We start from the raw sequence: 42,254 nt of genomic DNA on the forward strand, positions 1-42,254 counted from the left end.
CGCCTGGTAGATGGCTTCGTGGCTGATGCGCATGGACTCATCATCGGGGAAGTCGACATGGAGCCGGTCGGCGCACCGCGCTGGCCGTCGGGGGAGCCCTGGTCGCCTCGGCGGCGGTGGTGACCGCAGGGCTGGCCACGAGCGGCTCCGGCGGCGGCCGGCATCAGCCGCGTACGGCCGACGGTCTGCCGCTCACCACCGTCGAGGTCACCACCGCCGGCTGCGGCGGCGGCTGGACGGATCCACGGCCCGGCCGCCAGGTCTTCGACCTGCGCAACACCTCCGGCACCTCGGCCGAGGTGTATCTGACCGACCCGGAGACGGGCGCGGTCTACGGCGAGGTCGAAGGGCTCGCCCCGGGCACCGACCGCGCCCTGCGGGTGACCCTGGGCAACGGCTCGTACGCCTTCACATGCCTGCCCGACGATGCCGACGCCGTCACCGGCCCGACCGTGCGGATCGCCGGAGCCGGAACGGTGAAGAGCGGTCCTGCCGCGGTGCCGGTCACGCAGCAGGACCTGATCCCGCCGACCCTCGCGTACCAGAGGTGGATCCAGGCCCGCACGGTCCAGCTGGCGCAGAAGACCGACGCGCTGCGCGACACGATCGACCGCGGCGACCTCGCGGCCGCCCGCACGGACTGGCTCACCGCACATCTGGTGTACGAGCGGATGGGCGCCGCGTACGGCACCTTCGGCGACGCCGACGGGGAGATCAACGGGACCACGGCCGGGCTGTCCGGCGGGGTGCGCGACCCAGGCTTCGGCGGTTTCCACCGGCTCGAGTACGGCCTGTGGCACGGCGAGTCGGCGAGCAGCCTGCGCGGCCCGGCCGACCGGCTGGCCAAGGCCGTGCACGCACTGCGCGACAACTGGCCCGACCAGCGGATGGACCCGGCGGACATCGGGCTGCGGACGCACGAGATCCTGGAGAACACCGTGCAGTTCGAGTTGACCGGCCGTACCGACTACGGCAGCGGCACCAACCTGGCCACCGCCCGCGCCAACCTCGACGGCACCCGGGAACTGCTGGGCGATCTGCGCCCGCTGCTCAAGAGCCGCGACTCCGGACTGACCGGCCTCGACGCCTGGATGGACCGCACCCAGCACACGCTCGACGCCTTCGACCACGACGGCCGCTGGACACCCCTGACCCGACTCACCCGCGCACAGCGAGAAAAGGTCGACGCGGACACGGGAGAACTGGCCGAGCGGCTCGCCGACGTGGCCGCCCTCACGGACGTACGGAGGACCGCGTGAAGCGCGAGAAGCGCGTGGACGAGGTAGGGCGCCGGGGTGCGCGACTTCGCCGACCGGCGACTGGTCCGCCTCGCCCGGGGCCGCATCACCGTCCTCGGCCCGCAGCGCCCGACGGGTCACGCGGGCTGACGTCACCGAACCGTAAGCCACCTGGCCCGCACCCCACTCGTCCGCGCGGCCTAGAGTTCAGCCGACCCCGAACTCCAGGAGCGACCCGACCCATGCGTGCCCGCCTCATCCTCCCCGGCCTCTTGGCCGCCACCGCACTCACCCTGGCCGGCTGCGGCAGCGACGACGGCGCGTCCTCCCAGGGCACGGCGGATACGGCCGGTCCGGCGGCCTCCGGCTCCTCCGCGCCGGCGGGTGCGCCGTCCGGGGCTTCAGCCGTACCGGAGGCGCTGCGCTTCACCGGCACGACCGTGGACGGCCGGCCCTTCGACGCGGCGACGCTGGCGGGCAAGCCGACCGTGCTGTGGTTCTGGGCACCGTGGTGCCCCACGTGTAAGGCACAGGGGCCCGAAACCGCCAGGGTCGCCGCCCGGTTCAAGGGCAAGGCGAACGTGATCGGGGTGGCCGGGCTCGACACACCGCAGGCCATGAAGGACTTCGTCACCGACACCGAGGTCGGCGCCTTCCCGAACCTGTCCGACGAGTCCGGGAAGATCTGGAAGAAGTTCGAGATCACCCAGCAGAGCGTCTACGTGGTCCTCGACAAGGACGGCAAGACCGTCTTCACCGGAAGCCTGCCGGCCGGCAAGGGGCTCGCCGGCAAGCTCGGCCCGCTCGTGGGCTGAGCGCCATGTCGGACCTGCCTCTCGCCCTGGCCCTGACCGCGGGCATGCTCGCCGCCGTCAACCCCTGCGGCTTCGCCCTCCTGCCCGCCTACCTCTCCCTGCTCGTCCTCGGCGACGACCCGCCCGCCCGCCCCCACTCTCGGCTTCGCTCGAGCGGGGGGACCCCCATCGGCGGGGGGACCCCCGTCGCCGCCGTCACCCGCGCGCTGACCGCGACCGCCGCCATGACCGCCGGATTCGCCGCCGTGTTCGCCCTGTTCGGCCTCGTGATCGCTCCGGTGGCAGGCCAGGTCCAGCAGCACCTGCCCTGGTTCACCATCGCCTTCGGCCTCCTCCTGGCCCTGGCAGGCGGCTGGCTGCTGACCGGCCGGGACCTGCCCGCCCTGCTCCCGAAACTCCGGCGCGCCCCCACGGTGACCCGCTCCGTGCCGTCGATGGCCCTGTTCGGCGCCGCCTACGCCCTCGCGTCCCTCGGCTGCACCATCGCCCCCTTCCTCGCCATCGTCGTCTCCGCCTTCCGCAGCGGCTCCGCTGTCGGCGGCATCACCCTGTTCACGGCGTACGCGGCCGGCATGGGGCTGGTCGTCGGGGCCGCCGCCCTGTCCGTCGCCCTCACCCGAAGCGCCCGCGTCGGAGGCCTGCGCCGCCTCGGCTCCGTCGCCTCGCGCCTGGGCGGCGCCCTGCTCCTCCTGGTCGGCGCGTATGTCGCGTACTACGGCTGGTACGAGATCCGCGTCCTGCGCGACCCCGGGACCAGCGACCCCGTCATCGAAGCCGCAGGCACCGTGCAGCAGTTCGTCGCCGGCCTGCTGGACGACGTCGGCGTTCCCGTGATCGCCGCGGCCTTCGTCACGCTGCTGCTCATCGCCGTCGCGCTGCGCCGCCGTCGGCACCGCCACGACCGTCCGCGAGTGTCGGACGGGCAGCGCCGCCCCGCCTGACGACGGCAGCCTCCCCACCGGCTCCGCCCTGCGACTTCGGGGTAACCACTAACATCCGACAATGCGCACATCCCCCTCGCTCCTGCGAGCTTTTCGCCCCCAGGTCCAAGAGCGTCTCTACGACTTCTACGAAGAGCTGCGGAGTGCCGACGACCTCTTCTGGGACCGCCACCTGGACGCGTGGGTGGCGACCGGGCACGCAGTGGTCAGCAGCGCCGCAGGTGACCCGAGGCTGTCATCAGTGCGCTACCCCGACATCGCGGCCGTCTCCGAGGAACTGCGGCCGCTGGCCCGGGTCCTGAGCCGGCAGATGCTCTACAACGACGCCCCCGACCACGCCCGGCTGCGAGCCTTGATCAGCAGGGCCTTCACTCCCCGGGCGGTAGCGGCACTCCGCGCCCGGATCGTCGAAGCGGTCGACCGGATCATCACCCGCGCCGCGCCGACCGGTCGGATGGACATCGTCGCGGACCTCGCCCGCCCCCTGCCTCTCACTGTCATCTGCGACCTCCTCGACGTACCGCAGCAGGACCGTCCCGCCGTCGCCGCCTGGTCCGAGCCGATCGCCGAAGCCATCGGCAACTCCCGGCTCGACGCCGACGGCAACCGCGCGGCCTCACAGAGCATGGCGGAGATGCTCGCCCACCTCCGCGAACTCCTCACCCGCCGGGACACGCCGCCGAACCCCCACACCCTGCGCGCGCTGGTGACCGCGCAGGCACAGGACACCGGCCAGGACCTCGACGAGCTCCTCGCCAACTGCGCGCTGCTCCTGATCGCCGGCCACGAGACGACCACCCACTTCATCGGCAACGCCACACTCGCCCTGCTCCGCCACCCGCACGCGGCCGACCAGTTGCGCCGCCGCCCCGATCTGATGCCCGCCGCAGTCGAGGAACTCCTGCGCTACGACGCCCCGGTACAGCTCATGCTGCGCCGGGCGCGGCAGGACCTGGACCTGGCGGGCCGCACCATCGTGGAGGGGCAGACGGTGCTCCTCGTGTGCGGTGCGGCCAACCGGGATCCGGCCGTGTTTCCCGATCCCCATGTGCTGGACTTCGAGCGGCCGGGCGGACGGCACATGTCGTTCGGGCACGGACCGCACTTCTGCCTCGGGGCGGCGCTGGCCCGGCTGGAAGGCGCCACCGCCCTGGAAGCACTCCTCACCCGGCTCCCCGGCCTGCGCCTCGACGGCACCGCGCCACAGTGGCAGCGCAGCCTCAACTTCCGCGGCCTCACCCGTCTGGACGTCGCCTTCACTCCCCTGTCGAACGAACACGACACAGGCCCGCGGACGCGGGGAGGATCGGCCGCGTGAGACGGCCCGCCCGTGAAGGACGCTGAACGACTCAGGACGTAGGTCCGGAGGCGGTCTCGGCGACGGCCTCGCGGCGGAGGGCCGGAACCCGACAGCGAACCGACAGCTCGGCTTTACCCATGTCCTTCGGCGAACGGGTCAGGATTCGACAAGGTCTGAACAGCCGGTCCCCAGGGGCCGTACCTCTCGGCAGATCACGAACTTCCCCGGAAGGAACGTCAGCATGACCAGCGAATCAGTTCAGCCGATGTCGGGCCCGAGCCGCCGCACCGTCGTGGCGGCGGTCGGCGCGGCGGGACTCACCGTGGCGCTGACGGCGTGCGGGTCGGACGACAAAGCGGCCGACCCGTCCACCGAACAGGGCGCCGCGAGCGGCGGTGCGACGAACGAAGGGGGTGGCGGCTCGTCCGACGGAGCGGGGGCCGGTGGCGCGGCGCTCGCGAAGACCGCCGACATCCCGGAGGGCAGCGGCAAGATCTTCAAGGACGAGAAGGTGGTGGTCTCGCAGCCGGCCGCGGGCGACTACAAGGCCTTCTCGACGATCTGCACCCACCAGAAGTGTCCGATGGTCGACCTCAAGGACGATGTCATCTCCTGCGCCTGCCACGGCAGTCAGTTCTCCGTCCTGGACGGTAGCGTGAAGAAGGGGCCGGCGGTCCAGCCGCTGGAGGCCAAGCAGATCAGCGTGAACGGTGACTCCATCACGCTCGCCTGACCCCGCCCGCACGCTTCAGGCACGCCAGCACCTCGTCCGTGGTCGCGACCGTGGCGACCAGGGCGAGGGTGTGACGGATCATCGCGGGGGTGTAGTCGGCGGGCACTCCCGCGATGGCGTCCGCCGGGACGACGACGGTGTAGCCGCGGTTCACGGCGTCGAACACGGCGTTGGGTACGGCCACGTTGGCCGAGACGCCGGTGACGATCAGGGCGCGGCAGCCGAGGTTGCGCAGCAGCGGATCGACGTCGGTGCCGTGCAGGGGCGACAGCCCGTGCAGACGCCGTACGACGAAGTCCTCCTCGGCGACCTCGATCGGGGCGGCCACCCGCACCGCCGCAGTGCCGGTCAGCTGCTGGACGGGCAGGCGTGCCGCGGCGCGGAAGATGCGGGCGTTGCTGTTCGCGCCACGGCCGTCGGGGCGGCGCTCGGCGAGGGCGTGGACGACCTGGACACCGCCGTCGTGGGCGGCCGCCACCAGGCGTGCGACGTTGACGAGGGCGCCACCTGCGCGCGCCTGCGCGGCGAGTTCGGGCAGCGCGCTGTCCGCCCCGACGACGCCCTCCTGGCACTCGACGGTGAGCAGCACGGTGGTGCGCGGTTCGAGGAGTTCGCTGAGCGCTTCGTACGAGGGCACGTCTCCCCCTGTCGCCGGCGGCCGGGCGGGCGAGCGTAGCCACCGTTGCGTGCGAACGGAAGAGCACCCATCCTTTTCTGACGTGATGTCAGAGGACTTCCTCTGACACGACGTGGGAGAAAGAGGGGGCGCATGACCGTCACTCAGCAGCAGCGCAGGGGCCGGAAGATCATGATGACGCCGGGCGAGCTGGACGATTTCCTGACCACGCAGCGCACCTGCCGGGTGGCCACGGTGTCGGCGGACGGCGCGCCGCACGTCAGCACGCTGTGGTTCGCCTGGGACGGCGCCTCGATGTGGCTCTACTCGGTCGTCCGCAGCAAGCGGTGGACCGACCTGCGGCGCGATCCCCGCGTGGCGATCGTGGTCGACACCGGCGAGGAGTACGACGAGCTGCGCGGCGCCGAGCTGTCCGGCAGCGTCGAGTTCGTGGGCGAGATACCCCGCACGGGCGAGCTGCGCGCCGAACTCGACGCGCCGGAGACGCTGTTCGCACGGAAGAACTTCGGCCTGGACGAGATGCCGCACGACGGCCGGCATGCCTGGATGCGCCTGACGCCGCAGAAGATCGTCTCCTGGGACTTCCGCAAGCTGGCCGGGCAGTAGCCCTCCCGGGAGTGTTCAGCCGACGCTCTCCCCCGCCGCCCGCAGGGCCTGCACCGCCGCCCGGATCGAGGGGCGGCGGTCCGCGTCCGCGCGCCAGACGACGTACACGTGCCGCCGGACCCGCTGGGTGACCGGGACGGTCACCACCCCGTCGGGCACCGGGTGGCGGCCCAGCAGCGGGGCGATGCACACCCCGAGGCCCGCGGCGACCAGCCCGAGTTGCGTGTGCGTCTCCGCCGCGCGGTGGCCGACGATCGGCTCGATGCCCTTCGAGCGGAGCGTGAACATCAGCCACTCGTGGCAGAACTCACCGTCGCCCCAGGTGATCCACTCGTCGTCGGCGAACTCGCCGAGGTCCACCTCTTCGCGCCCTGCGAGCCGGTGGTTCGCCGGCAGGGCGACCTCGGCCGGGTCGTCCAGGATCGACGCCTTGACCAGGCCCTCGGGCAGCGCCATGGGCTTGTTGTACCAGTCGAGCACCACGGCGAGGTCGAGGTCGCCGCGCACGACTCCGGCGATGCCCTGCTCCGGTTCGAGCTCGCAGGAACGCAGCCGGAGGGTGGGATGCCGCTCGCGCAGTGCGGCCAGCGCGTGCGGGAACAGGCCACGTGCGGCCGTCGGGAATGCCGAGAGCCTGAGCTCGCCGACGACCTGCCCGCGCTGCGCCTCCAGGTCCGACTGGGCGAGTTCGACCTGGGACAGGATGCGCGCGGCGTGCTCGGCGAGCAGCCGGCCCGCGTCGGTGAGCCGCACGCCCCGGCCGTTCTTGGCAAGGAGCCGCTGACCGACCTCGCGCTCCAGCTTGGCCAGCTGCTGCGAGACGGCGGAGGTCGTGATGTGCAGCCCCTCGGCCGCTCCGCTCACCGAGCCGTGCCGGGCGAGGGCGTCGAGGGTGCGCAGGCGCTCCAGGTTCAACATGTAAGCAATGCTACGCAGTACCGGGTGCGAAATCTCGATTGTGCTACGAGGTTGCGGTGCCGCATCGTGGCCGGCATGAGCACCGTCACCACCCCGTCCGGGCGGGTAGCCACCGCCCCGCCCGCACCTGCCCGCCGCCGTCTCGACTGGCGTCTGCGGTTCGCCGCCCTGTCCCTGATCTGGGGCTTCAGCTTCCTCCTCATCAAGGTGGGCACCGAGGGCTACGCGCCGTTCCAGGTGACGCTCGGCCGGTTGGTGTTCGGCACGGTGGTGCTGGCCGCCGCGATGGCCGTGCGGCGTGAGGGACTGCCGCGCGGCGCACGCGTCTGGGCGCATCTGACGGTCGCCGCGTTCCTGCTGAACGCCCTGCCGTTCTCCCTGTTCGCCTACGCCGAACTGACCATCCCGTCCACGCTGGCGGGCATCTGCAACGCGACCTCACCGCTGTGGGGCATGGCGCTGTCGCTGGTCGCCCTCTCGGAGGACCGCCCGACCCGGGTGCGGGTCGCGGGGCTCGGCCTGGGCTTCCTCGGGGTGCTCACGGTGCTGGGCGCCTGGCAGGGCTTCCACGGTCTGGACGCCACCGGAACGGCACTGGCCCTGCTGGGCTCCCTCAGCTACCCCATCGGCTGGATCTACGTCCGCCGCACCCTGGCCGGCACCGGCCATTCGCACCTGTCGATGACCGGCGCCCAGTTGCTGCTCGCGACGGTCCAGCTGACCGTCGTCACCCCGCTGTTCACGACCCTGCCCACCCGCGTGTCCGTCGTGCCGTTGCTGGCGATCGCCGCCCTGGGCACTCTGGGCACGGGCCTGGCCGTGCTCCTCCAGTACGGCCTGGTCGCCGAGGTCGGGCCTACGACCGGCCAGATGGTCACCTACTTCATCCCGGTCATCGCCACGGCCGCCGGTGTCGCCCTTCTCGGCGAGACGCTCACCTGGTCGACCCCGGTCGGAGCGCTGATCGTCCTGACGGGCGCGGCACTCACACAGGTGCGACCGAAGCCCCGGCAGTCGTCACGCCCGTAACGGCACGGGCCCGGAGCGCCGGGCTGGCCGTTCCGCGGACACAGCCCGGCACGCATGGCGAGCCGGGCCACCCGGCCCGTGACTCCATGACCGAAGGCCGATGCGCCGGGCCGGGGCTCAGTCGTAGCTGCGCGCGGGGGCGGGGCCGACGGCCGAGGCGATCGCGTCGGCCAGGGCCTCGATCTCGGGCCCGGCCAGCGTCGAGACCGTCACCCGGATGCCGGGCGGTGCGCTCAGCCGGAAGCGGGCTCCGGGGGCCACCGCCCAGCCGGCGTGCAGCAGCCGGGCGACCGCGCCGGTCTCGTCCGGCACGGGCACCCACACGTTCATGCCGCTGCGCCCGTACGACGCGACACCGCGCCGGTCGAGCGCGCCGATCAGCGCGTCCCTCCGCCGTCCGTAGGACGCCGCCACCCGGGCCGTGTCCACCGCGCCGTCGGCCCACAACCGGACCAGGGCCCGCTGCATCAGCCGGCTCACCCAGCCCGGGCCGAGCCGGTGCCGTCCGCGGACCCGGTCGACGGTGACGGCGTCCCCGGTGAGCACGGCGAGCCGCAGATCGGGGCCGTAGGCCTTGGCGGCCGAGCGCACGAACGCCCAGTGCCGGGTGGTGCCGGCCAGGGGGTGCAGGGGCACGTCGACGATGCCGTGACCGTGGTCGTCCTCGATCAGCAGGACCTCCGGGTGCTCGCGGAGCACGGCACGCAGGGCACGCGCGCGTGGAGCGCTCACCGCGGCGCCGGTCGGGTTCTGCGCCCGGTCCGTGACGATCAGGGCCCGGGCCCCGGCCTCCAGCGCCCGGCGCACGTCCTGTGCGCGCGGTCCCTCGTCGTCGACGCCGACGGGGACGGTCCGCAGCCCGAGCGCGGGCACGAGATCGAGGGTGCGGCCCCAGCCGGGATCCTCGACGGCGACGGTGTCACCGGGCTTGAGGTGAGCCGCCAGCACCCGTTCGACGCCGTCGAGGGCCCCTGAGACCACGGCGAGCGGCCCGTCCGGCACTCCGTCGGCGTCGAGTCCGGCCCGGGCGATCCGGGCCAGCTCCGGTTCCACGGCCAGGTCCCCGTAGAGCACGGGCGCCCGGTCGCCCTCGGCGGCCGCCGCCGCGAACGCGCCCGCGAGCGGTGGCAGCAGCGCCGGGTCCGGATTGCCCTGCGCGACGTCCCGCACGCCCTCGGGAACCTCCACCCTGATGTGGTCCCGCCCGGTCGTCGCCGGTGCGGGCCGCACCCGGCTGCCGCGCCGGCCCGCGGTCTCGATGACCCCGCGCTCGCGCAGAGTCCGGTACGCGGCCGCGACCGTGTTGGGGTTCACCCCCAGCTGCTCCGCCAACTCCCTCATGGGAGGCAGCGATTGACCGGGCCGCAGCTCACCGGCCCCCACCGCGCGCTCGATGCTCGCGGAAATGTCCGCTGCGCGACGCCCACTGATCCGATACTCTCCTAGCACAAAGTCAATTATGCACTAGTGCAATGGAGAGCGCCATGCAGGGGACCGCGCAGACGCCGTCGCATCCCGAGACCGGCTACACCCCGACCGACCGCACCGTCCCGACCCGCTCCCCGGACCGGGCCTCGTACGACAGGGAACTGGTGCACGCGATACTCGACGAGGCCTACGTCTGTCATCTCGGTTTCGTCCGCGACGGCGCGCCGGTGGTCCTGCCCACGCTGTACGCCCGGGTCGGCGAGCGCCTGTACGTGCACGGCTCGACGGGCTCGCGTCCGCTGCGGGCGGCCGGACAGGCCGACCCGGGCCTCGCGGTGTGCCTGACGGTCACGCACGTCGACGGACTGGTCCTGGCCCGCTCGGCCTTCCACCACTCGATCAACTACCGCTCCGTGGTGGTGCACGGTATCGCCCACGATGTGACGGACCCAGAGGAGAAGCGGCGGGCCCTGGACGCGCTGGTCGACCACGTCGTGCCCGGCCGCTCCGCCGACTCGCGGCCCGCCAACAAGAAGGAGCTGGCCGCCACCGCCGTGATCCGCCTGGATCTGGACGAGGTCTCCGCGAAGCTGCGCACCGGCGGCGTGAACGACGAACCGGAGGACCTCGCCCTCCCCCACTGGGCCGGTGTCGTCCCGGTGCGGCGCACCTACGGCACACCGGTTCCCGACCCGGGCCTGGCCCAAGGCACCGAACTGCCCGGCTACCTCGAGGCCCTGTGATGCTGATCCACCCCTGGGACGCGCCCCGCGACGACGCCGAAGGGCAACGGTGGCTGACCGACCACGACTTCGGCCAGCTCGCCGTCAACGGCTTGCCGGGCGAGCCGCCCCACGTCCAGCCCCTGCACTTCGCCTACGACCCCGAGCGCAACGTCGTCCTCACCCACCTCGCCCGCCCGAATCCGCTCTGGCCCGCGCTGGAGGCCGACCCGGAGGTGGTGCTGAGCGTGGTCGACGACTACGTGTACGTGCCCGGCCCCTGGCAGGCCGCCCCGGACGTCCCGCCCGAGCACGGCACCCCGACGAGCTTCTACGCGGCCTTCCAGCTCCGCTGCCGCGCCCATGTCGTGGACGACCCGGCGGAGAAGGCCGCGCTCCTCAACCGCCAGGTCGACCACTTCCAGCCACGGGGCGGTTCCGCGCGGGCCGCGGTGGGTGAGGCCCCCTACGGCAGGATGCTCGCCGGGATCCGCGGCCTGCGCCTCGAGGTGAGGGACGTGCGGGCGAAGTTCAAGTACGCCGGCCACAGGACGGACGAGGTCCGGGACCGGATCGCCGCGGGCCTCGCGGCCCGCGGTGGGCCCGGCGACGCGAAGGCCCGCGACCACCTCCTGCGCGGACAGCGGGCGTAGGCCGCGAGGCCCGCCCTACACGGCCATCACCGGCTCCTCTCCCTTACGCGCGCCCCGCGCCTCACCGATCGCGAGGCCCGCCACGGAGCCGAGCATCAGCAGGGTCCCGGCCAGCGTCGCCGCCGTGAGGTGCTCGCCGAGCAGGACGACGGCGAGCACCGCCGCACTCACCGGTTCGAGCAGCATGATCACCGAGACGGTGGCGGACCGTACGACGGCCGCGCCCGCGAAGTAGAGGCCGTAGGCGAGTGCCGTGGGGACGGCGGCGACGTAGAGCAGCAGGAGCAGGAGCCGGCCGGGTTCCTCGGTGTGCGGCAGCAGTCCCTCCGTCAGGGCGAGGGGCAGCAGGCACAGGCTCGTGACGGCGAAGGCCCCGGTGGTCGTCCCGGAGACGTCGGCCTCGCCGGCGCGGCCCCACCGGCGGATGAGCAGCGTCATCACGCTGTACCCGGCCGCGGACAGCAGCGCGAGCAGCACACCCACCGGTCGTACGGTCGCGTCTCCGCCGCCGAGGACGAGAACCGCGAGCCCGGCGAGGGCGCCGCCGACGGCGAGGGTGCCGCCCCGGCCCAGGCGCTCGGCCAGGGTCAGCCGGGCCCCGAGCGCGATGAGGACGGGGCCCGCACCCAGGGTGACGACGGTGGCCACGGCCAGGCCGGTGGCGGAGACGGCCGCGAAGTACGCGGTCTGGAAGACGGCGAGCCCGAGCCCCATGATCCCGGACCGCAGCGCCCGGCGGCCGAGCGGCTCCCGCACGGGCGTCGCGGCGCGCGGCCGCAGCGGGCGGACGGCGAGCAGCAGGAGGAGACCGGCGGCGCAGCGCCAGAACGAGAGGGCGACGGGCCCCATGTCACTGGTCCGGTAGACCAGGGAGGCGGCCGCGCCCGCGGTGCCCCAGGCGGCACCGGCGACGATCAGATAGAGAAGGCCTCGCCCGATGGGCAGGCCGGATGCGGTGTTCGACATGTGTTCTCTCCGCAGACGCGCACGCGCGCCACCCGCGTCGGGTGGCGGCCGGATGCGCGGAAGTTCGGGAAGGGCCCCGGATCGGTCGGGATCAGCGGGGTCCGCGGACTTCGTCTACGGGCAGCACCGTTCGGCCCGGCGGCTCATCGCCGGGCACGGTTTCCGGAGGGCCCGCCTCAGGCGGCCGGAGGCGGAAGAACGAGTGCGTTCGAAGGCATGATCGACACCTTAGGCGCTGGTCCCGCGCCCGGACAATTGCCTTTTCGGGCCGCCGCTCGCCACCGGCTGACCGGACCCCTTGGCGGGTGTCGAGGACTGCGCGATGAACGCGCCCACCAGCACGATCACCCCACCGGCGATCTGCGGCGCCGAGAGGTGCTCGCCGAGCAGGACCCAGGCCAGGACGGTGGCGATGACCGCCTCGAGGCAGGCCACGACTCCCGCGACCTGCGGGGAGAGCCGGCGCACGGAGAGCACACCGGTGATGTAGGCGACGACCGTGGCGACGAGGACGATCCACGCCAGCAGGACGAGGGCGGCGACGGGCCTGCCGTCCATGCTCGCGGTGCCCCGGAGCACCGACCAGTCCATGGTCCAGGGCCGTGCGACCACGGTCAGCACGGCCGCGCCGACGAGCAGCCCGTGGGCGATGACGCCGAGCGGGTCGGGTGCCTCGTCCCCGGCGTCGCTGCCCTGGTCGGACAGCACGAAGTAGCCGACCTGGCAGCAGGCCGCGCCGAGCGCGAGCAGCAGTCCGAGGACGTCGAAGCCGAGACCGGACCAGACCTCGACGACACAGGCGAGTCCGCCGACCGCGAGGACGACACCGACGGCCGCGGCACGCGTCACGGGCCGCTTCTGCACGAACCGCACCCAGCCCAGCACGAGCGCGGGTGCCAGGTACTCGATGAGCAGCGCGACCCCGACGGGGATCCGGGAGAGCGCGGCGAAGTAGCAGGCCTGGACACCGGCGACGGCGAGCAGGCCGAACCCGGCGAGCAGCCCGGGGCGCCTGCGCAGCAGCGCCCGGTGCCGCACGGCGAGCGGCAGCATGACCAGGGCCGCCCCGGCCACGCGCAGCCACACCACGTGCAGCGGGTCCAGGCCCGCCTCGATCAGCGGCTTGGCCGCGACACCGGATCCGCCGAAGGCGACCGCGGACAGGAGCGCGAGGCCGAGCCCCACACCCCTGCCGCGCCCGCTCGCGCTGCTGTCAGAGGTACGCACCGGCACATGATGGCAGGCCGTGACAGGAGCGTCATCCCCTATGGCACCTGTCTCACAGCCTGGACGGGACGAACGGTCCGAGGTCACGCGGTTCAGTGCGTGGCTTCGCCGCACTCCTCGGTGACGCCGGGCCGGCCGTCGAGCCGGGCATGCACCTCGCGCGGGTCGATGCCGGCCCGTTCGAGCACTTCTACGGCGCGCGCCTGCGGGTCGACGACGATCGCCGCGAGCAGGTCGATGCCACGGGCCGGCCCGCCGCGCTCGGCCCCGCGTACGCAGGCGTACTCCATGGACGCGGCGGCGAGCGGAGAGAAGCCCGCCGTTCCGGTCATCAGGGGGACGGCGCCGGAGTCCTCCACACCGCTCTGCCAGCGCAGGCCGTAGCCGATGCTGCGCTGGACGAGATAACCGAGCAGCCGCGCGATCTGCGGTCCCTCACCGATGACGGCACGCGCGTCGGGGTCGGACTCCAGCAGCGAGTGGAGCAGATGGGCGGTGTCGATCTGCCGGTCCCCGTCCCGGACCGCCCGGCGCCGGGCACCGCCGACCACCGACGCCAGCTCGTCACTGAGCCTGGCATCGTTGTCCATGCGCTGAATGCCGTGCTCATGGGCCGACTGCCGGGGGTTACGGGGTTGCACATCCTCTACCCCATCAGTCCCGCGGGCCCGGGTCATCCCCGGAGGGAAGCATCTTCGCGTCCCACGGAAAGTGGACGCCGGTGGCCGGAATCTCCTCCTTGCGGAGGAGATCAGGCGGATCCGGGGAAAGGCACCGAACCGCCTGACGGTTCGTCAGTATTGAACATCGCGGCCGCCGCGGCTACGTTCCGCGACACCCGGCCCGATACGAAGAGGTGGTCGCATGGCCGAAGTCAGCGCGCAGGCACGCATCGGGGCGTCGGCCGAGAAGGTGTGGGCGAGACTCACGGACTGGTCCGCGTACGGCGAGTGGAACGCGACCCACACGAGTTTCCCGGCGGGCGGCCCGGAGCCTCTCGCCGTGGGCGCGACGTTCCTGGAGAACATGCGGATGATGAACTTCCCGGCCGAGGTGGCCTGGACCGTCGAGGAGCTGGAACCGGCCCGCGTGCTCGCCCTCCGCGGCAAAGGCCCGATGGCGGTGACGGTCGCGACGCGTTACACCCTCGCGCCGGACGGCGGCGCCACGACGGTCCGGATCGACGGTGAGTTCACGGGCGCGACGGTGTCCCTGATGGCGGGCAAGCTCAAGGACTCGGCCACGGCAGCCCTGCACGAGTCGCTGCGCAGACTGGACGGTCTGGTGGCCTGACACCCCCCGGCACGCCGACACGCCCCCGGAGGGATCCGGGGGCGCTTCGTGTCCCGCGTCCTTCAGTCCTCGTCGGCGAGGATGAGGTACATCTTCTTGCGGGCCTCGTTGATGACGCCGACCGCCTTCTCGCGCTGCTCCTTGCTGCCGGTCTTCCAGACCTGGCCGAAGGCCTCCATCAGACCGAAGCCGGCCTGGCGGATCTCACCGAGGGCCTCCCAGTCGACTCCGCGGGATGCCTCTTCCCAGGGGGCCTCGGGCCCCTCCCCGGCTGCCTCGCGGCCCGCCTCGGTGAGCGAGAACAGCTTCTTGCCGCCCTCGGAGGCGCTGACGATCAGCCCTTCGTCCTCCAGCAGCTGGAGGGTGGGGTACACCGAGCCGGGGCTGGGCTTCCACGCCCCGCCGCTGCGCTCGGCGATCTCCTGGATCATCTCGTAGCCGTGCATCGGCCGGTCCTTCAGCAGGGCCAGGATCGAGGCGCGTACGTCACCGCGCCGCGCCCTTCCCCTCGGGCCCCCGCGCCCTCGTCCGCCCCAGGGGCCCGGCCCACCGGGTCCGCCCCAGCCGGGGCCGCCCGGGCCGCCGGGCCCGAACGGGCCGAAGGCCGCCCGCAGCCCTTCGAAGCCGCCCCGGCCGTGGTGCGGGCCACCGTGTCCATGTCCACGCTCGAATCCGTGGGTACGCATCGCAACCACTCTCCATTCCATCGTTGATCTGTCGCGATGCTTCAACGATATATCGGTAATGCGCGTCGTGCAAGGACCTGCTCGCGGCACCCGGCCGGCGGAACCGGGCCGCCACTCCCGAATTGGCCTTGGTCTGCGGCCTCGGCACAGCCCTAACGTCGGGGCCATGCGGATCCGAATCGTCGACGCCTTCACCGATCGCCCCTTCGCCGGCAACCCGGCCGGGGTCCTGCTCCTGACCGACGCGGACGCCTTCCCGGACGACACATGGCTGCAGAACGTCGCCCTGGAGGTCAACCACGCCGAGACCGCCTTCGCCCACCCGCTGCTCGAGGGCGCCGGGGCCGACTGGGCGCTGCGCTGGTTCACGCCGGCCACCGAGGTCGCGATGTGCGGCCACGCGACCCTCGCCACCGCCCACGTCCTGCACACGACCGGCGCCCACGAGGGCCCGGTCCGGTTCGCCACGCGCAGCGGCGTCCTGGTCGCCACCCCCACCGCGGACGGCTCTGTCACCATGGACTTCCCGACAGCCCCGCTCACCCGCCTCGACCCGCCCCACGGCCTCGCCGAGGCGCTCGGAGCCGAGCCGCTCACCGTCCTCGACACCGGCCCGAACGTCGGCGACCTGCTCGTGGAGATCGCCGACGAGAAGACGGTGCACGCCCTCCGCCCCGATCTGAAGGCCCTCGCCGCCCACTCCGAGCGCGGCGTCATCGCCACCGCCCGGGCCGAGGACCCCGCCCGGGGCTACGACTTCGTCTCGCGCTGCTTCTTCCCGAACGCCGGGATCGACGAGGACCCGGTGACCGGCAGCGCCCACACCGCACTCGCCCCGTTCTGGTCCGAGCGCCTGGGCCGTCCGGGGCTCACCGGACTCCAGGCCTCACCCCGCTCCGGCCGCGTCCGCACGGAACTGCGGGGCGAGCGCACCCTGCTGACGGGCAGGGCGGTCACCGTCATCGAGGGCGACCTGATGGCCTGAGACGAGAAAGGGGGCATACGACACCGTCGTACACCCCCTTCCGCGCCGCTTCAGGCCGTCGGCAGCCAGCCCACCTTGCCCGCCAGCAGCGCGTACCCGACGAACGCCCCGATGTCGAGCAGCGAGTGGGCCACCACGAGCGGGCCGACGCGCCCCCAGCGGCGGTAGAGGTGGACGAAGACGACACCCATGACCATGTTGCCGATGAAGCCGCCGATGCCCTGGTAGAGGTGGTACGAGCCGCGCAGCACGGCGCTGCCGGCCAGCGCCGCCGTCGGAGTCCAGCCCAGCTGGCCCATGCGGCGCAGCAGATAGCCGACGACGATCACTTCCTCCAGCACGGCGTTCTGGATCGCCGAAAGGATCAGCACCGGGTACTTCCACCACACCTCGGGCAGCGCCTCGGGCACCACGGTGAGGTTGAAGCCGAGACCGCGGGCCGCGAGATAGAAGGCGATGCCGGTGCTGCCGATGACGGCCGCGATCGCCGCCCCGCGGCCGAGGTCGGGCCAGGGCCGGGTGCGGTCGAAGCCGATGGTGCGCAGGCTCGCGCCCTCACGCAGCAGGAAGTGCGCGACGAGTGCGACGGGCACGAGGGCCGTGGTGATGCCGAAGAGCTGCCAGGCGAGGTCGAGCCAGGGCCGGCCGGGCGCGGCCGAGGCGTTCAGCGTGGCCGCCTGGTCCTTGAGCCCGCCCGGTTTGGTGACCGACCCGACGAAGCTGATCAGCGCGGACACTCCGCTCGCGCCCAGCGAGAGCGCGAGGACGAGCAGTGTCTCGTGGCGGAGCATTCGCCGTGAGAGCCCCTGCTGCGGATCGGGATCGCCCACCGGGCTCGTCTCCGCCTGCACACCCGCCTCCACTTCACCGACCTGTCGGATCAGTATGGCGGCAACGGAATGTCACCCCGGCAGCGGTGTCATCCCAGCGACACCGGCTCCCGCAGCCCCACCGGCCAGCTGTGCACCGGCTCTCCCTTGTGCATCAGCTCGCGGTAGCGCCGGGTCGCGGCGGCCAGGGCGTCCTCCCGGGAGAGGCCGGCGTCCAGTGCCTTGTGGAAGGTGGCGGCCTGCCAGCTCGCCCCGTTCACCCGGCGGCGGCACCGTTCCTCGATCACGCCCAGGTACAGATCGCGGTCGGCCGGCTCGACACCCCAGGCGTCCAGCCCCGCCTCGGCGAGCGGCAGCAGCTCGTCCCGGACCAGGCTCACGGCGTCGACCTCGGCGGTGCCGCCGTACCGGCCGCGCCGGGGCCAGGTGAAGCGGGCGTCGATGCCGTCCTTGCACGCGGCGTCGAAGTTGGCGGCGGCCGCCTCGAAGGGCAGCCGGGACCACACCGGCCGGGACTCCTCCGCGAGCGCCCGCACGACACCGTAGAAGAAGGCCGCGTTGGCGATGACGTCGACGACGGTGGGACCGGCCGGCAGGACGCGGTTCTCCACGCGCAGGTGCGGGACGCCGTCGGCGATGCCGTAGACCGGGCGGTTCCAGCGGTAGATCGTGCCGTTGTGCAGGACGAGTTCGGCGAGCGAGGGTGTGCCGCCCCGGTCGAGGACCTTCAGCGGGTCCTCGTCGTCGCAGATCGGCAGCAGGGCCGGGTAGTAGCGCAGGTTCTCCTCGAAGAGGTCGTACGCCGACGTGACCCAGCGCTCCCCGAACCAGGTGCGCGGCCGGACTCCCTGGGCCTGGAGCTCGGGCGGGCGGGTGTCGGTGGACTGCTGGAACAGCGGGGGCCGCGACTCGCGCCACAGCTCGCGGCCGAAGAGGAAGGGCGAGTTGGCGCCGACGGCGATCTGCGCGGCGGCGACCGCCTGGGCCGCGTTCCACACGTCGGCGAAGCGGGCCGGGGTGACCTGGAGGTGCAGCTGCACGGAGGTGCAGGCGGCCTCGGGCGCGATGGACTTCGAGGTGCAGCTCAGGTGCTCCACCCCGTCGATGTCGAGGGTGAACTCCTCGCCGCGGGCGGCCACGATCTGATCGTTGAGGAGGGTGTAGCGGTCGACGTCGGAGAGGTTCGACGACACCAGGTCGTCACGGTCGAGAGTCGGCAGAATACCGATCATCACAATACCGGCGTCGACCTCGCCCGCTTTTCGGTCGGCATATGCCAGCGACGTACGGAGTTCCTCCGCGAGCCGGTCGAATACCCGGCCCCCCAGACGGTGTGGGGGGATGTTCACTTCCAGGTTGAACATGGCGAGTTCTGTTTGGAAATCACGACTCGCGATGCGTTCGAGGACTTGCCCGTTCAACATTTTCGGCATGCCGTCGGCGCCTGCGAGATTCAATTCGATCTCCAGCCCCATCAGGTTCTGGGGGCGATCGAACCGCTTCTCCGCCAGGAGTCGCTCCAAGCCCGTCAGACACTGACGCAGCTTGTCGCGGTAGCGCTGGCGATCGGACAGGTCGAACCGGCCTGCCACGACCTTCTCCCCCATCGAAGCGTCCCTTCTCGGTGATGCGGGCCGGGATCCGGCTGCCCGGGTCCCGGTCAGGTGGAGGATGCCCAGCGAAAGCGATCGATAACGTCCCACGCGGGTCCGCCGGCCGCTACGCTGGCCATGTGTGACCAGTGGCACATTCACTCGGCATGACGCACCGGACGGGTTTCGGGTCCCGAGAACTCGTGAAAAACGCCGACAAGAATACGCCGACCGGCTCGCGGACATTCACCGAGGTCATCGCCGTACACCCCCGCTCGGAATCGGGATGATTCTCGCGTATCGCCGACCGAATGTACCCTTGTTCTACTCACCGGAAACGGCTAGACGAAACACAGTCTGAACCCGTGTCGTATAAACTCCGCGACAAGGCAGAAGGTTGGCGCCCACGGTCGACGGGTCCTGCCGCCGAGGCGACGCGGATCCCACCCCCCTCCTCCCGTTCACGACCCGGCCCCTGCCCTTCTGACCCTCGTGAGCTGACAGCGCCGTCCGCCCCCGCCCTCGCGCCACCGTGCCTTTGAATGAGAGGCGACCCACCATGCCGCTGCATGTCCCTCCGGCTCCCGCGCCCGCACTCCGTTCCGTCCTGACTGCACTCTCCTCTCCCACCGCGGTCCGCGAGGCGCGAACTCCCTCGATGCTCGGCACGCGGGGACCCGCCACACCCGAGCTCCCGCTGCCCGTGCACGTCCTCGACCACGTCACGGCCGAGGGCGTCTCGGCGACCCGACTGGCCGGGTGGCGCTTCCTGATCCGCTGCGGCGACCACGCCGTGGCCGCGGCGGAGACCATGCTGACTGCCGACGGCTGGGCCTTCTCGCACTTCTTCGAGGGTCCGTACATCACCTCCACCGAGCGCGCCCTGAGGCAGGCGGAGACGATGCCGCAGCCGTACCAGCCCCGGCTGCTGTCGGTGCCCGGCCTGTACATGCTGACGCTCTGGCTGCACGAGGACTGCGCCGCGGACGGCGCCGAGGGACACCCCGCCGCCACCGATCTGCTCGTGCCGCTGGCGCCCGCGCCTCCCGGCATCGCGGCCCACCGTCCGCACCGCGTCGCCGAACTGCTTCCGGTGCTGACCCACCGGGCGGCTCCCACCGGACTGCTCGGCTCACCCGCCTGAAGAGCCGCGAACTCCCCGTACCCCGTCGCCGCACTCCGGCGGCGGGGTCGTTCTTGTGCCACCCGACCGCTCACACGAACGTCTTTTCGCTCATGCGATCGCTCTGAGGAGCGCCTCATGGCTCGTACGAGCCGGAATTGCCGTCGGCCCGGGCGGACTAGCCCTATCCGGCCACTGCGAACCACCCGAAGGGACGGCCCAGTTGGGATGAACCGTCCACGCGGGTGACGCGTCATGAACCTGTGAGAAGCCGTGACGCGAAATCCCTGCGGATCGACGCCCGTGGGGCAACACTGGGTTCCGACGACTTATCACAACGGGGGGCGGCCATGAACGACACTTCTAGCCGCGGAACAGACACGACCGACTCGACCGACGCAGTCTCATCGTCCATCTCTACCCAGCGAAAGAACCCACCCATGTGCCAGCACCAGACCCAGTGCCCCTCAGCCGACTCCGCCGACCGGGAATCCGCCCGCCTCGTGGCGCACCACCCGGAACAGGGATGGAGCCTGCTGTGCAACGGCGTGGTGCTCTTCGAGGACACCGGCGAGCTCCTGCCGGACGGCCGGGCCATCGCGCCGCACCGTCCGCTGGCGGGCCAGGTGATGACGGCCGCCTGAGGCCGTTCGGCGGGGAGACGCCCCGCCGGCAGAGATGAGGGGCCGGCCGCGGGACACCCCGCGCACCAGCCCCGAGGCATATGCGGGGGTCGTCACTTTCCGTCACCCGCGGCCACGTGCCGTTCCCGGCTCGTGCGCCTTCCCACAGGGGCCCCACTTCCGGAAGACTCCTGGAAGTTTCGCGGTCACCCGTCGACGGAGGTGGGCAAGTGGGAGCACGTGAGGCCGGCGCCGGGGGCAAGGTCACGATCACGGAGATCGCCCGGCAGGCCGGCGTGTCCGTACCGACCGTGTCCCGGGTCGTCAACGGCCGGTCCGACGTGTCGCCGCAGACCCGGGCCCGCGTCGAGGACCTGTTGCGCCGGCACGGCTACCGCAAGCGCCCCACGGCTCCCGGCACCCGTGCCGCCCTGCTCGACCTGGTCTTCGACGACCTCGACAGCCCCTGGGCCGTGGAGATCATCCGGGGGGTCGAGGAGGTCGCGCACGCGGCCGGGGTCGGCACGGTGGTGTCGGCCATCCACGGGCGGTCGGGTGACGCCCGCGAGTGGATGCGCAATCTGCGGGCCCGCGCCTCCGACGGCGTCATCCTCGTCACCTCGGCCCTGGACCCGACGCTGCACGAAGAGCTGCGGATCCTGGGCGTGCCCCTGGTGGTCGTCGATCCGGCGGGGTCGCCCTCCCTGGACGCCCCCACGATCGGCGCCGCGAACTGGTCGGGCGGTCTGGCGGCCACCGAGCATCTGCTGTCCCTCGGACACCGCAGGATCGGCCTGATCGCCGGACCGCCCCGCCTGCTGTGCTCGCGGGCCCGGCTGGACGGCTACCGCGCCGCCCTGGAGGGCGCCGGCATCTCGCCGGACGCGTCCCTCGTGGTCACCGGCGACTTCCGCCCCGAGTCCGGTTTCACCGCCTGCACCACGCTGCTCGGCCTGCCCGAGCCGCCGACCGCCCTGTTCGCGGCCAGCGACCAGATGGCACTCGGCGCGATCGAGGCATTGCGCCGGCACGGGCTGCGGGTGCCACAGGACATGAGCGTGGTCGGCTTCGACGACCTCCCGGAAGTCCGCTGGTCGGCCCCGCCCCTGACGACGATCCGCCAGCCCCTGGCCGACATGGGCGAACTGGCCGTGCGCACGGTGCTCCGGCTGACCCGCGACGAGCAGCCGGACTCACCGCGCGTGGAGCTCGGCACCGACCTGGTGGTACGGGCGAGCACCGCACCACCGGCCTGAGCCCCCGTACGGGGAAGGGCGCCCCGCCACCCCCGGTCCGGCAGGGCGCCGCCCACCCCCGCTACCGCCCCCCGAGCGCCGAACGCAGCGCGAAGTACGCGGGCTTGCGCCGCAGTTCCTCGTCCCACGGCAGAGCCGCGCCCTCGCCCGGGAAGACCGCCGGGATCCACGAGTACTTGTCGGTGTAGTCCCACAGCGTGATGCCGACACACCGGCGGACCGCCAGGCACGCCTCGGTCAGGTCGGCGTACCACTGGGCCTGCCGGGCCAGCTTCTCCTCCGTCGCGGGCAGTTGCATCCGTATGTCGACCTCGGTGAGGGCGGTGTCGAGCCCGAGCCGGGAGAAGCGGCGGAGGTTGTCCTCCACGGTGTCCGGATAGCCGTACTGCAGGGCCAGGTGGGCCTGGAAGCCGATGCCGTGCAGCGGGACGCCCGCGGCCTTCAGTTCCTTGGCCAGCCGGTGGTAGGCGTCGCTCTTCGGGCCGATCCCCTCGATGTTGTAGTCGTTGAGGTACAGCTTGACGCGTGGATCGGCCTGGTGCGCCCAGCGCAGCGCGTCGGCGATGTAGCCGGGCCCGAGCGTCTTGTAGAAGACCGACTCCCGGTACGTGCCGTCCTCGTTGAACGCCTCGTTGACGACGTCCCAGGCGAATACCTTGCCCCGGTAGTGCCGTACCTCGGTCTGGATGTGCTTCTTCAGCACGGCTCTCAGCTCCGGGGCCGTCCACTGCCTGCTCGTGATCCACTCGGGCAGCTGGCTGTGCCAGACCAGGGTGTGGCCGCGCACCTTCTGCCGGTTGGCCCGGGCGAGATGCACGATCTCGTCGCCCTGGGAGAAGTCGAACACGCCCTGCTGGGGCTCGGTGGCGTACCACTTCATGCCGTTGCCGGGCGTGATCTGGTCGAACTCGCTGCCGAGCAGGGCCTTGTAGGGCCCGTCCACGAGCTCGGGATTGTCGGTGGCGCTGCCGAAGTAGCGGCCGTGCCGCTGGGCGAGGTCGGCGAGGGTGGGCTGCTGGTGACCCGCCTGGGCGGGCGTGCCGGCGCCGATGCCCGCGGCGACCAGGAGCGCCGTGACGGCGCCGACGAGTCTCAGACGGTTCTTGCGCATGGTGCGACTCCTCACGACGGGGATGGGCGAGAACAGAGCCGTACGTCCGCGGCGCGCGTCAGCCCTTGGTGGCGCCGGCGGTGAGACCTCCGACGAGTTGACGCTCGGCGACGGAGTAGAACGCGAGGGCGGGGACCATGGCCAGCACCAGATAGGCGAAGACCTTGGCGTACTCCGCGGAGTACTGCCCCTGGAACTGCTGGACGCCGATCGGCAGCGTCCACCACTGCGCGTCGGTGAACACCAGCAGCGGCAGGAAGAAGTTGTTCCAGCTGGTGACGACGGCCAGCACGGAGACGGTGCCGAGCGCGGGCCGCGCCATGGGCAGCAGCACCCGCCAGAAGAAGCCGAACGAGCTGCACCCGTCGAGTGTGGCCGCCTCCTCCAGCTCGCCGGGGATCTGCCGGAAGAAGCCCCGCAGGATGATGATCGTCATGGGCAGCCCGAAGGCGGCCTGCGGGAGGATCACGCCGAGCGGGTTGTCCAGCAGGTTCAGGGAGCGCAGCAGCAGGAACAGCGGCAGGGCCGCCACCGCGAACGGGAACATCAGCCCCATGGTGAACAACGTGAACAGCGCCTCGCGGCCACGGAAGGCGAACCGCGCGAAGGAGAAGGCCGACAGGGCGGAGACCGCGACGATCAGGACGGTCGTGCCCACCGCGATCAGCGTGCTGTTGCCGATCAGCCGCCAGAAGTCCCCCGAGCCGAGGATCTGGGTGTAGTTGGAGGTCACCCACGACTCGGGCAGACCGACCGGGTTGCGGGAGAGCTCGTCGGTGGACTTGAAGCCGGAGAGCACGGCGTAGAGCAGGGGGACGGCCATGACCGCTCCGACGACGGTCAGTACGAGGTGCAGGCCCCAGGTCCTGCCGCCCCCACGCGTCTTCTGACTGGTGTTCACTTCGCGTCACCCCGCATGGTCGTGGTGGCCCCTTCCAGGTCGCGCCGGAGGACGAACCGCTGGTAGGCGAGGGCGAAGACGAGGCTGATGCCGAACATGACCACGCTGATCGCGCTGGCGTAGCCGACCTGGTAGCGCTTGAAGCCGTACTGGAACATGGTCACGGCCATGGTCTCGGAGTGGTGGTCGGGGCCGCCCGCGGTGGTGACCCACACCAGGTCGAAGAGCTGGATCGCCCCGATGACCGACAGGAAGACGCTGATGCGCAGGGTGGGCGCGAGCAGGGGCAGGGTGACATTGCGGAACCGCTGCCAGGCACTCGCCCCGTCGATGAGCGCCGCCTCGGTCAGTTCCCGGGGGACCGCCTGCAGTCCGGCCAGGTACAGCATCATGTGGAAGCCGAAGTACTTCCAGGTCATGACCAGGAACAGGGTCGCCATGACGGTGGACGGATCCGCGAACCACTCGCCGCCCAGCCCCGCCAGCCCGATCCTGTCGAGGACCTGGTCGGCGAAACCGTCGTCCGGGGCGAAGATCATGCCGAAGAGGATTCCGGTGATGGCCTCGGACAGGACGTACGGGGCGAAGAACAGCATCCGGTACACCGCCCGCCCGCGCATCCGCTGGTTGAGCAGGACGGCCATGGCGAGCGCGAACGGCAGCTGGACGGCGAGCGACAGCACCACGAGGACCAGGCAACGCCACAGGTCGCCGAGGAAGACGTCGTCCTGGAAGAGCCGGGTGAAGTTCTCGCCGCCGATGTAGTCGGACGGCATGCCGAAGCCGCCCCAGCGGAAGAACGCGGCGTAGAGGGCGAACAGCATCGGCAGCAGCACGAGTCCGGCGAACAGCACCAGGGCCGGGAGCTGGAAGCCGGCCGCGGTGAGCCAGTGCAGTGCGCGCCGCCGGGCCCGCCCGGTGGGCCGGTCCGCGGCCGGGGGCGGGGCACCGCCACCGGTACCGGTCCGTTTGTCCGGCAGGAACGTGGAGGTCATCGCCGGCTACTGCTCTTCCTTCGCGGTCTTCGTGATCGACTGGGCGACCTGCCCGGGCGACTTGGAACCGGCGATGAGCGCGGCCACGCTGTCGTTGACCTCCTGGCCGACGGCGGGCGCGTACGCCTGGTCCAGATAGAGCTGGAAACCGGTGGCCGCCTTCAACTGGGCTTGAACCGCCTTGATGTTGGGGTCGGCGATGGCGCTTTCGGCCGCGGGCACCACGGGAAGGACACCGGTCTTCTTGACCAGTTCGAGGTCGGTGGCCTCGGACGCGAAGAACTCGAGGAAGTCGACGGCCGCCTGCGGGGCGCCCCGGCGCAGCGCGTGCCCGCCGCCTCCGCCGAACACCTCCGTGATGGCGCCCTTGCCGCCCTCGACCGCGGGGAACGGGAAGAATCCGAGGTCCTTGCCGAGGCCCTTGCCCGCGTCGGCCTGAACCGTGGGCGCCCACTGGCCCATGAGCTCCATCGCCGCCTTGCCGTTGCCGACGGTGGCGGCCTGGCCGGTGGGGGTGGAGTAGGCGGCGCCCAGGTATCCCTTCTGGAAGGGCTGGAGGCCGACGAGTTCCTTCAGGTGCTCGCCCGCTTCCACGAAGGGCGCACCGGTGAAGTCCTTGGCGTCGTAGGCCTTCTGGAGCGCCTCGGCGCCGGCGGTGCGCATCGCCAGGTAGGCCCAGTAGTACATGCCGGGCCACTTCTCCTTGCCTGCCAGTGCCAGCGGGGTGACCTCGGCGGCCTGGAGCTTGCGCACGGCGTCCAGGAAGCCGTTCCAGGTGGTCGGCGGCTCGGCTATGCCGGCCTTCTTGAAGAGCGCCTTGTTGTACCAGAAGCCGATCATGCCGATGTCGAACGGGATGCCGTAGGTCTGGTCGTCGATGAGGTACGGCTCCCTGGCGACCGGCAGCAGGGCGTCGGCCCATGGCTTGGTGCGGTCCGTGAGGTTCTCGACGAGGCCGGCGTCGACCTGCTGCTTCAGCACGCCGCCGCCCCAGGTGTGGAAGATGTCGGGCAGCTTCCCGGAGGCGGTCAGTGCCGTCATCTTCGACTTGTAGGCGTCGTTCTCCATCTGGACGATCTTTATCTTGACCTTGGGGTTCTGCGCCTCGAACTTCCGGGCGAGGGCGGCCCAGACGTCTTTGGAGGGCTGAGTGGTGGAAATGTTCCACCACTCGATCGTGGTCGTCCCCGACGCCCCTCCGTCCGAGTCCCCGCCGCATGCGGTCAGTGCCGTCATCCCCAGACCGGCCGCGGCGGAGGCCGCCAGGAAGCCGCGGCGGGACAGTGCGGGGTCGCCCATCATGCGCTCCTCGAAAGTTTCGAATGAGATTCAGAAAGCTTCGCTGTTGCCGCACCCTAGAGACACCGGCCAAACGGTGGCAACCCCTTGTACACGGTGAATCTTTCACTGACGCAGGCAGTGGACGAGGGGGGCGAAACATTCGGAACGCTGCACGAACGTTACGAGACGTGGATGACGGCCATCACACAGAGTGGCCGTCGATCGGCCGACGGATCGGCGTCGCCCTCCCGCGAGGCAGAGCCGTCCCCGTCTCTCAGCTCGCGTTTCCCCAGGTACGCCGGCCCCGGCGGCAGTCTTAGCGGAAGCTTGACGATCCCGGTCCCCTCACGCACGGGCCACGGCATCACGCTCCGCTTACGCTGATCCGGCCGTCCGGTGATGGCCGAAAATCACCGAACCGCACATCGGGAGCACGTCGACGGCCACCACCGAGCACCCCTCACCGCGCCACCTTCGGCCCACTCCACCCGGCCGCGCGCCTGGATGGTGGAGGTCCTGTCGGACGTGGGCGAGAGCGGCGGCCACACCGGGCCCCATGCCGAAGCGGAGCCCCGCACCGGGGTCAGCCATGGTGGCGGGTGATGTGCCTGACCGGTGTCGACTCCTGCTCGCCCCTCGGACACCAGCCCGAATGGACCGAGGGCGGCCCTTCGCCAACCTCCTGCGCCTCTTCTGTTCGGCCAGGGCGAGGTCGCGCCGGTGACCCGCGAGGTCCTGCGCGAGGCGGAGCCGGACCGGAAGCGGCGGCCGAGGGTGCACGTGGGGCGAGTCAGGCGGTCGCCCGCCTGCGGCCGAAGCCCCTGCGCGGCGGGCGCACCACGATCTGGCCGTAGCGGATCTCACCCGTGATCCGTATCCGCAGCAGGACGGGGGCGGCGGCCGGTCGGCGGGCCTTGATCTCGGAGTAGCGCATCACCAGACCGCCGGTGTCCACCACGACACCCGGCCGGGTCAGCAGCTTCAGGACGCCGGCGCGCAGGTCCAGGTCGATGTCCAGCGTGTCGTGCGTGATCACCGCGTCGGTGAGGTCGAGCGTGACCTCACCCCACGCCGAACGGATCTCCAGCCGCCGCGGCACCGTCCAGCCGTCGCCCCGCCGGGTCGAGGCCCCTTCCTGCCGGATCCGGACGACCTCCTCCTCCCCGACAGGTGCCTGGCCGGCCGGCGCGGGCAGATCCGCCGTCAGCACGACGAGTTCACTCACCGTGCGGGCGGACAGCGCGGCCTCCAGCCGCTCGTCCAGCTCCTCCAGCGTCAGCCGACCCTCGCCCGCGGCGACACGCAGTACGTCCACGGTCCGGTCCCGTTCCGCGTGCGACGCCCGCACCTCGGGCGATCCACCGGTCCGCGCGATCTCGGCCGCCATCACTCCACCCCCGACCCCCGGGCATGCCGCCCGGCCCACCCACTGACCCCTAACGCTATATCGCGTTATACCCATCGGCCAACCCCGCGTCCGCCCCGCCCTCCCTCCACCCCTATCGTGACCGGCATGCAGTCCTACACGATCGGCCAGGCAGCACGGCTGCTCGGCGTGAGCCCGGACACCGCCCGGCGCTGGGCGGACGCGGGCCGCATCACGACCCACCGCGACGAGGCCGGGCGCCGCGTCATCGAGGGGCGGGACCTGGCCGCCTTCTCGGTCGGACTCGCCCGGTCCGGCGCCGCCGAAGAGGACACCCCGTACACCTCCGCCCGCAACGCCTTCCCCGGCATCGTCACCGCGATCAAGCTCGGTGACGTCGCCGCCCAGGTAGAGATCCAGGCCGGTCCGCACCGGCTCGTCTCGCTGCTCACCCGCGAGGCGGTGGAGGAACTGGGCCTGGAGGTCGGCATGGAGGCGACGGCCCGGGTGAAGTCGACGAACGTCCACATCGACCGCGTCTGAGCGGGGCCTCCTCAGCGCCTCCGACGGCATCCATCGGACCCGGCGCAACCAGTTCCCCAACACGGCCACGGGCATCACGGCCGGCGACGCGATGACGTCCGTCCGCGTCACGGCCGAGGGGAGCTGACCGCCGGCATCACCAGGGACGCCGCGGACGGCCTCGCGCTGTCGCCCGGGACCCCCGTCGTCGCCCTGCTCAAGGCGACCGAGGTGGCACTCGCCACCGCGTGAACGCGCCGGTCAACGGCGGAAGGGGCCCCGCACCGCGAAGCCCCTCCCTGTGACCGGTCGGCCGGTCAGTCCTCGTACGCGTCCAGCGGCGGGCAGGAGCAGACGAGGTTCCGGTCGCCGAAGGCCTGGTCGATACGGCGCACCGGCGGCCAGTACTTGTCGGCGGCCGACACCCCGGCCGGGAAGACGGCCTCCTCGCGGCTGTAGGCGTGCTCCCACGCCCCGGCGAGCGCGCCGGCGGTGTGCGGGGCGGCGCGCAGCGGGTTGTCATCCTCGGGCCACTCGCCGGAGCCGACCTTCTCGATCTCCGCGCGAATGGCGATCATGGCCTCGCAGAAGCGGTCCAGCTCCGCCAGGTCCTCCGACTCGGTCGGCTCGATCATCAGCGTCCCGGCCACCGGGAAGGACATGGTCGGCGCGTGGAAGCCGTAGTCGATCAGCCGCTTGGCGACGTCGTCGACGCTCACTCCGGTCGCCTTGGTCAGGGGCCGCAAGTCGATGATGCACTCGTGGGCCACAAGACCGTCGGGGCCGGTGTAGAGCACCGGGTAGTGCGGCTCCAGCCGCTTGGCGATGTAGTTGGCGCTGAGCACGGCCACCTGCGTGGCCCGCTTCAGCCCTTCACCGCCCATGAGCCGGACGTACGCCCATGAGATGGGCAGGATGCCCGCGGAGCCCCACGGCGCCGCGGAGACGGGTCCGACACCCGTCTCGGGGCCCGCCTCGGGCTGCAGCGGGTGGTTCGGCAGGTAGGGGGCGAGGTGCTCGCGCACCGCGACCGGGCCGACACCCGGACCGCCGCCGCCGTGCGGGATGCAGAAGGTCTTGTGCAGGTTCAGGTGCGAGACGTCGCCGCCGAAGTGCCCGGGCTTGGCCAGCCCGACGAGCGCGTTGAGGTTGGCCCCGTCGACGTAGACCTGCCCACCCGCCTCGTGGACCTGCGCGCAGATGTCGGCGACGTGCTCCTCGAACACACCGTGGGTGGACGGGTAGGTGATCATCAGCACGGACAGCTCGTCGCGGTACTGCTCGATCTTCGCCCGCAGGTCCTCGACGTCGATCTCGCCGTCCTCGGCGGTCTTCACGACGACGACCTTCATGCCCGCCATCACCGCGCTGGCGGCGTTGGTGCCGTGCGCGGACGACGGGATCAGGCACACGGTGCGCTGCTCGTCCCCGTTGGCCCGGTGGTACCCGCGGACGGCGAGCAGGCCGGCCAGCTCGCCCTGCGACCCGGCGTTCGGCTGGAGGGACACCTTGTCGTAGCCGGTGACCTCGGCGAGGCGGTCCTCCAGCTCGTGGATGAGGGTGAGGTAGCCCGCGGCCTGCTCGGCGGGCGCGAAGGGGTGCACCTGCCCGAACTCGGGCCAGGTGACCGGCTCCATCTCCGTGGTCGCGTTGAGCTTCATGGTGCAGGAGCCCAGCGGGATCATGCCGCGGTCGAGCGCGTAGTCCCGGTCGGCGAGCCTGCGCAGGTAGCGCAGCATGGCGGTCTCGGAGCGGTGCTGGTGGAAGACGGGGTGCGTCAGGTAGTCGTCGGTCCGCAGCAGGGCGTCCGGGAGGCTTTCGTCCGTGGCCGCGTCCAGCGCCTCGATGACGCCCTCGACCCCGAAGGCGGCCCACACGGTCCGCACCTGGGCGCGTGTCGTGGTCTCGTCACAGGCGATCGAGACGTGGTCGGCGTCGACGGAGCGCAGGTTGACCCCGTGGTCCCGGGCGGCGGCCACGACCTCGGCGGCCCGGCCCTCGGCGCGCACGGTCAGGGTGTCGAAGTAGGAGCCGTGCACGACCTCGACACCGCCGTTCGCCAGCCCGGCGGCGAGGACCGTGGCATACCGGTGGGTGCGCCGCGCGATGCCCTTGAGGCCCTCCGGGCCGTGGTAGACGGCGTACATGCCGGCCATGACGGCGAGCAGCACCTGAGCGGTGCAGATGTTGCTGGTGGCCTTCTCACGGCGGATGTGCTGCTCGCGCGTCTGCAGCGCCAGCCGGTAGGCCTTGTTGCCGTCGGCGTCCACGGACACACCGACGAGCCGCCCGGGCAGGCTGCGCGCCATCTTGTCCTGGACGGCCATGTAACCGGCGTGCGGCCCGCCGAATCCCATGGGCACACCGAAGCGCTGCGTCGTCCCGACCGCGATGTCCGCTCCGAGCTCACCGGGGGACTTCAGCAGCGTCAGCGCCAGCAGGTCGGCGGCGACGGTGACGAGCGCGCCGAGCTCGTGCGCCCGGTCGATGACCGGCTTGATGTCGCGCACGGCGCCGGAGGCGCCCGGGTACTGGATCAGCACGCCGTTGATCTCGCGCTCGGCGATATCGGCGGGGATGCCGTCGCTGAGGTCGGCGACGACCACCTCGACGCCCGTCGGTTCCGCACGGGTCTGGATCACCGCGATGGTCTGCGGCAGCGCGTCCGCGTCGACCAGGAACAGACCCTTCTTGTTCTTGCCCAGCCGCCGCGACAGCGCCATGGCCTCGGCGGCCGCGGTGCCCTCGTCGAGCAGGGAGGCGCCGGAGGTCGGCAGTCCGGTCAGCTCGGCCACCATCGTCTGGAAGTTGAGCAGCGCCTCGAGGCGGCCCTGTGAGATCTCCGGCTGGTACGGCGTGTAGGCCGTGTACCAGGACGGGTTCTCCATCACGTTGCGCATGATGACCGGCGGCGTGAACGTGCCGTAGTAGCCGAGACCGATCATGGAGCCGAGGACCTCGTTGCGGTCGGCGAGGGAGCGCAGCTCGGCGATCACCTCGGCCTCGCTGCGGGCGCCCGGCAGGTCCAGTGCCTCGGCGCTCTTGATCACGGCCGGGACAGCGGCGGCGGTGAGCTCGTCCAGCGAGCCGTAACCGACCTGGGCGAGCATCTTGGCGCAGGCCTCGTGGTCGGGGCCGATGTGGCGCTGCTCGAAGGGGACTGCCTCTTCGAGCTCGGAGAGCGGAATGCGGTGGGCGGTCATTACGGAGGCCTCCTGGTCGACACGACCTTCGAGGGGCACCACGGCACGGGTACCCGGACGGCCTCCCCCTCTGTCATCTCAACCTGAGAGCTTCACCGGATCGCCCGAAGGCCTCCGGCTTTCACCGTCGGTGAGAGCGGAAGCCGTCGACACCCGCTCTGCTTTCCAGAGTGACCTCGTCCGTGCGGTACGTGAGCCTGAGAGATTCCGGGGAGGATTTGCTCCTTCGGCGCCTCCGATGATGTCTGGAGGACTCTCCCGCACGGGGTCAACAGCCGCTGCCAGCGTACCAGCGAGGTCAACGCACGAACCTTCGAGTGGCCGCATCCCCGCTTGTACCGTTTTGTAGTGTTTACGGATGAGGTGCGACCATGTGGAGGGCCCGTGCGAACCGATATCGATCCGCGCAACCTGATCGGCCGCAAGGCGTTCGACCGCAACGGGACCAGGATCGGCACCATCGACGAGGTCTACCTCGACGACGCCACCGGCGAGCCGGAGTGGGCGGCCATACGGACCGGCCTGTTCAGCAGGGACGCCTTCGTCCCCCTGGAGCCCAGTGAGCTGATCGACGGCGCCCTCCACGTCCCCTTCGAGCGCGCCCTGATCAAGGAGGCCCCCGATTTCGGCGTGGGCCGCCACCTCTCCCCGGAGCAGGAACTGCAGCTCTACCACCACTACGGTCTCGACGTCGCCGCCCCGCCCCCGCTCCCGGACCACGACTTCGGCAAGCTGGCGGGCACCGACGAAACGGCGTGATCCCCCGCGCCGGGCGCCGCCCCTCCCTCGTCCGGCTCCCGTAACACCAACGGCAACGGATCCGCCGCCTCCAGATCCGGATCGTCGACCCGGAAGGTCCGCACACGCCCCGGCTTCGAGGAGGGCGTCTCGAACCGCACCGTGACCCGCCCCAGGCCGCTGCCCTGCACCCAGCCGTGCCCGAACTCGGCGTGCCGCACGTCGTGCCCGGCAGGCCAGCTGCGCTCAGCGAGCACCGGCTGCTCCTCGGCCGGCGTCGCCACGCGCTCCTCGACCAGACCCTGCGCGACCGTCCGCTCCCCCGCCGCCTGCGCGAACAGGTCCTCCTGCGTGTAGTCGGCGAGCCCGCTGACCCCCACTCCGAGCAGCCGCACCCCGCCCGTGGTGTCGACCGAGTCCAGCAGTCTGGCCGCCGCCTCCCGGATCACCGCGGGATCGTCCGTCGGGCCGCGCAGCGTCTCGGACCTGGTGAGCGTCGAGAAGTCGTAGCGCCGCACCTTCAGCACGATGGTCCGCCCGGACAGCCGGGCCTCGCGCAGCCGCCGCACGCACCGCTCGGCCAGCCGCTGCACCTCCAGCCCGACGCGCGTCCGGTCGTGGATGTCCACGTCGTAGGTGTCCTCGACGGACACCGATTTCGTCTCGCGTTCCGCCACGACGGGCCGGTCGTCGCGCGCCAGCGCCATGGCGTACAGACCGTGCCCGTGCGCCTTTCCCAGCAGCCGGACCAGCTCGTCCTCGCCCGCCTCGACGATCTCTCCGACGGTGGTGATCCCGGCCCGCCGCAGATGGTCACCCGTAGCCGGCCCGACCCCCGGCAGCGTCCGCACCGACATCGGCGCGAGCATCGCCCGCTCGGACCCCGGCTCGATCAGCACCAGCCCGTCCGGCTTGGCCTCCTCCGAGGCGATCTTCGCGAGCATCTTGGAGGCGGCCAGCCCCACCGACCCCGTGAGCCCGGTGACCGCCCGGATGTCCGCGCGCAGCTTCACCCCGGCCAGCCGCGCCGACCGCTCGTCCCAGGCCACCTGGCCGGCCTCCAGGTCTACGAACGCCTCGTCCAGGCTCAGCGGCTCCACCAGCGGCGACAGCGCACGCAGCAGCTCCATCACGCGCTCGCTGATCGACCGGTAGAAGGTGAAGCGCGGCACCAGGTAGGCGGCATGGGGGGCGAGCCGCCGGGCCTGGCCCATGGGCATCGCCGAATGCACCCCGAAGACCCGCGCCTCGTACGACGCGGTCGCCACCACGCCGCGCGGCCCGAGCCCGCCCACGACCACGGCCTTCCCGCGCAGACTCGGCTTGGACGCCTGCTCCGCCGAGGCGAAGAAGGCATCCATGTCCAGATGCAGGATCGTGGGCGCGGTTCTCACACCTCCGATGCTGCCCTACGCCACTGACAGCACCTCGCGCGACCGCCCGGATCGCCCCGTGGGAAACCGCTCACGGCCCGGTGCGGAAACGTCCCGCCCGGTGCGTCCGGCGGCCTCTGCCCGACGACTCAGACGGCCCGGTTGCGGCGCCGCGCCAGCTCATCCGCCGGGTTGGGCCCGACCAGGGTCTCGCCGGTGTCGATCCGCTCGCCGTGCAGCTGGGACAGCGCGTTCTCGACGTCTCGCCACACCACGCCCACGGCGATCCCGAAGACGCCCTGGCCGCCCTGGAGGAGGGCGTGAACCTCGTCGGGCGAGGTGCATTCGTAGACCGTCGCGCCGTCGCTCATCAACGTCATGCGCTCCAGGTCGCTGAAACCGCGTTCCCTGAGGTGCTGGACGGCCGTGCGGATGTTCTGCAGCGACACACCCGTGTCGAGGAACCGCTTGACGATCTTCAGGACGACCACGTCGCGGAAGCTGTACAGCCGCTGCGTCCCGGACCCGTAGGCGGGGCGCACGCTCGGCTCGACGAGCCCGGTGCGGGCCCAGTAGTCCAGTTGCCGGTAGGTGATACCGGCGGCCGCACAGGCCGTGGGGCCGCGATAGCCGATCTGCTCGGACGCCATGGACGCCGTCCCTCCGCTGCTCGGCACCACCGTCGGTCGCTGCGGAGCGTGATCGGCCGCGCCACCGGGCTGGGGGCACCCCCCGCCCGGGAGGGGCCGTGAGCCGGGGGGAGGGTACGGACCGCTCACCCGGAGACTGCGCTCGGGGCCGCCCCCAGCCGTACCGTCGCCGCTGCTTCTCACGCCGACCTCCGTCCTTGACCTGCCTTCTCGACGGTAGGCAGTCACCAGGGGTGCGTCAACGATCGCCACACTCGCCACGCCGAGTGATAATCACCCTGAGAGTGGTTTCCCGTGCCCCACCGCGGGGAAAGGCTAGCCGAATGCGGTCGGCACGGACCGCGTGACGCTCACACTCGCCAGCGGCACATGCGGGCATTTCACCCCGTCACACACGGCGGGCGACCCCGCCGCGGACCACGTCGTCCGCCGGGCCGCCCACACGACTCACCGACCGCTGCCGCCGACCTCGGAGCTCACTGACTGCTGCTGCCGAAGTCCTCCGGAGAGATCTGGTCGAGGAACTCGCGGAACTTCTCCACCTCGTCCTCCTGCTCGTCCGGGATCGCGATACCCGCGTCGTCGAGCACCGTGTCACTGCCGTAGATCGGCGTCCCGGTGCGCAGCGCGAGCGCTATGGCGTCGGACGGACGGGCGCTCACCTCCACGCCGCTGGCGAAGACCAGCTCCGCGTAGAAGACGCCCTCACGCAGGTCCGTGATGCGCACTTCCGTGAGCTCCTGGCCGACCGCTTCCAGCACGTCCTTGAAAAGGTCGTGGGTCAGCGGCCGCGCGGGAGCCATGCCCTGCTGGGCGAAGGCGATCGCCGTCGCCTCCCCCGGTCCGATCCAGATGGGGAGGTAACGGTCGCCTCCCACTTCACGCAGCAGCACGATCGGTTGGTTGGAGGGCATTTCGACCCGGACACCTACGACATCGAGCTCGTTCACACAGCAACCCTAGGCCGTGCTCGGGACGTTTGGGTAGTCGGGCCCGGACCGAGCGCCTGATCCGGCCCCCCGAACCCCCGGCCGCGTCAGGGCAGCCGCACCCCGAGCGCCGTCTGCACCAGCGCGGCGTGCAGCTTCACCGTGAGCCCCGCCAGCTCCCTCGTACGATTTTCGGCGTGAGCCCTGGTCTGCGGATTCCGGTGCCGCCGCAGCGGGGCCACCACCTGGTCCACGAGGCCGGCCTCACGGTCGGCGGCGGCCTTCATCACCCGCAGATGCCGCGGCTCGATCCCGAACCGTCCGAGTTCGCCGATGAGCGAGGCGACCGTGACCGCCTCCGCGTCGTAGGCCCCGTCCTCCAGTGGAGTGAGCAGCCCGTAGGACTCCCACTCCTTGAGCTCCTGCTCGTCGACGCCGGCGGCGGCGAGCAGCTCCGCGCGCCCGATCCTGGCCACCGTGGGCCCCCGGGACGGCTCGTGCGCGGCTTCACCGTCCCGCTGACGGCACACGACCGGCAGCGGAACCGCATCGCCGCGCTCCATGGCCTCCAGGTGCTCCCTGATGACCTTCAGGGGCAGGTAGTGGTCCCGCTGCATCCTCAGGACCTGCCCGAGACGCTCGACGTCGCGGGCACTGAACTTGCGGTACCCCGACGGGCTCCGCTGCGGCTCGATGAGCCCCTCCGACTCCAGGAAACGGATCTTGGAGATGGTCACTTCGGGGAACTCGTCGCGCAGCACGTTCAGCACCGTGCCGATGCTCATCAGTCCACTGTCCGTGGCGGCGGCGCCGTGTCCGGCACCGCCGCTCGGTGTTTGAAGCATGGACCTTCCCTGACGGACGGACCTTCGCTGGGGCCTCGGAGCCCGGTCAGTAGCCCCGCTGGCTCGCGTAGAAGACCAGCCGGTACTTGCCGATCTGCACCTCGTCGCCGTTGTTCAGGGCGACCTGGTCGATCCGCTCACGGTTCACGTACGTGCCGTTCAGGCTGCCCACGTCGGCCACCGTGAACGAGCCGTCCTGTCCACGGCGGAACTCCACGTGCCGCCGGGACACCGTCACGTCGTCCAGGAAGATGTCGCTCTGCGGATGACGGCCGGCCGTGGTCAGATCGCCGTCCAGCAGGAAGCGACTGCCCGAATTCGGACCGCGGCGCACGACCAGGAGCGCCGAGCCCAGCGGCAGCGCGTCCACAGCCGCCTGCGCCTCCGGGGACAGGGTCGGCATCGGAGTCTGGCCGGTGGTCTCGCTGTCGTAGGCCTCGAGACCGGAAATGGAGATCGTGGAGGTCGTCTCGGAGGGACGCTCCGGCGCCGCACCCGCCCGCAGCGGCGCGCCGCAGTTGGAGCAGAAACGGCTGTTCTCCGCGTTGCGGTTACCGCACCTCGTACACACCAGGGCCGACATCGGATCCTCCTGCCGCGGCTGCCCCCCGGGGGCGTTGGACGCGTACGGGTCGGAAAACCCTCCACCCGCACCTGAGGTTGACGGTTGCCCGAAACCTATGCCGCCGGGCTGCGCAGGGTCAACCGACGGCGCGCCCTGACCACCGGAAACATCGCCGCCCGGGCCGCCGACCTGGTCCCGGAACAGCGGCCGCTGGCCTTCCGCGTCAGGCTGTGCGCGATGACGAGCGGTGGCGTTGTCGCTGCCTTCTCGCGCGCTCTTGCCGAACAACTTCGCAAACAACTTCACGGGCGATTCCCCTTGACCGAAACAGACCCGCCCGTGGGGCAGGACGAACCCTGACTGAACACTCTGGCCGACCCGGACATCCTGACAACGTCCGTCTGCACCAGACAGTTTCCACCACGCACCGCCCATTCGGTGCGCCGACCCCCCGCAACCTCATGCCCTCGCCCGACGCCGCCCATGCACCCCCGGTTCACTGCGAGGACGACCGAGCGTAGTCAGGCCGCTTCGCTGCTCGCAAGGCGTCCACGACGATCTTGGTCGACCTCTCGATCATCACGGTGGCGTGTTCCTTCTCGAGAGTCTGCACCACGCCTCCGGGGATGTTGAGCGCCGGCTCGAGATCCTGCGGTTTGCCGATGACCTTGAAACGATAGGGTGCGTTGATCTTGTTCCCGTCGACGCCGACGCCCTTGCCCGAGTCTGTCAGGTACGTACCGGCGACGACCCGTACGCCGTTGACCTGGATCGCCTCGGCACCCGCCGCGCGCAGCTCCTGAATCGCGTCGAGCAGCATGTCCGCCTCGACCGTCGCCTTCGTGTCCTGGATCGTCATGGTGATGCCGGGCCCCTGCGCGGCCACCGTGCCCGCGAGGATGCCGAGTTGCCTCTCCTTCTCGATCGTCTGCTTCCGGGCCTCCTCGGCCTGGTCGGAGCTGTTCTCCAGCTCGTCGCGCTGCTTCTCGAGACCTTGCTTCTCGTCCTCTAGACGCTGAGTACGATCGTCCAGTTCATCGAGGATGCGGACAAGATCTTCCTGCCGCGCACCACGCAGGGCGCTGTCGCTGTCGCTGTTCGAGGCCACCTGCACGGCCAGCCCGAAGCCGAGACCGAACAGCAGTACCGCGACGATGAGTTGGGCCCGGGTGACACGCGGCGGCCACAGCCCCTGCACCAGCCGCTGCCGACCGGTCAGCCGCGCTTCGGATTCCGGCTGGGGCTCGGGACCGGGCTGCGGTTCCGGTGCCCGCTCGCGCCCGGGCTCCGGCTCCCGCGGGGCCTCCTCGACGGCAGGCGCCACCGGTGGCACCTCCTGGGGCAGTTCCTTGCGCAGCCCGCTCCCGGATGCGGACCCGCCCCGGCTCGTACGCGCGTCGCCCTGCTCCCCCGCGGGCGTCTTGTCGTGATCGCTCATCGGCTTCACGCCCGGAACACGTGCCGGCGGATCGCCGCGGCGTTGGAGAAGATCCGGATACCCAGGACGACCACCACACCGGTGGACAGCTGGGCACCCACGCCCAGCTTGTCGCCCAGGAACACGATCAGCGCGGCCACGACCACGTTGGACAGGAACGACACCACGAAGACCTTGTCGTCGAAGATGCCGTCGAGCATGGCCCGCAGACCCCCGAAGACGGCGTCGAGCGCCGCCACGACAGCGATCGGCAGATAAGGCTCGACCACCGCCGGAACCTCAGGCCGGACCAACAGGCCGGCCACGACTCCCACGACGAGGCCCAGTACGGCGATCACGATGTGCCCTTCTCGCTCTTCTCAATGCTCGGCTGTGCTGAACGTACGGTCACACGCGGCGCGGCAGGCAGCCGGAGGTCGTCCTCCACCGAGATGCCTGTCCTGATGCCGTAGCTCTCCTGCAAGACGTTCAGATACAACCCGTCCGCGCTGTTCTGGAACCGCGTGCTCAGCCGCTGCCCGTCCCCCACCGCGAGCACCGTGTACGGCGGCACCAGCGGTTTGTTGTCGACCAGTATGGCGTCCCCCGCGGCCCTGATCGCGGACAGCGCCGTCAGCCGCTGCCCATTGATGGAGACGGCCTCGGCGCCCGACTCCCACAACCCGTTGATTACACGCTGCATGTCCCGGTCACGCACCCGGCCGGTGTCGGAGAACCCGGAGGTCTCCCGCGGGTTGCCGTCACCACCCGAAACGGCTTCCTTGGCGTCGTTCACCACGAGCTTCACGCCCGGGCCGTGCACCGCGACCGCGCCGGACAGGATGCCCATCACATCGGAGACCCCGCTGCCGCCACTGTGCTTCAGCGCCTCGCTCTGGCGCGCGCTCACGTCCGCGCGCAGTTCGTCGACGGAGTCCTCCAGCTTGTCCGCCGCCTCGGTCTCCCGGCCGATGCGGTCGACCAGCTCTCCCCGTTCCTTGGCGACGACCGGAGCGGCGACCCGCGCCTGCGCCGCTCCGACGGTCACGACGAGAGCCGCCAGCACCAGGCCGGCGGCGAGTCCGAGCTTCGCTCTGAGCGTCCTCGGCATGCCGCTGTCGCCCGCGGCCTTCTTGCGCTCGGCGGCCTCGGCATAGCCGTCGTCGAGGCTGTGGTCCATGACGTTGGTGAGCAACGACATGGAGGCGTCCGGGCGCCGGGGCCGCGCGGGTGTGCTCCGAATGGGGGGTTGCTGCGGCATGTCGCACATCGTCGCATGTCGCGAGCACTACCTCCGAACGGGCCCACCGGCGTGCCGGACAGGCCCGTTGGGACACCTGTCCGGCACGTACGCGTGCATTCCGTTCTACCGGCCGGCGCTGTCCACGACCGCCGACCATTCGTCCAGCAAGGCCTGCGCGGAGGCGTCGTCCGGCCCCTCGGCCCACAGGTGGGTGACGGCCTCGGCCGGGTCGGGCAGCACCATCACCCAGCGGCCGTCGGTCTCCACCACCCGCACACCGTCCGTGGTGTCCACGAATCGGTCTCCGGCCGCTTCGACGACCCGCCGCATCACGAGCCCCTTGACGGCCCACGGTGTCGCCAGATCCCGCTTCAGGACGTGCGCCCGCGGGATCCGCGCGTCGATCTGGCTGAGCGTGAGCTGCGTCCGCCCCACGAGCCCGATGAGCCGCACGAACGCCGCGGTGGCGTCGTACACGCTGCTGAACTCGGGGACGATGAAACCGCCCTTGCCGTCGCCGCCGAAGATCGTCCCCTCCTCACCGCCCACGCGGGTGAGGTCGTCGGGAGAGGTGGTCGTCCACTCGACCTGCGTCCCGTGGTACGCCGCCACCTGCTCGGCGATCCGGGTCGTGGTCACCGGCAGCGCGACCCGGCCGCTGCGCCGCTCGGCGGCGACGAGGTCCAGCATCACGAGCAGCGCCCGGTCGTCCTCGATGATCCGGCCCTTCTCGTCCACGAGGGACAGCCGTTCACCGACGGGGTCGAACCGCACGCCGAACGCGGCCCCCGAGGACGCCACGATCTCACCGAGCCGCACCATCCCGGACCGCCGCATGTCGGCGGTCTCGGTCGGCCTGGACTCGTCGAGACCGGGATTGATCGTCAGCGAGTCGACACCGAGCTTGCCGAGGAGGCTCGGCAGCACGAGTCCGGCGCTTCCGTTGGACGCGTCCACGACGACCTTCAGCCCGGATTCGGCGATCCCGGTCGTGTCGACGTTCCGCAGCAGCGACCCGGTGTACGAGTCGAAGACACTGGCCGGGAAGTGCAGGTCACCGATCTCCCCGGGGAAAGCACGGCGGTACTCCTGCCGCGCGAACACCCGGTCCAGCTTCCGCTGGCTGCCCTGCGACAGGTCGGCGCCCTGCCCGTCGAAGAACATGATGTCGACGGAGTCCGGCACCCCGGGAGTGGTGCGGATCATGATGCCGCCCGCACTGCCTCGCGCGGTCTGCTGCCGGGCCACGGGCAGCGGCACGTTCTCCAGGTCCCGCACGTCGATCGCGCTGGCCTGCAGCGCGGAGATCACCGCCCGCTTCAGGGCGCGGGCACCACGCGAGTGGTCACGGGCCGTGGTGACGGTCGAACCCTTCTTCAGGGTCGTGGCATACGCACCGGCGAGACGCACCGCGAGTTCCGGAGTGATCTCCACGTTCAGGATGCCGGAGACACCGCGCGCGCCGAAGAGGTGCGCCTGTCCCCTGGATTCCCAGATCACCGAGGTGTTGACGAAGGCGCCGGCCTCGATCGTCTTGAACGGGTAGACCCGGACGTTGCCCTGGACGATCGATTCTTCACCGATCAGGCACTCGTCACCGATGACCGCCCCGTCCTCGATCCGCGCCGCGCGCATGATGTCGGTGTTCTTGCCGACCACGCAGCCGCGCAGATTGCTGTGGGGTCCCACATATACGTTGTCGTGGACGACGGCCTTGTGCAGGAACGCGCCGCTCTTGACGACGACGTTGGAGCCCACCACGGTGTGCTCACGGATTTCGGAGCCGGCCTCGACCTTGGCGTAGTCACCGATGTAGAGGGGTCCACGGAGCACGGCGTCCGGATGGACCTCGGCCCCCTCGGAGACCCATACGCCCGGAGAGATCTCGAAACCGTCGATGTCGACGTCGACCTTGCCCTCCAGGACGTCGGCCTGCGCCTTGACATAGCTTTCGTGGGTGCCGACGTCCTCCCAGTAGCCCTCGGCGATGTAGCCGTAGACGGGCTTGCCTTCCTTCATCAGCTGCGGGAAGACATCGCCGGACCAGTCGACGGGCACGTCGGGCTCGACGTAGTCGAAGACCTCGGGCTCCATCACGTAGATGCCGGTGTTCACGGTGTCGGAGAAGACCTGGCCCCAAGTGGGCTTCTCGAGGAAGCGCTCCACCTTGCCTTCCTCGTCGACAATGGTGATACCGAATTCCAGCGGATTGGGCACTCGCGTCAGGCAGACGGTGACGAGCGCGCCCTTCTCCTTGTGGAAATTGATGAGCTCGGTGAGGTCGAAGTCCGTCAGAGCATCGCCGGAGATGACGAGGAAGGCATCGTCCTTCAGCGCCTCTTCGGCGTTCTTGACGCTTCCGGCGGTTCCGAGTGGCTTCTCCTCATTGGCATAGGTGAGCTCCATACCAAGCTCTTCGCCGTCACCGAAGTAGTTCTTGACCAGTGAGGCCAGGAACTGGACAGTCACGACTGTTTCGTTGAGCCCATGCCTTTTGAGCAGCCGCAGAACATGCTCCATGATCGGCCGGTTTGCCACCGGCAACAGCGGCTTCGGCATGCTTGAGGTCATAGGGCGAAGGCGCGTGCCTTCGCCTCCGGCCATCACAACGGCCTTCATGTCGGAAGCGTCCTCCTCGAAGAGACGGTCTAGCCGACTTCCCCCGCCAGGATTGTCCCGCACTTGTCCCACACGGGCCATCGCTCCGCCGTGGCAGCAGGACCATCCGGGGCTTCAATCGGCCGTGGCATCCGCTCGGACCAGGCGGCGGACTTGTACCACGTAGAGGACTCCTGCCCACCAGTACAGCGTTGTACCCCATCCGGCGAACGCCCATCCGAAAATGGCAGCCAGTGACGAGATCCAGCCGGTTCCGTCACTGAGCAGAAGCAGTGGGAAGGCGTACATCAGGTTGAAGGTGGCGGCCTTACCCAGGAAGTTCACCTGCGGCGGCGGGTAGCCGTGCCGGCGGAGGATGCCCACCATGACCAGCAGGACGAACTCTCGCGCCAGAAGTACAGCGGTCAACCAGAGGGGCAGAATCTCCCGCCAGGTGAGGCCGACCAAGGTCGAGAGAATGTAGAGCCGGTCGGCCGCGGGATCGAGGAGCCGGCCGAGGCTGCTGATCTGATTCCAGCGACGCGCGAGCTTGCCGTCCAGATAGTCGCTGATGCCGCTCAGGGCCAGGATCAGAAGGGCCCAGCCGTCACTCTTGGGCCCACCGAACTCAGGCCACAGGATCAGCCACAGGAAGACGGGTACGCCGACGAGGCGAGCCATGCTGAGGATGTTCGGGATGGTGAGCACACGGTCCGTCTGGACGCGAGTCTCCTGAACCTCCACCCGGGGGCCTCCTGTGAGAAACGTGCCAACGATGCCCCCTGACCCTACCTCAACGCAAAAAAGCTCTGGCTCTCGGGCTGCATGCCCAAGAGCCAGAGCTCTAAAAGGAGTTCGGCGGCGTCCTACTCTCCCACAGGGTCCCCCCTGCAGTACCATCGGCGCTGTAAGGCTT

General features: G+C 71.0%; 41 protein-coding genes, 1 pseudogene and 1 riboswitch. Of the genes and pseudogenes, 17 read left to right on the forward strand and 25 right to left on the reverse strand.

All coding sequences use genetic code 11. The annotated features are described in order from the left end of the window. Nucleotides 1–80: 80 nt before the first annotated feature. The 5 genes from QNO09_RS37050 to QNO09_RS37070 all read left to right on the forward strand — a co-directional run bounded on the left by QNO09_RS37050 (nt 81) and on the right by QNO09_RS37070 (nt 5,027). Entirely contained in the window at nt 81–1,259 is a 1,179-nt protein-coding gene (locus QNO09_RS37050; protein WP_502962397.1) for an EfeM/EfeO family lipoprotein, read from the forward strand. Nucleotides 1,260–1,480: 221 nt separating this feature from the next. Next, nucleotides 1,481–2,053, forward strand: coding sequence for a redoxin domain-containing protein (locus QNO09_RS37055; RefSeq protein WP_283974633.1), 573 nt, complete (start codon nt 1,481–1,483; stop codon nt 2,051–2,053). Nucleotides 2,054–2,058: 5 nt separating this feature from the next. Continuing rightward, a complete protein-coding gene (locus QNO09_RS37060; protein ID WP_283974634.1) occupies nt 2,059–2,994 on the forward strand; it encodes a cytochrome c biogenesis CcdA family protein in 936 nt (311 codons plus the stop codon). A gap of 61 nt (nt 2,995–3,055) precedes the next feature. Beyond that, on the forward strand, nt 3,056–4,312 hold the full coding sequence (locus QNO09_RS37065; protein ID WP_283974635.1) for a cytochrome P450: 1,257 nt from the start codon (nt 3,056–3,058) through the stop codon (nt 4,310–4,312). 223 nt (nt 4,313–4,535) lie between these two features. After that, nucleotides 4,536–5,027, forward strand: coding sequence for a Rieske (2Fe-2S) protein (locus QNO09_RS37070; RefSeq protein ID WP_283974636.1), 492 nt, complete (start codon nt 4,536–4,538; stop codon nt 5,025–5,027). On the opposite strand, the gene QNO09_RS37075 is transcribed toward QNO09_RS37070, so the two are convergent. Further along, nucleotides 5,014–5,664 carry a cysteine hydrolase family protein gene (locus QNO09_RS37075; RefSeq protein ID WP_283974637.1) on the reverse strand — a complete coding sequence of 217 codons (651 nt, stop codon included), beginning with the start codon at nt 5,662–5,664 and terminating at the stop codon, nt 5,014–5,016. The genes QNO09_RS37070 and QNO09_RS37075 overlap by 14 nt on opposite strands. A gap of 132 nt (nt 5,665–5,796) precedes the next feature. On the opposite strand from QNO09_RS37075, the gene QNO09_RS37080 reads away from it, so the two are divergent. Beyond that, the gene (locus QNO09_RS37080; protein ID WP_283974638.1) at nt 5,797–6,270 is read left to right on the forward strand and encodes a pyridoxamine 5'-phosphate oxidase family protein; all 474 of its coding nucleotides are present in this window, start codon (nt 5,797–5,799) and stop codon (nt 6,268–6,270) included. A 15-nt stretch (nt 6,271–6,285) separates the two neighbouring features. Here QNO09_RS37080 and QNO09_RS37085 read toward each other — a convergent pair whose 3' ends face one another. After that, nucleotides 6,286–7,188 (reverse strand): LysR family transcriptional regulator, encoded by a 903-nt coding sequence (locus tag QNO09_RS37085; RefSeq protein ID WP_283974639.1) that lies wholly within the window; start codon nt 7,186–7,188, stop codon nt 6,286–6,288. A gap of 75 nt (nt 7,189–7,263) precedes the next feature. On the opposite strand from QNO09_RS37085, the gene QNO09_RS37090 reads away from it, so the two are divergent. Then, a complete protein-coding gene (locus tag QNO09_RS37090; RefSeq protein ID WP_283974640.1) occupies nt 7,264–8,217 on the forward strand; it encodes a DMT family transporter in 954 nt (317 codons plus the stop codon). 117 nt (nt 8,218–8,334) lie between these two features. Here QNO09_RS37090 and QNO09_RS37095 read toward each other — a convergent pair whose 3' ends face one another. Next, nucleotides 8,335–9,666 (reverse strand): aminotransferase class I/II-fold pyridoxal phosphate-dependent enzyme, encoded by a 1,332-nt coding sequence (locus QNO09_RS37095; protein WP_283974641.1) that lies wholly within the window; start codon nt 9,664–9,666, stop codon nt 8,335–8,337. A 35-nt stretch (nt 9,667–9,701) separates the two neighbouring features. Here QNO09_RS37095 and QNO09_RS37100 point away from each other — a divergent pair, with 35 nt between their 5' ends. Both QNO09_RS37100 and QNO09_RS37105 read left to right on the forward strand, forming a co-directional pair. Further along, nucleotides 9,702–10,388 (forward strand): pyridoxamine 5'-phosphate oxidase family protein, encoded by a 687-nt coding sequence (locus tag QNO09_RS37100; RefSeq protein ID WP_283974642.1) that lies wholly within the window; start codon nt 9,702–9,704, stop codon nt 10,386–10,388. Continuing rightward, nucleotides 10,388–11,020, forward strand: coding sequence for an FMN-binding negative transcriptional regulator (locus QNO09_RS37105; RefSeq protein ID WP_283974643.1), 633 nt, complete (start codon nt 10,388–10,390; stop codon nt 11,018–11,020). The genes QNO09_RS37100 and QNO09_RS37105 overlap by 1 nt, the downstream gene beginning before the upstream one ends. 15 nt (nt 11,021–11,035) lie before the next feature. Here the strand turns inward: QNO09_RS37105 and QNO09_RS37110 are convergent, their stop codons facing one another. From QNO09_RS37110 to QNO09_RS37120, 3 genes are all read right to left on the reverse strand, one after another. Then, nucleotides 11,036–11,986 (reverse strand): DMT family transporter, encoded by a 951-nt coding sequence (locus QNO09_RS37110; RefSeq protein WP_283974644.1) that lies wholly within the window; start codon nt 11,984–11,986, stop codon nt 11,036–11,038. Between the two features lie 228 nt (nt 11,987–12,214). Continuing rightward, the gene (locus QNO09_RS37115; RefSeq protein ID WP_283974645.1) at nt 12,215–13,219 is read right to left on the reverse strand and encodes an EamA family transporter; all 1,005 of its coding nucleotides are present in this window, start codon (nt 13,217–13,219) and stop codon (nt 12,215–12,217) included. Nucleotides 13,220–13,305: 86 nt separating this feature from the next. Then, nucleotides 13,306–13,854 carry a Clp protease N-terminal domain-containing protein gene (locus tag QNO09_RS37120; protein WP_502962396.1) on the reverse strand — a complete coding sequence of 183 codons (549 nt, stop codon included), beginning with the start codon at nt 13,852–13,854 and terminating at the stop codon, nt 13,306–13,308. 223 nt (nt 13,855–14,077) lie between these two features. Here QNO09_RS37120 and QNO09_RS37125 point away from each other — a divergent pair, with 223 nt between their 5' ends. Continuing rightward, nucleotides 14,078–14,506 (forward strand): type II toxin-antitoxin system Rv0910 family toxin, encoded by a 429-nt coding sequence (locus QNO09_RS37125; protein ID WP_283974647.1) that lies wholly within the window; start codon nt 14,078–14,080, stop codon nt 14,504–14,506. A 62-nt stretch (nt 14,507–14,568) separates the two neighbouring features. Here QNO09_RS37125 and QNO09_RS37130 read toward each other — a convergent pair whose 3' ends face one another. Continuing rightward, the gene (locus tag QNO09_RS37130; RefSeq protein WP_283974648.1) at nt 14,569–15,192 is read right to left on the reverse strand and encodes a PadR family transcriptional regulator; all 624 of its coding nucleotides are present in this window, start codon (nt 15,190–15,192) and stop codon (nt 14,569–14,571) included. 166 nt (nt 15,193–15,358) lie between these two features. Between QNO09_RS37130 and QNO09_RS37135 the strand changes: the two genes are divergently transcribed. After that, the gene (locus QNO09_RS37135; protein WP_283974649.1) at nt 15,359–16,177 is read left to right on the forward strand and encodes a PhzF family phenazine biosynthesis protein; all 819 of its coding nucleotides are present in this window, start codon (nt 15,359–15,361) and stop codon (nt 16,175–16,177) included. 50 nt (nt 16,178–16,227) lie between these two features. On the opposite strand, the gene QNO09_RS37140 is transcribed toward QNO09_RS37135, so the two are convergent. Together QNO09_RS37140 and QNO09_RS37145 are read right to left on the reverse strand one after the other, a co-directional pair. Then, entirely contained in the window at nt 16,228–17,028 is an 801-nt protein-coding gene (locus QNO09_RS37140) for a CPBP family intramembrane glutamic endopeptidase (RefSeq protein WP_451523832.1), read from the reverse strand. A 68-nt stretch (nt 17,029–17,096) separates the two neighbouring features. Continuing rightward, entirely contained in the window at nt 17,097–18,614 is a 1,518-nt protein-coding gene (locus tag QNO09_RS37145) for a glutamate-cysteine ligase family protein (RefSeq protein WP_283974650.1), read from the reverse strand. Nucleotides 18,615–19,158: 544 nt separating this feature from the next. On the opposite strand from QNO09_RS37145, the gene QNO09_RS37150 reads away from it, so the two are divergent. The 3 genes from QNO09_RS37150 to QNO09_RS37160 all read left to right on the forward strand — a co-directional run bounded on the left by QNO09_RS37150 (nt 19,159) and on the right by QNO09_RS37160 (nt 21,601). Beyond that, the gene (locus QNO09_RS37150; RefSeq protein WP_283974651.1) at nt 19,159–19,743 is read left to right on the forward strand and encodes a hypothetical protein; all 585 of its coding nucleotides are present in this window, start codon (nt 19,159–19,161) and stop codon (nt 19,741–19,743) included. Between the two features lie 419 nt (nt 19,744–20,162). Then, nucleotides 20,163–20,366, forward strand: coding sequence for a DUF5999 family protein (locus tag QNO09_RS37155; protein WP_030835828.1), 204 nt, complete (start codon nt 20,163–20,165; stop codon nt 20,364–20,366). A 209-nt stretch (nt 20,367–20,575) separates the two neighbouring features. After that, the gene (locus QNO09_RS37160) at nt 20,576–21,601 is read left to right on the forward strand and encodes a LacI family DNA-binding transcriptional regulator (RefSeq protein ID WP_283974652.1); all 1,026 of its coding nucleotides are present in this window, start codon (nt 20,576–20,578) and stop codon (nt 21,599–21,601) included. Nucleotides 21,602–21,662: 61 nt separating this feature from the next. Here QNO09_RS37160 and QNO09_RS37165 read toward each other — a convergent pair whose 3' ends face one another. From QNO09_RS37165 to QNO09_RS37190, 5 genes are all read right to left on the reverse strand, one after another. Then, nucleotides 21,663–22,712 carry an endo-1,4-beta-xylanase gene (locus tag QNO09_RS37165; protein WP_283974653.1) on the reverse strand — a complete coding sequence of 350 codons (1,050 nt, stop codon included), beginning with the start codon at nt 22,710–22,712 and terminating at the stop codon, nt 21,663–21,665. A gap of 58 nt (nt 22,713–22,770) precedes the next feature. After that, complete coding sequence (locus QNO09_RS37170) at nt 22,771–23,535, reverse strand: carbohydrate ABC transporter permease (RefSeq protein WP_451523866.1); 765 nt, start codon at nt 23,533–23,535, stop codon at nt 22,771–22,773. A 74-nt stretch (nt 23,536–23,609) separates the two neighbouring features. Beyond that, the gene (locus QNO09_RS37175; RefSeq protein ID WP_283974655.1) at nt 23,610–24,608 is read right to left on the reverse strand and encodes a carbohydrate ABC transporter permease; all 999 of its coding nucleotides are present in this window, start codon (nt 24,606–24,608) and stop codon (nt 23,610–23,612) included. A 6-nt stretch (nt 24,609–24,614) separates the two neighbouring features. Continuing rightward, nucleotides 24,615–25,907 (reverse strand): extracellular solute-binding protein, encoded by a 1,293-nt coding sequence (locus QNO09_RS37180; RefSeq protein WP_283974656.1) that lies wholly within the window; start codon nt 25,905–25,907, stop codon nt 24,615–24,617. Between the two features lie 772 nt (nt 25,908–26,679). After that, nucleotides 26,680–27,276 carry a DUF1707 SHOCT-like domain-containing protein gene (locus QNO09_RS37190; protein WP_283974657.1) on the reverse strand — a complete coding sequence of 199 codons (597 nt, stop codon included), beginning with the start codon at nt 27,274–27,276 and terminating at the stop codon, nt 26,680–26,682. A gap of 126 nt (nt 27,277–27,402) precedes the next feature. On the opposite strand from QNO09_RS37190, the gene QNO09_RS37195 reads away from it, so the two are divergent. Beyond that, the gene (locus QNO09_RS37195; RefSeq protein WP_283974658.1) at nt 27,403–27,798 is read left to right on the forward strand and encodes a TOBE domain-containing protein; all 396 of its coding nucleotides are present in this window, start codon (nt 27,403–27,405) and stop codon (nt 27,796–27,798) included. Nucleotides 27,799–27,894: 96 nt separating this feature from the next. Next, nucleotides 27,895–28,029, forward strand: a pseudogene (locus tag QNO09_RS40145) (TOBE domain-containing protein); the annotation flags it as partial. A 65-nt stretch (nt 28,030–28,094) separates the two neighbouring features. Here the strand turns inward: QNO09_RS40145 and gcvP are convergent. Beyond that, nucleotides 28,095–30,980 (reverse strand): aminomethyl-transferring glycine dehydrogenase, encoded by a 2,886-nt coding sequence (gene gcvP, locus QNO09_RS37200; protein WP_283974659.1) that lies wholly within the window; start codon nt 30,978–30,980, stop codon nt 28,095–28,097. 175 nt (nt 30,981–31,155) lie between these two features. Beyond that, nucleotides 31,156–31,251, reverse strand: a riboswitch (glycine riboswitch). 113 nt (nt 31,252–31,364) lie between these two features. Between gcvP and QNO09_RS37205 the strand changes: the two genes are divergently transcribed. Beyond that, on the forward strand, nt 31,365–31,739 hold the full coding sequence (locus QNO09_RS37205; RefSeq protein ID WP_283974660.1) for a PRC-barrel domain-containing protein: 375 nt from the start codon (nt 31,365–31,367) through the stop codon (nt 31,737–31,739). Here the strand turns inward: QNO09_RS37205 and QNO09_RS37210 are convergent. From QNO09_RS37210 to clsA, 10 genes are all read right to left on the reverse strand, one after another. Then, a complete protein-coding gene (locus QNO09_RS37210) occupies nt 31,658–33,112 on the reverse strand; it encodes a DNA polymerase IV (protein WP_283974661.1) in 1,455 nt (484 codons plus the stop codon). The genes QNO09_RS37205 and QNO09_RS37210 overlap by 82 nt on opposite strands. A gap of 128 nt (nt 33,113–33,240) precedes the next feature. Next, complete coding sequence (locus QNO09_RS37215) at nt 33,241–33,924, reverse strand: MerR family transcriptional regulator (RefSeq protein WP_283974662.1); 684 nt, start codon at nt 33,922–33,924, stop codon at nt 33,241–33,243. 293 nt (nt 33,925–34,217) lie between these two features. Continuing rightward, a complete protein-coding gene (locus QNO09_RS37220; RefSeq protein WP_003988851.1) occupies nt 34,218–34,691 on the reverse strand; it encodes a bifunctional nuclease family protein in 474 nt (157 codons plus the stop codon). Between the two features lie 86 nt (nt 34,692–34,777). After that, complete coding sequence (gene ftsR, locus QNO09_RS37225; protein WP_283974663.1) at nt 34,778–35,515, reverse strand: transcriptional regulator FtsR; 738 nt, start codon at nt 35,513–35,515, stop codon at nt 34,778–34,780. 46 nt (nt 35,516–35,561) lie between these two features. Further along, nucleotides 35,562–36,515 carry a zinc-ribbon and FHA domain-containing protein gene (locus tag QNO09_RS37230; protein ID WP_150479686.1) on the reverse strand — a complete coding sequence of 318 codons (954 nt, stop codon included), beginning with the start codon at nt 36,513–36,515 and terminating at the stop codon, nt 35,562–35,564. 61 nt (nt 36,516–36,576) lie between these two features. After that, nucleotides 36,577–37,518, reverse strand: a complete 942-nt coding sequence (locus tag QNO09_RS37235) for a DUF881 domain-containing protein (protein WP_283974667.1) — start codon at nt 37,516–37,518, stop codon at nt 36,577–36,579. A gap of 5 nt (nt 37,519–37,523) precedes the next feature. Further along, nucleotides 37,524–37,856, reverse strand: a complete 333-nt coding sequence (locus QNO09_RS37240; protein WP_003988855.1) for a small basic family protein — start codon at nt 37,854–37,856, stop codon at nt 37,524–37,526. After that, nucleotides 37,853–38,767 carry a DUF881 domain-containing protein gene (locus QNO09_RS37245; RefSeq protein WP_283974664.1) on the reverse strand — a complete coding sequence of 305 codons (915 nt, stop codon included), beginning with the start codon at nt 38,765–38,767 and terminating at the stop codon, nt 37,853–37,855. Before QNO09_RS37245 ends, QNO09_RS37240 begins: the two co-directional genes overlap by 4 nt. 96 nt (nt 38,768–38,863) lie before the next feature. Beyond that, on the reverse strand, nt 38,864–41,359 hold the full coding sequence (locus tag QNO09_RS37250) for a sugar phosphate nucleotidyltransferase (protein WP_283974668.1): 2,496 nt from the start codon (nt 41,357–41,359) through the stop codon (nt 38,864–38,866). A 114-nt stretch (nt 41,360–41,473) separates the two neighbouring features. Further along, the gene (gene clsA, locus QNO09_RS37255) at nt 41,474–42,082 is read right to left on the reverse strand and encodes a cardiolipin synthase ClsA (RefSeq protein WP_283974665.1); all 609 of its coding nucleotides are present in this window, start codon (nt 42,080–42,082) and stop codon (nt 41,474–41,476) included. Nucleotides 42,083–42,254 lie beyond the last annotated feature (172 nt).

It is taken from the genome of Streptomyces sp. 378, assembly GCF_030124145.1.
Classification (GTDB): Bacteria; Actinomycetota; Actinomycetes; order Streptomycetales; family Streptomycetaceae; genus Streptomyces.

Bases quoted from the DNA above. Each gene is read 5' to 3' on its own strand.
- QNO09_RS37155 (WP_030835828.1), top strand. From the start codon at position 20,163: ATGTGCCAGCACCAGACCCAGTGCCCCTCAGCCGACTCCGCCGACCGG.
- QNO09_RS37100 (WP_283974642.1), top strand. From the start codon at position 9,702: ATGCAGGGGACCGCGCAGACGCCGTCGCATCCCGAGACCGGCTACACC.
- QNO09_RS37105 (WP_283974643.1), top strand. From the start codon at position 10,388: ATGCTGATCCACCCCTGGGACGCGCCCCGCGACGACGCCGAAGGGCAA.
- QNO09_RS37135 (WP_283974649.1), top strand. From the start codon at position 15,359: ATGCGGATCCGAATCGTCGACGCCTTCACCGATCGCCCCTTCGCCGGC.
- QNO09_RS37175 (WP_283974655.1), bottom strand. From the start codon at position 24,608: ATGACCTCCACGTTCCTGCCGGACAAACGGACCGGTACCGGTGGCGGT.
- QNO09_RS37230 (WP_150479686.1), bottom strand. From the start codon at position 36,515: ATGGGCGGTGCGTGGTGGAAACTGTCTGGTGCAGACGGACGTTGTCAG.
- QNO09_RS37150 (WP_283974651.1), top strand. From the start codon at position 19,159: ATGCCGCTGCATGTCCCTCCGGCTCCCGCGCCCGCACTCCGTTCCGTC.
- QNO09_RS37065 (WP_283974635.1), top strand. From the start codon at position 3,056: ATGCGCACATCCCCCTCGCTCCTGCGAGCTTTTCGCCCCCAGGTCCAA.
- QNO09_RS37060 (WP_283974634.1), top strand. From the start codon at position 2,059: ATGTCGGACCTGCCTCTCGCCCTGGCCCTGACCGCGGGCATGCTCGCC.
- QNO09_RS37180 (WP_283974656.1), bottom strand. From the start codon at position 25,907: ATGGGCGACCCCGCACTGTCCCGCCGCGGCTTCCTGGCGGCCTCCGCC.
- QNO09_RS37070 (WP_283974636.1), top strand. From the start codon at position 4,536: ATGACCAGCGAATCAGTTCAGCCGATGTCGGGCCCGAGCCGCCGCACC.
- QNO09_RS37085 (WP_283974639.1), bottom strand. From the start codon at position 7,188: ATGTTGAACCTGGAGCGCCTGCGCACCCTCGACGCCCTCGCCCGGCAC.
- QNO09_RS37080 (WP_283974638.1), top strand. From the start codon at position 5,797: ATGACCGTCACTCAGCAGCAGCGCAGGGGCCGGAAGATCATGATGACG.
- ftsR (WP_283974663.1), bottom strand. From the start codon at position 35,515: ATGCTTCAAACACCGAGCGGCGGTGCCGGACACGGCGCCGCCGCCACG.
- QNO09_RS37190 (WP_283974657.1), bottom strand. From the start codon at position 27,276: ATGGCGGCCGAGATCGCGCGGACCGGTGGATCGCCCGAGGTGCGGGCG.
- QNO09_RS37195 (WP_283974658.1), top strand. From the start codon at position 27,403: ATGCAGTCCTACACGATCGGCCAGGCAGCACGGCTGCTCGGCGTGAGC.
- QNO09_RS37145 (WP_283974650.1), bottom strand. From the start codon at position 18,614: ATGGGGGAGAAGGTCGTGGCAGGCCGGTTCGACCTGTCCGATCGCCAG.
- QNO09_RS37235 (WP_283974667.1), bottom strand. From the start codon at position 37,518: ATGAGCGATCACGACAAGACGCCCGCGGGGGAGCAGGGCGACGCGCGT.
- QNO09_RS37110 (WP_283974644.1), bottom strand. From the start codon at position 11,986: ATGTCGAACACCGCATCCGGCCTGCCCATCGGGCGAGGCCTTCTCTAT.
- QNO09_RS37130 (WP_283974648.1), bottom strand. From the start codon at position 15,192: ATGCGTACCCACGGATTCGAGCGTGGACATGGACACGGTGGCCCGCAC.
- QNO09_RS37245 (WP_283974664.1), bottom strand. From the start codon at position 38,767: ATGTGCGACATGCCGCAGCAACCCCCCATTCGGAGCACACCCGCGCGG.
- QNO09_RS37165 (WP_283974653.1), bottom strand. From the start codon at position 22,712: ATGCGCAAGAACCGTCTGAGACTCGTCGGCGCCGTCACGGCGCTCCTG.
- QNO09_RS37170 (WP_451523866.1), bottom strand. From the start codon at position 23,535: ATGGCCGTCCCCCTGCTCTACGCCGTGCTCTCCGGCTTCAAGTCCACC.
- QNO09_RS37055 (WP_283974633.1), top strand. From the start codon at position 1,481: ATGCGTGCCCGCCTCATCCTCCCCGGCCTCTTGGCCGCCACCGCACTC.
- QNO09_RS37125 (WP_283974647.1), top strand. From the start codon at position 14,078: ATGGCCGAAGTCAGCGCGCAGGCACGCATCGGGGCGTCGGCCGAGAAG.
- QNO09_RS37090 (WP_283974640.1), top strand. From the start codon at position 7,264: ATGAGCACCGTCACCACCCCGTCCGGGCGGGTAGCCACCGCCCCGCCC.
- QNO09_RS37250 (WP_283974668.1), bottom strand. From the start codon at position 41,359: ATGAAGGCCGTTGTGATGGCCGGAGGCGAAGGCACGCGCCTTCGCCCT.
- gcvP (WP_283974659.1), bottom strand. From the start codon at position 30,980: ATGACCGCCCACCGCATTCCGCTCTCCGAGCTCGAAGAGGCAGTCCCC.